Source organism: Vibrio sp. T20 (genome assembly GCF_007858795.1).
GTDB classification, from domain to species: Bacteria; Pseudomonadota; Gammaproteobacteria; order Enterobacterales; family Vibrionaceae; genus Vibrio; species Vibrio satsumensis.
This window is the reverse complement of record NZ_VFEB01000045.1, coordinates 1-57,671: the sequence shown is the minus strand read 5'-3', so window position 1 is coordinate 57,671 and position 57,671 is coordinate 1. Positions and strand designations below refer to the sequence as shown.

Here is a 57,671-nt window from a genome sequence, read left to right as displayed (position 1 = left end):
AAAATAACGGTGCAGCAAAAGTCGCTCACGTTAAGAACATCATGCAGTACTACCTAGATAGCTTCCCAGCAGAAGTAACTAAGGCTATTTACGACAGTAAAGCTACCATGGGATTCTTTTACGATGATGAGTGGTCTGACAGAGATGGAGGTGACTTCTTAGATGAACATTACCGTTTCCAAGATCTGTTTGCGACAGAAACAACTGACACATCGACTGGCGAAAACAAGCCTGACTTAGTGACTCAAAGAGACGCTGCGTTCGAAGAGATTATTCACTTTGTTCACGATTACGGTGTGATGAACTTAGCGGTACAATCATCTTCATCGAAATGGGGAATAATGCAAAAAGAACTCGATGAGCTCAATGAAAAAGCGATTCTTGCGGGTTCTTACTTTCCGAACGGAAAAGACTCGACGATTGTCGAAGCTGATTTAGACGCTGAGTCATACGACCAAGAGTACCTAGCCTACTCTCTTTATGCCTACTACGACCTGAACTATAAGGGTTACAGCGCCCAAGAATTAAGTTCTGCAACTTTCACAGAGCTACAAGCTAATGACCCTGCGATGGTTACATTTATGGAGCAGTACTTCCCTACTCGTGCGGCCCTTAAAGCTAAGTTCCCAGGTTACCCGAACAACTAGCTGGGGTTCATAACTCTGACTAGCACACACAAAAAAGCCGAATGTGGTATTCACATTCGGCTTTTAAATAACGTTCTCGCGGATTAACTTAGTACGTTTTAGGGACCAAATTAATCACTGTTCGCTAAGCGCTTACAGCTTGAAGCGGCTGATTTCGCTTTCTAGCTCGTGAGACAGTTCAGAAAGCTGCGCAGCTTGCTCTGCAGCTTGGTGTGCTTCGTCCGCTAGCTCGTTAGATACGTCACGGATTCCCTCAGTGTTACGAGTGATCTCAGACGTTACAGACGCTTGCTCTTCTGCAGCTGAAGCAATCTGTGTCGCCATGTCGCTGATGCGTTCAACAGCAGCATGGATTTGCGTCAGGCTTGCAGCCGCTGAGTTCGCGTCATCAACACTTGTTTCAGCAAGTGTACGGCTATCGTTCATGATGTTAACCGCTTTGCCTGTTGTACCTTGTAGCAACTCAATCGTTTGTTGAATTTCTTGCGTTGAACCGTGTGTACGTTGGCTCAGAACACGAACTTCATCCGCTACTACCGCGAAACCACGACCTTGCTCACCGGCACGCGCTGCTTCAATAGCGGCGTTAAGTGCAAGTAGGTTCGTTTGTTCAGCGATACCTTGAATGTTAGACAGGATAGCGTTGATGCTGTTGCCGTGCTCTTCAAGCTCTAGAATCACGTTGGTTGCAATTTGAACTTCTTGAGCAAGGTTTTGGATAGAGCTTTGAGTCTGTGTCACTTGACCAGTACCGTGCTCACACGCGCCAACCGCTTCAGATGAGTTCTGTGCAGTATGGTCTGCGTTACCCGCGATCTCTTGTGTTGCTGCAGCCATTTCGTTAACGGCTGTTGCTACCATGTTGATCTCGTCTTGTTGCATTTGGATACGAGCACTACGTTCTTCAGCTTGAGAAGCCGTTTGACGTGCTTGGTTGCCTAGCGCAGCAGATACTTCGCTTAGCTTGATCACCATGGTGTGCATATTGCCCACAAAACGGTTGAAGTTTGCAGCAAGCTGACCAATTTCGTCGTCGCTCTTAGGCTCAAGACGTTGAGTAAGGTCGCCCTCACCTGAAGCAATTTCTTCAAGAGCAGCTGAAACACGGTTTAGGTCGCGGAATAGGAAGCTCACTAACCAAGACACAAGTACGATTACAATTAGCGTGATAATTACAGCAGTGATGATCAGCTGAGTAAGTAGCGTTGAGTGGTTCGCTTCTTCTGTTGCTTTGTCCATCTGAACCGCGAAGATCCAGTTACTGTTAGGCACCTTCGTGAAGTAAAGCAGCTTCTCAGCACCGCGCTCTTTGATGATCTCGATACTACCCGTACGCACTGCGTTCTCGATAATAGGCATAGAGATGTCATTAGAAAGTTGGCTTACCGGCTTCAAGCTTAATGCTGAATCTGGGTGAGCTAGGAATGTGCCGTCAGAGGCATCAATTAGCATTGCGTATGCATTGTCACCAACATCAAGACTGATTACATCGTTAACCAATTGGTCAATAAGTACGTCTGCACCAACAACACCAACAAGTTGGCCGTTGTGGCGAACAGGTTCTGCAATCGTTACTAGAAGCGCTTTAGTAATCGCATCTTGGTAAGCAGTGGTGATGATTTGCTTACCTGCAGCGTTTGCTTCTTGGTACCAAGGACGTTGACGAGGATCGTAATCTGCACGATTACGTTCAGGGTGTGAACGGTACATCCCGCCTTCTGGAGTACCTAAAAAGATATCGTCAAAGCCACCCGCTACACGAGCTTGCTTGAGGAAAGGAACAACATCACTTTCTCGTGAAAACTCATTAAATGCTGATGCGATATCGGTACGGATATCAATCCAGTTCTTAATACCTTCAGATGCTGCTTCAGATACGCTTTCAGCTCGTAGGTATACGCCATTACGAGTCTGTTCAAATAATTGGTTTGCTGACAACCAAGTCAACGCTGTAGCCATAACGACAACAGCAGATAGGCTAGCACCTATCAACTTCTGCTTTAGTGTTAGTTTCATGTCAAAGTTTCACGAGTGGTGGGAAATCCCGCGCATACTACCCAATATCAGTATTAAATTCGAGCGATTTCACAATTTAATATCGGAATATAATTTTAAGCAAACCATAAGCTTACCTAATGTCAATTCCTTGGCTTGTCGCCAAATTTAAGGCGCTATTTGCTATGTGATTATTAGAAATAATGTCAGATTTAGTACGGTAAAAAAACAAAAAGGCAGAAGAGTTTCCTCTTCTGCCTTCATATTATTTACCGCTCTACTGCGTATAAATTGCAGTAGATTTTAGCTTAGAAAGCCTAGCGTTTTTCTGTACGCATACCCATTAGCAAGCTCACACACATCAGTAATAGAATGATGGTGAATGGCAATGCCGTCGAGATTGCACCCGCTTGTAGAGCTTGTACTGCTTCAGTACCACCAACCCACAATAGAGCGACAGCAATCGCACCTTCAAGGAACGCCCAGAACACACGTTGAGGCACAGGCGTATCAACTTTACCACCCGCGGTGATGCTATCGATTACTAGAGAGCCTGAGTCAGACGATGTAATGAAGAAGACTAAAACCAATACAACCGCAATGATTGAAAGCAGAGTACCAAATGGTAATACATCAAACATTTGGAACATCGCTAGCGATACATCGGTTAAACCTTCTTGACCAAGAATACCAATGTTATTCACGATTTGGTCAATCGCCATACCACCAAACACTGACATCCAAATGATAGTCACGGTAGTCGGTACAATCAGTACTGCTGTGATGAACTCACGAACCGTACGACCTTTAGAAACACGAGCGATAAACATACCTACGAATGGTGACCATGAGATCCACCAAGCCCAGTAGAATACCGTCCAACCGTGTAGCCAAGCTTCATCTTCACGGCCGTGAGGGTTACTCAGCGGAATGATGTTTTCGATATATGCCATCAATGTTGTTGGTATTGAACCCAGCGTCACTGCATAACCGATTAGCGCAACTAAGATCAGCAGTAAGAAAGCTACTAGCATATTGATATTACTGATAACTTTAACGCCACCATCAATACCACGAAGTACGGAGACAACCGCTAATAAAGTCACCACTGTAATAACAATGACTTGCAGCCCTAAGCCCGCTTCAATACCGAATACATGCTGAATACCACTTGCCGCTTGTTGTGCACCTAGGCCAAGCGATGTCGCCAAACCGAATAGGGTTGCAAGAACTGCAAGAATATCAACAATGTGACCTGCCCAGCCCCAAGCTCTATCACCTAAGATTGGGTAAAAGATAGAACGAATTGAAAGAGGTAATCCCTTGTTGTAAGAGAAGAAAGCAAGTGACAATGCCACTACACCATAAATCGCCCAAGGATGCAGTCCCCAGTGATACATGGTTGCACCTAGTGCTAGCTTAGCCGCTTCTGGTGTATTCGCTTCAACACCTAACGGCGTTTCATACCAACCTGTGTAGTAAGCAGCTGGCTCCGCCACACTCCAGAACATCAAACCGATACCCATACCTGCAGCGAACAGCATGGACAACCAAGACATGAATGAGTAATCAGCGGTTGCATCAACGCCACCTAGGCGGATTTTACCAAATGGAGAAACAATCAAGCCCAAGCAAAAAATAACGAAAATGTTACCGGACCAGATGAACAGCCAATCAAATGAATTGATAATTTGCCATTTAACACCATCTAGTGCTGCCTTTGCTGAAGCGGTATCTGTAAGTAGAACACCGATCAAGAATAAGGCGATAAGTCCCGCACTGATACCAAATACTGGGTTATGAACATCAAAACCCCATTTTTGGACGTTATCTTGACCAACAGTGTAATCCGTACTGTCGATACTGTATTTATCTATACCTTTAGTCATTATCCCTCTCTACGGAATACTAATAGGGTCTATTGACCTCGTATCCCTTACTTACCTGCGACTTAATTACAAACTCGAACATACAATCCAAGTAGTACAAGCTGTTGTCACAATAATTCAAATACTTGGATGTCTGAAGTTTAGCAGGTTAACTTGTTGTTTTCAGTAAACCAGAATCGGTTCGATGAAATTACAAACAAAACTCACGTAATTACTCAAGTTTATGACGAAAAAAAGGCCGACCATGCCGACCTTTTTATCAAAAATACTTTTAACTCAAAGCATTTTGATGCTTAACCAATTGATTTTCAGTTCGTAAACCTAACAATAAGCTTAGGCACATAAGCAATAATATGAAGGCAAATGGTAGCGCCATTGATACCGTTCCAGCTTGTAATGCTTGAATAGATTCCGTACCACCAACCCACAATAGAACCGCTGCAATCGCACCGCCCATCAACGCCCAAAATACGCGTTGTGGAACAGGGGCATCGACTTTACCGCCAGAGGTAATACTATCGATAACCAATGAACCTGAATCAGACGAGGTGATAAAGAACACCATAATCAACCCAATCGATACCACTGAAAGCACAGAGCTCATTGGCAGTGCATCGTAAGTATGGAAAAGAGAAAGTGTAATATCTTGCAGACCATTCACACCAATCTCACCCACCTTGTTCGCCACTTGATCAATCGCGATACCACCAAAAATAGCCATCCAGATGATGATTACGGTCGTTGGGATGAACAATACAGCAACGATGAATTCACGAATCGTACGACCTTTAGAGATACGAGCGATGAACATGCCTACGAATGGAGACCAAGACATCCACCACGCCCAGTAGAATACCGTCCAACCTTGCATCCACGTTTCATCATCACGACCATGAGGATTACTTAAAGGAATGAAGTTTTCAATGTAGCCCATTAGAGCGGTTGGGATAGCTTTAATACCCGCCATGCCACCAGCGATGGTTACGAAGATAAGCAAGCCCAAAGCAACCAGCATGTTGACGTTACTTAGTACTTTTACGCCACCATTGATGCCACGAACAACGGACATTGTTGCTAAGAAAGTGACCACTGCGATAACAACCAGTTGCATGCCAATACCGCCATCGGTACCAAATACATGGTTAATACCACTTGTTGCTTGTTGAGCACCTAAACCCAATGAAGTTGCAAGACCAAACAGTGTTGCAAGCACAGCAACGATATCAACAATATGACCAAACCAACCCCAAGTTCTATCACCTAAGATAGGGTAGAAAATAGAGCGGATTGATAGAGGTAAACCTTTATTGAAGGTGAAGAAAGCAAGCGCCAAAGCAACAACAGCGTAAATCGCCCAACCGTGAAGACCCCAGTTGTAGATGGTCGCGCCGAGCGCTAACTTCGCCGCTTCAGGAGAGTAAGCTTCAACACCTAATGGCGTTTCATACCAGCCAGTGAAGTAAGCCACTGGTTCAGCAACACCCCAGAACATTAGGCCAATACCCATTCCCGCGGCGAATAACATCGACATCCAAGATAGGTTTGAGTGCTCTGCTTTGGCATCATTGCCACCAATACGTATCTTGCCATACGGGGAGACAATGAGGGCAAAACAGAAAATAACGAAGATGTTTGCTGCCCACATGAAGAAACCATCGAAGTTACCGATGACTTTCCATTTGATTCCATCAAGCGCCGCTTTTGCGGTTTCAGGGTCTGAGACTAGAAGTGCCAACAGGAAGATAATGATCGCCCCTGCACTGATTCCAAATACTGGGTTATGAACATCAAAACCCCATTTCTGAACGTTATCTTGTCCTACTATATAATCGGTATTTTCAATACTATACCTATCTTTTACAGGCTCCATGCTTCCTCTCTAATTTGCAGCGCACTGTTTGCAACATTGCATTCGGCGCCTAAATTTCGAAATGAAGAATATCAACCTGTCGCAAAAATACTAAAAAAACCTCCATAAAGGAGGCCCAAATTGCACATTTAGTAATTAAATTACACATTTAATGTAATTTAGCGTAAGATCAGTCCACAAGCCCGGAGCTGACTGCGTATTTAGCAAGCTCTGCTGTAGAGTGAATGTCCAGCTTATGCTTAATATTCTGTCTATGGGTTTCGACCGTTCGATAGCTGATATTCAGTGCCTTCGCGACCTCTTTACTGCTCTCCCCTTTTGCGACTAATTTCAGCACAGCCTCTTCACGTCTGCTCAATGGATTCTTCACAGATGGCGTCGGAGTAATCGGCTGAGTAAACAAATTCTGCGTGACTTTTTCACAGAAATAGGTTGAGCCTTGATTGACCGTTTTGATTGCCTGCACCATTTTTTCAGCCGAAATCTCTTTCAACATATAGCCGACCGCACCCGACTGCATCACCTTCATAATGTATTCACGGTTGTTATGCATGGTCAGCATCAACACCTTGGCTTCAGGGTCTTCTTCTTTAATCAGGTGGGTCGCATCAATACCATTCATGATGGGCATGCTGATATCCATCAACACCACATCAGGGCGCAGCGTTTTCACTGTCTCAACCGCTTCTAATCCATTACTGGCTGTGCCTATCACGCTAATATCAGGCTCGAGTTCTAATCTCGCCATAAAGCCATCCAGTACGACTTGGTGATCGTCAGCAATCACAACTCGAATAACTTCACTCATTCACTAATCCTTCTAGTGTCAGTAACACCGTAATTTCCGTTCCGAAACCAATCTCACTCATCAACTCAAAATCACCGCCAATGAACTCCACTCGCTCTCTCATGTTACGCAGCCCGATCCCTCGCTTTTCCATCGCTTTATAGGTATTGAAACCGACACCATTATCTTGGATAAGCAGTTGCAACACGTTACCAATTTGCTGGGCGATAACCGTTACTTTGGTCGCTTGTGCGTGTTTCTCTATGTTATTCAGGGACTCTTGTACCACTCGATACAAGGTCGTTGCGGCTTCTGATTTTAACTTACCCGGTTGAGTGCTAAATAAAGTTTCCACCTCAATGCCGGAGTGCGCCTGAAAATCTAATAACAACGAAGACAATGCCGCTTCTAAGCCTATGTCATCCAGTGAACTTGGGCGAAGTTGATGTGAAATGTGCCTCACCTCTTCAATCACTCGCATCAGTGAGTGCTGTGACTTATTCAAATGTGCTTTAAGGTCTTCACTTTGTAACTTATTACCGAGTAGCTCTAAGTGGCAACGACTCGACACTAATAATTGATTAATACCATCATGTAACTCACGCGCTAAGTGCTTCTTCTCGTCCTCTTGAAACATCACCGTTTTATGTGCCAGTTCCTTCAAATTGTTATCGGCAATGCGATGTTCATGCATGTTGATGGCTAAGGTAAGCACGATAATAACGGCGACCGTCACGCTCAAAATCACCACAATCGAAAAGAACGTGGTTTCAATGTTCTTGTTTATTGCAGCCTGCATCGAAGCCACTTCTTGATGCACATCTTCGATATACAAACCGGTGCCAATCATCCAGTCCCAACGCTCTAGCCAAGCGGCGTAGCTCAACTTAGACACCACCTCACCCGTCGAAGGCTTTTGCCACAAATATTGGTGAAAACCACCTCCGGTTTGCGCCTCTCTTAACAGAGCTTCTATCAGAAAGTCGCCATCCTCATCTTGCAGTTGCAGTAGGTTTTGACCTATCAACTCTGGCTGTATTGGATGAACCAAGTTGGTCCCGTGGCGATCATAGGCGAAGAAATACCCATCAGAGCCATATCTAAGTTTAGACAATATGGTTCGAACTTCTTTTTTGGCTTGAGCTTCTTGGATATTTGGATCGTTATAGATGTGTTCTATGGCATCGAACGCAAGGTCAACCGTGTCTTTGAGGGCGTTTTCGCGCGACTTGATTAGGCTATCTCTAAAGATCTCAACTTCTTTATCACCCAATGTCTTGGTTTGATGTAACGAGATCCAGCTGATACTCGCCGTTACGAGTAGCAACGGGAGCAGCGTCAGCAAAATCAGCTTGGCTTTTAGAGGCATTCCTTTCCCTCACAAAAAACGGCTTACTGAACATCAATAAGCCGTTTTACTTTATCAATTTATAGATAGTCGTTGAAACATATCATTCACATTCTAGGCTTCACTCACATTCCATAGAAAGAAGGGAAAGCGAGAAGTGATCCAAGTACGAGGATTTGAATCAGAATGAACGGCATCACGCCACGATAAATGTCCTTGGTCGTCACGCCTTTTGGTGCTACCCCTTTTAAATAGAACAGACTAAAACCAAATGGCGGCGTTAAGAAAGAGGTTTGTAGGTTCATCGCGATAAGGATAGCGAACCATGTCATGTTGATGCCCATCAGTTCAGCAACTGGCGCAATGATCGGCACGATGATGAAACAGATCTCTACGAAGTCGATAAAGAAACCCAAAATCAAAATCACTAACATAGTAATGATCAGGAAGCCCCATTTCTCACCTGGCAGTTGTAGCATCCACTCTTCAACCAGATAATCACCACCCGTGTAGGTAAACGCCATTGAGAATGCCGTCGCACCCAACAAGATGGCGAATACCATCGCCGTGACTTTCACCGTCTCTTTAGACGCGTCATACACCATCGACCAACTGAATTGACCGTATAGCAAAGCAAGTACCATCGCACCTGCACCACCGAGAGCAGCAGACTCTGTAGGCGTAGCAACACCCGCAAAGATTGAACCCAGTACCACTATGATTAACGCGAGAGGTGGAAGAATCGCTTTAAGTGCATCTAACACTTCTTGCTTACGGCTGATTGAATCATCTCGCTCAATCGGTTGAGCCGCTTCAGGGTGGAGCTTGGCGTATATCAAGATATAAAGGATGTACGCGCCAACTAACATCACGCCCGGCCAAATTGCGGCTTGGAACAAGTCACCAACAGGCACGCCAAGAACATCGCCTAATAGAATCAAAACGATAGATGGCGGGATGATTTGCCCTAACGTACCAGACGCACAAATAGTGCCGCAGGCTAAGCCTTTATCGTAATTGTATTTGAGCATTACCGGCAATGAGATAAGTCCCATTGCAACAACAGAAGCACCAACGACGCCAGTAGAAGCCGCAAGCAGTGAACCTACTAGTACGGTTGAAATCGCGATACCACCACGAACACCACCAAACAATCGCCCCATAGACTCAAGCAACTGCTCAGCAAGCTTGGTCTTTTGCAGAACAAGCCCCATGAAAACAAACAATGGAACGGCCATCAGCACCGTGTTTTCCATGATTGATTGAATTCGATATGGCATGAAGGCAAACATTTCGATGCCCTCAGCCCAAACACCAAAGATTAACGCGATACCACCAAAGGTAAACGCTACTGGGAAGCCAAGTAAAAGTGCAAACAAGGCTACGAAAAACATTACTATTCCAATCATGTTCAGCCTCTACTTGTTCTTTGTATGAATATTGTTTGCATGGATAAGGTGCGGATTAAAAATCTTGTTCAGTGAATGCAGGATCAAACCTACGCCACTGAGTGCCATTAAGAAGAATGACAACGGGATCATGGCTTTGATGATCCAGCGATACGGCAGGCCACCCGGATCGCCTGAGGTTTCACCAAGTTCATAGCTCTCTTTGGCCACATCAATACCAAACCAAGCTACCAACAAACAAAACGGCAGTAGGAAGATAAGCGTACCTAACAGATCAATAATGGCTTGCGCTTTAAAGCTCAACTGCTCATAGAAGACGTCGACTCGAACATGACCACCCGCTTTGATGGCATATGGCACACCTAATAGGAAAACGGCAGAGAACAGATGCCATTCCATCTCTTGGAAGGCGATAGAGACATCGTTGAATGCATATCTCATGACAACGTCATACACGACGTTGGCGATCAGTAAAATAAACAACATACTGGAAAGCCATCCCAGTGCATCACCGATACGATTAAACAGGCGTTCAATATAAATTAGACTTCGCATTCCCGACTCCATGGAATTTGAAAAGACATCGCGCAGTACAGCTAACCCAACTAAAAACGATTCAGTTTATAGCTAGCAATAGGCACGACGTAGAAAGGGTTCTTGGGCATTTAATTATTATGTTTAAAATGAACCCTCGGCTTATTCGCTCTTAAATACTCAATAAGAAAAGCGTCGGGTTCATTTAGATTCAGTTCAACAAGGGGCGATTATTTCGCTTGGCTATTTAGGTAAGCTCTATGTGAAATATCCGTCCATGAGCGCACTTGCTCTAGGTAGCTTGCTTGTGAAGCTTGGATCTCTTTCGCCAATTCATCTTTCTCAGCATGTGCAGCAAGTAGGCGATCGTTCGCTTCTTTCAGTGCAGACATAACCTCTGGCGGGAAGTCTTTCACTTGTACATCTGGGTACTCAGTCTTCATTGAAACCCAGTTCTTACCACTTTCGTGCGTAGCTTGTGTGTACATGTCGTAAGCCGCGGTACGCATTGCAACACGTAAGATTTCTTGTAGATCTTCAGGCAGCTTGTTCCAAGTGCGCTTGTTCACTAGGAATTGAAGCTCTGAGCCCGGCTCATGCCAACCTGTGTAGTAGTACGGCGCGATTTTGTGGAAACCCATACGCAGATCAAGTGATGGACCTACCCACTCTAGTGCATCAATCGTGCGACGTTCTAGAGACGTGTAAAGTTCACCTGGGGCAATATTCGTCGGTTTAGCACCTAGCTCAGCTAGAATCTCGCCGGCAAAGCCTGGGATTCGCATTTTCAGACCTTGTAGATCTTCAACGCTGTTGATCTCTTTTTGAAACCAACCACCCATCTGAATATCTGTGTTACCACCTGGGAACGACATCAAGTTGTGTGGAGAGTAAACTTGCTCCATCAACTCCATACCACCACCGTGATAGAACCACGCGTATTGTTCTGCTGGCGTCATACCGAAAGGCATAGAAGTGAAGTAAAGAGTGTTTGGAACTTTACCTTTCCAGTAGTAAGAGCCTGAGTGACCCATGTCGTATTGACCAGACTTGACCATGTCAAAAACGCCAAGAGGGGCTTTGTGTTTGTTTGCTGAATCGATTCTGATTTGAAGTCGACCATTCGACATCTTCTCAGCCATCGCTGCCATGTTCTTAGTTGCATCACCGAAAACTGGGAAGTTTGGTCCCCACGTTTCTGCAAGCTTTAAACGGTAAACCTTATCAGCGGCTGTAGCACCAGTAGCGACCAAAGCTAAACAAGCCGCAGCGGTTACTGCAACGTTTTTAAAAACTCGTGTGAGGGAGTTAGAAATGAGACTCATGTTCACGTCCTTTGTTGGGTTAACACTCTTTCTATGAGCATTTTTTATGATTCAACATAAGAGTGCACCGTGATGAGGTAACAAGATATCAGGGAGAGCACGCACGACAGGCGTACACAAACTGCGTATTAGACCAAAGGATTACGTAGAACTACGTAGGAGATGATTGAGTGATGTCGATTTTAAAGGAATCACCTTATTCACTAGAGGAATATTTATTGATAAATACCTAAGTATTAATAATTAAATACCGTTAACAATTGATTGCCATTTCGTGATGAGGCTCTATTCTCACCACACCTCAAATACGCACCTAAATGCACTCAATCCGAGAAAATCATAATTTCAGGGAATCAGAAGACCTACTTTGATGCTTATTGATTTAAAACATAGGACTCGCGAAAGACAAACTAAAAGCGTAAGGCGTCAGCCAATTGGAAATAAGGCTTCTGGGGTTGATTTTAATTTGGGTTTGAATGTGAATATGGGATTAGGATTAGGATTAGGATTGGCATAATCCGACAAATACAAAAAAGCCTCGAAAATCGAGGCTTAAAAACTTAACGAAGCGAATAGAATCCCAAAGGATTAGATAGCTTTGTAGATAACCTTGTTACCTGCTAGCTGCTCTTTCGCTACTAGGTTTTCTTCAAGAAGTTTTTTCAATGCGCCTGTTGCCCATGAAGCTGCTTTCGCGTCTTCTTGACCAGCTGCTAGGCCGATACCTTTAGGGTTAATGCCTTCAGCATTGCTAACAACGATGTCTAGAACTTGTTGTTGCTTAGGAGTCAGTGCTACTGCAACTTCTTTAGTTGCTGCTACTGCTTTTTCTACCGCTGGTTTTGCTGCTACAGTTTTTTCTGCTACAACTTTCTCTGCGACAGGCTTCGCTTTTTTCGGCGTTGCCACTGCTTTAACTACAGCCGCTTTAGTGCGTTTCTGCAGTTTAGCCTGCACCTTACGCTTATGAGCAAGTCTCATTGAATATTTCTCCAGTTCACTGCTCTTTTCGCAGTGGTGAAAATTTGAAGCGCGATTTATACCAAAAAACAGGAGCTATTTGTAGAGTGAAGCGTCGAAAGTCGACGAAAAATACCGATATTGTCTACTAGCGTCTATTATTTAAACATCGACTTATCAATTCAGGGTCATATACACTGGTTATCCATCCAGACAAAAATATGAAAACTTGGTGTTGCCTATGGACACTCGTCACCTTACTAATTTCTCTTTGCCTTCATTCACTCGCTCGTACCGTATCCTCGCCGTTATTTTAGGCTTCATTTGCTTGATCGTTGCGCTCTACAGTGACAACCCAAAGTTACTGATCGTGGGTGCTTTTTGCAGTATTGCCCTTCTGGGAACCGGCTACTATTTGATGCTGCGCAGCCGAGTGATGTTCACACTCACCCCGACTCATTTTCAGCAGCATTTTTATAAAGGGGGGTGGGTCTTAAAGTGGAACAACATCCAAAAAATTGGGCTTTGCACCTATGAACAAGATGGCTGGCACCAACCTTTGCCTTGGATTGGTATCAAGGTTAAAGATTACTCGCCCTACCTCGATTCGATCTGCCCCAAAATCACCTGTGAGTTATTACTCAGCCAACGAGCACTTTTGTATCTAGGAGCCAAACAAGCGGGTAAAGAGTCAAACTTTGAAGATATGGTTCTCGACTCATCGCATTACCATACGCGCTGCACTGAGAACGGTTGTGTGGAACTGAGCCGATATAAAGAGTTAAAAAATACTGAAGAGGTAAGCTTCAACGATAGCCAAACACAGACGACCTCAGAATCATCTGATGAAACGAACAATCAAAGCACGGTGATTAAAGACTATTCTGGATTACAGGCGATGCTTGCCAACAGGATGAAGTATCAAAGGGGCTTCCACGGTTATGATATTTTCATATCAACTCAAGATTTAAATATGAGTGGAGAAGAGTTTGTTGGACTGGCTCGACGCTACTTGGCTGCTGCTGAACGCCTTTCTGACTAAGGGTTGCCAGTAAATTCGCGCGCAATAAAAAAGCTTAGCTTTCACAACAAAAGCTAAGCTTCATTTTTCAATCAATCGACACGAACAACTGGTCTTTTAATCAAAGGCTTAATTAGTACAGAGGCATTTCATCTGCTACGAACGGGTTTGATGCGCGCTCGCGACCGAATGTCGATTCAGGACCATGACCCGGAACGAATGTTACGTCACTGCCTAGTGGCCAAAGCTTTGTCTTAATTGAAGCGATAAGTGTATTGAAATCACCTTGTGGGAAGTCAGTACGACCAATTGCGCCGTTAAACAATACATCACCCACAAACGCTAGACGTGCTTGCTCGCTGAACAGTACAACATGGCCTGGAGTGTGGCCCGGCGTGTGAATCACGTCGATCACTTGATTACCAAACGTGACTTTGTCACCCTCTTCTAACCAAGTGTTTGGTTCAAAGGCTTTACACAGTGGAAATCCAAACATTTGGCTTTGATTCTCTAGACCTTGAAGCCAGAAGTTATCGGCCTTATGTGGACCAACAATATTCACCTTTAAGATCTCAGCAAGTGGTACCGTACCACCAACATGATCTAAGTGACCGTGCGTCAGTACCAAGTTCACCACTTTAACACCTAGCTCTTCAATGATCGCAGCTAGTTGTTGAACATCACCGCCCGGATCGACAACGATGCCTTCCATTGTCTCATCACACCACACAATTGAGCAGTTTTGAGAGAAAGAGGTAACAGGTACAACTTGATACTTAAGAGACATATACAAACCTTAGAGGGCAAACTGAAATTTGGGCAAACTATGACATTGGATGTCTACTTTGACAAGTACCTAGCATTCGCTCGCAAACTCAACCTAACTCTACCAGCTACGTACTGGGCCAGTATCGATATGGATAAAGTTGCTACGTGCATAATAACCAACACCACCGGCATTCAGGCTTTTGGCTACGTCTCTTAGCTCTTTCAGATCGACACCATCGATACGAAAATCGATCGCTTTACCAAGCATGTGATAACTCTTCTTCGCCACGCCACTCGACTTTGAGCGCAATGCTTCATTGGTCGCTGGAGAACGGTAACCAGAGATGATCTGGACTTCTTTTTGAATACCTAACACGTTTTGAATCTGAGTGATCTGATCAAACAGGTTTTTATCCATTGGATGAATTTCATTGCGGCGGAAATCGCGACATAGCTTGCTAAGGCGTGCCATCTCGTCACCAACATAGTTAGTACCATCGAAATAACAGGTCTCTAATCTTTCACCGGTGTGAAGGTTATTCATGCTAATCGTTCTTGGTTGATCCGGGTATGAAGCAAAAGCGATAGAAGGTGTAATTGAGGCGATAACAGCGGTACCACCAGCGTAAGTCAGAAACTGACGGCGAGAAAATAAACTTTGAGACATACAGCAAAAAAACCAATTAGATCGAACGAAAAATGCACGATACATAATGGAAATTGCTGCGTCAACGTACTAAAAGCGCTCAAAAGGTTAGTATTTGTAACCTTTACGCGGTTAGTTATTGATCCACATTATAATTTTATCAATAGAAGCTTAGTTGTCATTTTTTAGTCAAGATCACCTTTATTGAACACATTTCAATCAACCACCCTCTTTATCATATTGGTAGATATCGCCACGGTACTGTATGCCCCCTTCTTCAAACAACACGGTTTGATAGATGATATGCACAGGAATTCGCTTTTTGAGGCGAACCTTAGTGTTCGGAGCAAGGTCATCATTTTGGTTCGGTACTTTCCTTACCTTAGTGGCAAACAATAACTCAGCAAGTTCTTCTGCATGTTCGACACGTATACAACCTGAGCTATAAGCACGGAAGTCATCATTAAACAGACCTTTACTTGGCGTATCGTGCAGATAAATCGCTCTTTTGTTAGGTGTGTTGAACTTGTACAAACCTAATGCATTACTCGAACCCGCCTGTTGACGCATTCGATATGGGAATGAATTGAAATTGATGGTCTGCCAATCTATCTCGGTGGTATCGACCGTTTCCATGGTACGCCAGCCATCAATGACTTGGAAGTTGTGTGTCTCTAAATAGCTTTCGTCCGCTTTTACTTTGGGCAGGATATCTTTGACCATGATTTTCCATGGCACATTCCAAGTCGGGTTTAGAATGACAGAATCGAGGTTTATCTCTAAAAGCGGGGTTTTTCGCGATTTTCTTCCCACGACGACCTTAGACTCAAATACCTCTTCGCCGTCTTCCCAATACTTCATATCAAAGCTAGGCACGTTGACTACTATAAGAGAGTCTCTATTCCTTGGCCACAAGCGAACACGCTCTGCATTCAAAGCCAAAGAGCTCAATCGATCATCGAAGCTCATGTTGATCCACTTGATCGTGTCTGGCCCAATAATCCCATCCGCTGTTAGGCCGTGCATGCGCTGGAAGGACTGAATCGCCGCTTGCAGATCTCGATCAAACACAGGGAAATCGACAGCAATCATAGAGGTATCCACGCCGACCAACGCAATGCGCTCAACAAGAATCGCTTTGTCTGAAAGCTTATCCCCCAAGCGTTTTAAGCCTTTCTGTCTGTACCGCTCAATATCGAGTTCAGACGCGGTTTCTAACACGGAATAGGTTGCTTTGAATTGGTCAAAATCCCCTACTGGCGGTGCGTAAGACAACACCATCTCCAATAAGTAATCATTGGCGACACTGCTTTTTAGTCTCATCAAAATATGGGGGGACGGTGGTGGTAATTTGGAATGCAGCTTACCTGAGAAATACCACTCCTTACCGGCAAATGGTGCGTTTTCAACATAGCTTAAATAGTAGATAAAGGTGTCGGTGAGTAAGATGTCCAACTCTTGCCATTGTGCATGGGATTGATAGTGACGGATTTGCTTGAGTTGTCGTTCAAAGAGTGGTGCCATTTGTGCTTGTTCGAGCAACGACAATTGAAATTCGAATGCCTTAACAAGTTCAGGCGAATCCCAAAGAATAGGGAGAGATGAGTCTTGATAAATGCTCTGGGTTAGTTCGGGATAAATCAGCATGAAAGATAGCTCTGAATCAGCCGGAAAGAAACGACCTTCATCAGAACTCGTATAGCTCCATGTGTGCACAGAAACTAAAACTAATAACCCACAGAAGTATTTCGCGAACATGCTTAACTCCATCACCAACCATCCCATAAGTATGGCAAAGAAATGGGAGTAAGCATGTTATTTTTAAGAGGCTTTATGAATCAGATTGAGCTCCAATGGTTATCCCATTGGATCGATGATTGCTGAGTTGATTTCTCATAAGGCTTGCGCTGACTAACCACACTTCCCGCCCCAGAGCTTAATCTAAATTCCCCATCAAGAAGCACAGCACCGGAAGCATCAGACAATGCCGATAGCTCTACTAACTCTTTGGTTTGTTTAGACCAAATACCGTAGCAATTACCTCGTGGTGAGGTGGCGATAATCCAATCATCGGATGCTGCGATACTTGCAATATAATGATTGAACCTTGCCCATTGCTCCGGCTCCGCATTCAGTGATTCAAACTGCCCACCTTTGATGTGCATCGCCAAAAGTGAAGGATATTCATCCGGTTCGCCGCGATATTGCTGGCCACAAAGTACAGTCTCTGCCCCATCATGCGCTAAGTGTCGAATGCTTAACTTCTTATCCAACAATTCAACCTGATCAAGCAGCTCACCTTGCGATGAAACATAGCTCAAACTAGGCTGCATGGAATCCAAGTTTTTCGGTGTTCTGCCATCAGTATGAACACCACCAACGCCGATAGCAAGATTACCATCAGGCATGATAATCACCTCGTGAGGGCCAATACCAAAACCGGTGAATTCTTCGACCTTACGATACCCTTGTGCGACATCGTAGACGCCAATCACGCCTTGACTGGTGTCGGTTTTCCCTTCAGTGGCATACAATAGTGTGCCGTCTAATGAGTATACGCCATGACCATAGAAGTGGCGGTTGTTACCTTTCACCACCATTTTGATCTGCTGACCGTTTTTGTAGTCAAACACCATAAAATAGTCACCAGGACGACGGGCAAAAACCACCGCATGTGATGAGGTTGGGCAGATTGCGACGCCATGGCCACGCTCAGGGATAGGTAGCTGGCTCAGTGGCATGCCATACTCATCAGCCACAACCGCGGAATACTGGCCTCGACCATTAAGCGCACAACCAATCAACTGAGGTTTATTCGATGCGCTTTCACCTGAACGGCTAGCACATCCGAACGGCAGCACAGGCACAGCAGCACACCCAAGTGCTGCTTTCAGTAAGGTTCTTCGTGTAGTATCAGTCACCATCGGTAGCATTAAATCCTATTACCACGCCCAGCTCTATCGCCACTTCTTCATGAATCAGGTACTTCAAACGTTCTAGTTTGTTGTATTGAGTCAGCACCTCGCGGTAGCCCTCTTTGCTCTGCAATAACTCAAACAAGCTTGAGTCTGTAGGCCAAGTATCTAGCGTCAATGTGAACTGGTCAGCAACGCGATCAGCTAGGTCGTTTAAGCCCTTCTCTATCAACAAGCCGTCTAGGCCATTGCCACCGGCAAGGTACAAATTCTGAAGTGCTGCTACATTGGCTTTTAGTTGAGTCATCGAGGTTTGTGCACGCCATGATTCTGAGAAGTAAGGACGCGGATGACCAATTTTCGCCATCGGGCGACTCAGCTTTTTCATGCTGTAATCAAGTTGGTTGGTCAATAAAGCGATGTATTCAGACTCCCAGCGAGTCTCGTCTAGCGCTAACCAAGGGTTAACCTGCCATGCCTCAGCAATAGAGGCCGATTTCATTGCCAAGTTTTGTGCGATCGCTTGTGAATATAGACAACCAGACGCTTTGTCTTGCAGTAATGGAGATTGCTCGTCGTACAGAGACCACTCCAACGCACCTAGCCCTTGAACGGTCACACTCTGCTGCGCGATTTCGTCTTGAGTCCAAGCTTTGTTCTGCTGAGTTAACTGACGCATCTTAAGACCCGTCGTGTTCTTTTTGTCTGGCCAGAATTGAACATTCCAGCTCTCTTCAAGCGCTGCTGTTGGGCCTCTTTCTTGGCCTTGTAGTGCCATCCAGCTGTTCATTGTGATCTGCCATTGAGCTTTCAAAGCGTCTAACTCAACCTTATCCGTTTCACAGTAACCTTGCATCAGAGCTTCTAATTCGCTCGATTGCTTCGCGAATAGCACCGCAGAATCAAACTCTTGTCGATAAACACTGCGACTAATATGGGCTGTAGTGTCTGCTTGATAAGACACACCGTTAACCTCAGATGAAGCGGCTTGCTCACCCGATGATTGGCAGCCTGCCATAATTAATGCCGACAAAGGCATTAACAAAAATTTATGTGTCATGCTGTTACCTTACTTCCTAATTTTTCTTTTAATTATATGAGTTCATTAAATACGAAACGACCGCTGGCCTCGTATTGCTACAAGTTCAGCGGTGCTAAGTGGTTTAATAGCGGCTTTCTTAAGTCATTAGCCGTTAACTAAACTGAATTCAACTCAGCTTATAACGAGTTTAAGAACGCCAATAGTGCTTCACGCTCGCTGCTACTAAGTTCTAAAACGTTTTGTTTCGCCATTTCTGCTTCACCGCCATGCCAAAGCACAGCTTCCATAACATTTCTCGCACGACCGTCATGAAGTAAGAAGGTGTGACCATTCACTTCTTTGGTATAGCCTAATCCCCACAATGGCGTGGTGCGCCATTCTTGGCCATTCGCAAGATACTCAGGACGGTTATCCGCTAAGCCTTCACCCATATCGTGCAGCAACATATCGGTATATGGGCTAATTAACTGCTTAGACAATGCAGGCAAACCTTCACGCTCTGCCGTGCGGAATTCAGCTTGGTGACAACTTTGGCAACCAATATCTTTAAACAGTTTTTTACCTTGAACAACCGCAGGCTTATCAACGTTACGACGAATTGGAACCGCCAAATGCTGCGAATAGAACTCAACAAAATCTAGGATGTTATCGCTGACTTCAGGTTCACCACCATTTGGAAAATCATCACAGGTTGATTGAGCTGATGTGCAGTTTTCGTTCGGGAACAAGCTGCTTGTTAAGCCCAAATCGCCGTTAAATGCTGCAGCATTTTGTTGCATTAGGTTTGGCTGTCCGGCTTTCCAACCAAATCGACCCAACGCCATTTCGTTGGTTTGAACATCAAGAACATAATTGGCTTTGCCTGTTACGCCTTGGCTGTCCGCAGCTTGTTGCTTCGCGAAGCCAAGAATCGTTTCTTGTGGGATGCTCTCAAGCAGACCTAGGCCGATCATTGGTGGCGCAACACGAGCCGAAAATTCTGTTTTAGGGTGCATTTCACCAAACGCGAGTTCAGTGATTTTTAATGTTGGTTTACGTAGAGTAACAACCGTGCCGTCTTTGAATTCAACAGGAACATCGGTGTAGCTGATGTTCACTTTACCCTCTGGTTTCACACCTTGAAGCGCGAAATCTTGTAGCTGTCCACCGTAAGTCGGTTCTGGAATGCCACCATCGCGAATAAAGGCTTGTCTCTGCTCTGGTGTTTCAGCAGGAATACTCAAGCGAACCAGCATGGATACCGCGTTCTCATCGCCTTTTTCTGGCGCGTGGCCACGACCATCTTTGATGTGACAGTTTTGACAACCGTTGGTGTTGAACAATGGGCCCAATCCATCACGTGCATCGGTTGATGATGGTGCAGGAACCCAAGGGTTTCTAAAGAAGCTGTTACCTACGCTGAAATCTAAGCGTTTGCTCATTGGTAGGTTGGCAGCAGGAAGAGAAAAAGCGTTTGCTCCCTCTTTCTTCACGGTTGTTTTGCCACCTGAGTAGGTTTCATGGGCATGTAATGGAGCTAAGAAAAACAGTGCGGTTAATAGTGAGGCTGAGAGATACGACTTCATACATTGCCTTGCTGTGTTTTTGATTTTAGTTTTTATGTGGGAGTCACTTTCATGAGTAACAAACAATTAAGGGCTCAATGAGAGCCCTTTATGATTTTCGTCTCGGGTTCTTAGAACTCGTGATCAGCCGTGTCTGGGTTAAGGCTATCAATGCCAATCACACCAGCAGCACGCTCAATCGCAGCCGTTTGAGACACTAGCGCAACAATTGTTTTGTTTACTAGTGCGTTACCCGAAGCGTTGTCAGCAGCAATTAGCTGATCGAAATGCTGGTTGTTTTTCTCTGCAGAAGCAACAAGCTGGCCAACTTGTGCACGTGCTAAGTCAAACTGCTTTTGGATCTCTTTCGCAGCTTGCTCATCTTTTTGCTCTACTAGGTCAAACAGGCTAGGACCTGAAAGCAGAGTACCGTCTTCACGCTTGTATAGACCCGTATAAACGTTGTAGATACCTTGCTCGTTGTAGTAGTGAGAGTTGTGCGTGTTATCAGAGAAGCAATCGTGCTCATCTTCAGTAGAGTTAGCTTCTAAAGCCACCTTCATACGCTCACCAGCAAGCTCACCAAGAGACAGTGAACCCATGCCGAATAACATTTTACGTAGGCCGTTTTCGCTAGATTCAGAAAGCAGTTCTTGACGGTAGTTACCTTTCTCTCCTTCAGCCCACTGCTTTTCCATCCACTCTAGGTCTTGGATAAGTAGCTCAGCAGATGCTTTTAGATATGCGCCACGACGGTCACAGTTGCCGTTAGTACACTCAGCACCAACAACGAAATCAGTGTAAGCACGCTCACCTGCACCGCTGTTTGTGCCGTTTAAATCTTGGCCCCAAAGTAGGAATTCAATTGCGTGGTAGCCAGACGCTACGTTCGCTTCAGAACCGCCGATCTCGTTCAAGTCAGCGATTAGCTCTGGAGTAATGTTAGTTGCATCAACAGTAGTCTGACCAATTTGGAAAGTCTTGTTAGCCACGATGTTTGCGCTAGCACCTTCGTTACCAAGCTCATATTGGTAATCAGAAGATACGTAGTCAATCAGGCCTTCATCTAATGGCCATGCGTTCAGTTGGCCTTCCCAATCATCAACAACAGCGTTGCCGAAGCGGAATACTTCTGACTGTTGGTAAGGTACGCGAGACTCAAGCCAAGCTTGTTTTACTTGTTCGAAGTTGCCAGCAGAAGGAGAAGCTAAGAAGGTATCAATAGAAGAGTTCAACGCTTTTGCTGTAATTACTGAATCTGCAAACACGGCATGAGCAATATCTGCATAGTGTTCTACAACTTGATCTTGAGTTACTGCTGCAAAAGAAGAAGCAGAGGCAAAAATGAGTGACGAAGTTACTGCTTTTGTCACTAAAGATTTAATGGTCATGAAGCATCCTTGTTGAGCTTTAAATTATTATTCGTAGTAATAGTGCAAACCATTATCATTTGCACTACGGATTTGAATAATACAAACTTACAATTTTATTGCAAGATAAATACAAAAAAACCTCACATATGTGAGGTCTTTAAACATTTTTATGTTAAGCGCAACAAGCAAGCGAATCAGATATCTAGGTTATGCTTACCGTGTGAAACTTTCGCCTTCAGATAGCTTTCATTACCCGATTTGATATGAGCAGAGGTGTTCACCACTTCTTCAATCTCAATACCAAAAGATTTAAGTTCATTGATTTTCTTAGGATTGTTGGTCACCAAACGGATTTTTGTGGTGCCTAAAGCGCGTAACATTTCCGCTGCTTCAGTAAAATCACGTAAGTCATCACCAAAGCCTAAGTGGTTGTTGGCTTCGTAAGTGTTCATACCTTCGCTTTGCAGACGGTATGCATCGATTTTGTTGTATAAACCAATACCACGGCCTTCTTGGCGTAAGTAAAGAATCACGCCGCCCGTCTCACCCATAATTCTAATGGTTTCGTCTAGTTGCTCGCCACAGTCACAGCGAGAAGAATGGAAAACATCTCCAGTAAGGCACTCAGAGTGCATACGAACTAGAGGTATGTCTTGTGTCTTATCTGCTGATTTAAATATCACAGCAACATGCTCTTTGTCTGTTTTCAATCCATGAAAAGACAGAAGTTCAGCATCAATACTGCTTGTTACCCCTACTTTGAAATCTATTCTGGCACGCACTTCCGCCATAGCTATACTCACTTGAAAATTCGATGTGTTTAACGACACTACATTATATGTCTAGGCAATATTTTGTAGCTAACTATCTAATGATAGACACTATGAGGCTGTTAACAATTTTTTTCAAGGTCGACTACGCACAAATTGTTATATTATAACAATAATTTTTCAGGTAACAAAAAACCCCACATTGGGATGACCAACATGGGGTTATAAATTAATCAGTTGCGGCTAAGACTACACTTTTTACAGAACGTTCAACTTACTTGAGTTTGCTTCCAGATGACAAGTTGAACCCAAGCGTTTTCTAATTCAGCTAACTCTTCTTGAGTGAGCGTAGAAATGCTCGATTTCGCACTGTATTTTTCTGCCCATTTGTCAGAACGTACATGAGTATGGAACTCTTTCTTTAAATTTGAGATTACGTTATCCACAGATACATCCTTATATAACAGTGCTTAGCCTTTATAATCCTTTAATGTTACAAAATACAGGTCAATTGGTAAACAGTAATACATAATTTTTATGAGCGCTTTCTAACACTTTTTACTGATAAATATATAAATAAGAGAAATAATAGGCTCGGAAGTAGCCAAAGTAATAAGTTTGAAACACTCATTGCCGGTTTATAGAGCACAAATTCACCGAACCTTTCTGTCATATATTGAGTAATTTCATTATTACTCTGACCTGCTTTCACCATATTGAATACAACGAGGCGCAAGTCTTTTGCTATCGGAGAGTTCGACTCAACCAGATTTTGGTTCTGGCATTGCGGACAACGTAGCGTTTTTGCCAATGTAATAGCGCGCTGCTGCTGTTCTGGGTTTTCAAACTCAAAGAGTTCAACTTGAATACTCGTATCCTTATTACTGGCTGTAAACAAGTCTTCCGCCAAAGTCGGAAAACTAACAAACATAAGCGTAGACAGCATAACGAGTGTTTGTATTAAAGACTTCACCATAGATTCACACCATCAAAATACATCGCAAGTTCTTCTTGCCATACAGGTTCATTGACCACGCCCAGTAACTTCTTAATGATTTGGCCATCAGCGTCGACCAGATACGTTTCAGGGGTGCCAATTACGCCCAACTCTAACGCTAGCTTACCTTGAGGATCACTGATCACCGTTGAATACGGATTGCCGTCGTTCGATAGCACATTAATTGCTGCCGCAGAGTTATCTCGATAATTGAGCCCAACAATTGGAATGCCTTTGTCATGAAGTTTGAGCAAAAAAGCATGTTCGGTTTTGCAGATACCGCACCACGACGCCCATACATTTACTAGTTGATAAGGATGCTGAGTAACATCAGTCAACGTAATTTTCTGTTTGCTACTGATGCCTTCGCTATTGGCTAACGCAGTAGACACGAATTCTGGAAATGCCCTCTTCTGCTCCGACACAGTCGTGGATTGCTGCTTATTATTGAGTGCAAAGGCAAACCCCAACACCATCACTAATACCAAGACAATTAACGTGATGAGCTTGTTACGAACGCTGGTATGCATACTGTGACGCCTTAACGGTTTTCTTTTTACGATGAGTTAATGAGAGTAAAACGCCGAGAATGGAGAACAACCCACCAAACCAAATCCAGCGTGCATACGCCTTGTACTGAACACGGAATGCATAGCCTGTTGAGTCTACTTTCTCTCCCATGGTGATATAAACATCGCCATGCCAGAACCACTTCATTGCGGGCTCACTCATGTTCATGACTCGAACTTGGTAGTGTCTTCTTTCCGGCGAAATAGGAAAGCTCTGCTCGCCAGACTCTAGGTTGAGTATCGCCTTCTCTGCGGTAAAATTTGAAGCGACATACAGCTCAGTATCACGATGAGCAAGCGTCCAATCCATGAACTCGACTTCCGCTCCTGGGCTTAACTTATAACTGCGCTCAGACGAGTGGTAGCTATTCATGGCAGCACCTACCGCTAATACCGCAACCCCGACATGGGCAAAGGTCATCACCCAGACTTTGCGTTGGAACTTGGAACTGTGCGTTACTGCCAAGCCATAAACGTGAGTGAGTAAAACCCAAAATGCGAGTGACCATGTCATCAGAGCCATCACTTGAATCTTGTCTACTTGCAAAACGTAACAGGCTGACCCTAGACAAATAGATGCTAGAGCTATCAACATAATAACGCCTTTCGACGCTTGAGGCTTAATACTCAACAAAGGGGCTAAACCTACGACGGCCAACGCAAGCAACGCCAAAGGTGCAATCAATAGATTAAAGTAAGGCGCACCTACCGATATGTTACCCAGTCCAAGCAGTTCAAATACCATTGGATAAAATGTGCCGAAAACGACCACGGCTGTTGCGAGAACAAAAATGAGTACCGCGACTAAACTCAAAAAGCTCTTACTGGCGAAGCTGGTAATAGGGCTTGATTCAAAAGACTCCCCTCTAACGATAAGCAGAGAAAATGAGCTCACCAGTACCAAAACCAATATAAGCAGCAGTGCGATACCTTTGGTTGGGTCAACAGCAAAAGCGTGTACCGATGTAAGTACGCCAGAACGAACAATAAAGGTGCCTAAGATACTCAAACAAAACGTAATAAAAGCAAGACTGAGAGACCATTTCAGTAGTTGTTGTTTGCCCTTTGCAACGCCTAGGCTGTGCAGCAAAGCGGTCGAAGTAAGCCACGGCAACAAGCTGGCATTTTCAACAGGATCCCAGAACCACCAGCCGCCCCAACCTAATTCGTAATAAGCCCACCACGAACCAAGAATGATCCCTGCGGTTAAAAAGATCCAAGCAACCAAACACCAACTGCGACAATGGGCAACCCAATCAAACTCAATTGGATCTACCAGTAAGGCTGCAACGGCAAACGCCAACACCACAGAAAAGCCGACATAGCCAAGATAAAGTAATGGAGGGTGAAAAATCAGACCGACATCTTGCAGCATTGGGTTAAGGTCACGCCCTTCTAGCGGCAAAATCGAATTCATTTCAAATGGGTTTGATGCGAATAAGGTGAACCAAGCAAATATCGCGAGCAGTAGATTCATTACCCACAACACACGGCTTTGATATTCATTCGAATAGTGTTTTTGTAAGGCGATCACGCCAGACCAGACGCTGATCGTCAGCACCCAAAATAACAAGGAACCTTCATGGCCAGCCCATACGGCTGCGAGCTTAAAAAATGAGGGTAATTGAGTATTTGAATGCTCAGCGACATAAAGAATAGAGAAGTCATCACTGACAAAAGCATAGCCAAGCAATGCGACAGAAGTGAGAGAAAGCAATGCACTTGAAAGAGAGAAACTGCGGATTAAACTTATATTTTGCGTCCGTTTGTTTAGCATTTGATAAAACGAATGCACACCAATAATGCTACTGAGTACAGCAACCAACACTAAACTAAACAGCCCCAAAGAACCGACCATATCACCTCAATAAGGCTCCGCTAGAGCAGAGCCGATCTGAACACGCATCTCATGTTTACTAAAAACATGTTCATTAATAAGCAGATGTTTATTATCCGACATCTGCTCACTAATAAACTTGCGCGAAATTAAGCTATCGTTAACTGCCCTGCATAAAGGACAAAAGTTCGCAGCATTAATACACCCATTAGGCTTAGCGAAGTCACAGAAAAAATATACACCGAGCTATGGCGGATTGAGGTTGGTGTCACTGCATTAAGCAACAACGGTAAAACCATGCCGACACCGATGACACCATACCAGAACCAACTCGCCCAGAAACCACTGCCAATTGCGTTCCATACTGCTTGTTCACTTTGACCACCAGCGAAGACCAGCCCAGTAAAGAAAGTAATAAGAACAAACAACTCAAACATCACTACCGGGCGTTCAAATCCGTGGATCCATGAAATACTCGGGCTATGAGGTGATTCTTTAAAGACCAACACACCAAATAAAATACACGCCGCCGCACCCGAAGATAAACTCGAGAACAAGAACAAAATCGGCAGTACTGGGTTATTCAATAGTGGGAAGGTATTCAAAGCTGACAACAAGAATCCGGTATAAGCGGCAAGCATCAGAGCAAGAACAGCTAAGAAGATTTCCAAAGCATTTTCAAACACTTCTAATTTGCCAATCCAGTTACCTACGAAATCGAGTCGCCCTTTTAACCATGCTTGGTCGTTTAAGAATGTGACTATTTGATCTCGAAAGATAATGCCTATCCAAAGGAACAAGATCACCATATATACTTGAAATAAAATCACACCCATCGACATCACAGACGTTGGATTATAGAAGATCATGATCTTCCAAAATGATAACGGTTTTGTCAGGTGGAAGACCAAGATCAACAGACCTGAAATGATCCCAAATGGCGCAAGAAAAGCCGTGGCCTTTAGCACACCATTATGAGCAGGATCACCTTCAATGACCTTACGTTTTAGGTAAATGGAGATCATTACGGCACCTGCCGACATCCCCGCGAGAAATAGATAGATAGCTATAATCCAGTCCCATACCACGGTACCAGACTGAAAAGCTGTGTCCCATGCACTCATAATCAAATCTCCCCTTTTTGGTGTGGCACTTTGTAGAGTTTTGGCTGAGTGCCTAGATAAGCTTTATCCCTGTAAACCACTTCAGATTTAAGCACCTGGTTTATCTCACTCTTAGGGTCATTTAGATCGCCAAATACTAGTGCCTTGGTCGGGCAAGATTCGACACAAGCAGGCAACTTCCCTTGTGCAAGATTGGTATCACGACAGAAGTTACATTTATCAGCCGATTTGTTCTCTGGGTGGAAGAAACGCACTTGATACGGGCACGCTAACAAACAGTAACCACAACCGACACACTTCTCTTTATGCACATCAACAATGCCAGTTTTTTCATCTTTATAGGCCGCGCCTGTTGGGCATACCATCACGCAAGGCGCGTTATCACAATGTTGGCAAGAGTTACGAGTAAAACGGTAATCAACATTTGGATATTCGCCTTGGGGTTCGCTCTTAATAATTTCTAAGCGCGACACGCCTTCAGGTACTTTATTCACTTCACGACACGCTTCTGTACAAGCAGTACAACCAATACACGCGGTTTCGTCATGAATCATTCCATAACGTTTAGCACCATCTTCTTGAACATTGGCCAACGTTTTACGACTTGTCACCGCCGCAGTTCCCGCTACACCCGTGGTAAAAATAACGGCACCAGCGCCTGCTAAAAAGTTTCTTCTTGAGCAGCTCATAGATTACTCCTCTTCTTTCTTCTGGTTGAAGTCTGAATGGCAATCCACACACAGCTTGATGGTTTGCTTTTTATCTAAGCCCAACACCTTTGCTTCAGTCGCATGAACATCATGGCAGTTTGAACACGTTAAGTTTTGCGCGTGAACATCGTGGGTCCAACTCGCTTCGCGCAGATCATCCGGTTTGTGACAATCTATACATTGGCTATTGGCATCTAAAATTAAGCTAGGGTCTAGGAATACCTTTTCGGTTCCCGGTTGTGATTGAGCCGCGCGATACTTCACCACTTCAGGCGCACCTTCACGGTGATCGGGGCTAATAGAACTATGACAGTCGGTACAATTTACTTCACGACCAAGTAAAGCGTGTGCACTTTCACCATGTGAACCCAATACCGTTTCTTTTGAATCTTTATGGCATTGAACACACTTGTAGTCTTTGTCACGTATTAATTCGACTTCATGTCTTGTTGACTCTCCTACTTGCGTAACAGCAGGCTCAGCAACAGCATGAATGGAATAACCATAGAGGCAGAATGCTAGAAGGGATTTAAGCATTATGACTATGGCCAATTTAATATTGCCCATTTTATCCTTTCCTTATACCGGCATTATTTAACTCTCAACTAAATAATATTCCGGTTAAACAAAAGTACCCTTAAACGATATTATTATCGTTTAAATGATATCAATTCTTATTTTGGATAAGCCACAACGCTTTCTACAGTTAGAATATACCTCTAATTGGGTAATACGAAATTTGAATGGGTTAATCTGTGAAGACAATCACCCTATTTATATCATAGCCAATTCAGGTAATTGCTTGTTATATATGATAATAATTCTCAATTAATCTCTAAAAAATGTAACCACCAATACCACTTTAGGGTTATATAAACTTCAACGTGATTGAAGTCACTACCATTAATTGATCTAAAACAAGCAATACTCAACACGTAACAAAATGTGTTTGTTTATGAATTAATATAAACAGGAATTCTCCAGTTCTTAATTTGAATAGCAAACTCACAACGCTTGGTATAAAAATCAGTATATTGGAGATATCACTGTGAAAAAGCATTGGATACGTAATTCGGTCACAGCACTATTAATGGTTAGCGCATCACTAGCAAGCGCGACCAGTTTTGCTGCGTCTGAACAAAAAGAAATTGGCGATCCTCGTAACGACCAGTTCGAGCAAAACCACCCAGATCAATATCATTCATGGAGACAGACTTCAGAAAGCGAAGCCATTGAAGATGCACTAAAAGAAGATCCAAATATGGTCATCCTATGGGCTGGCTATGGGTTTGCAAAAGATTACAACAAAGCCCGTGGGCACTTTTATGCCCTTGATGATGTACGACAAACACTTCGTACAGGTGGCCCAACTGACGAAAACTCTGGTCCAATGCCAATGGCATGTTGGAGCTGTAAGAGCCCTGATGTAGCACGTGTTATCGAAGAGCGTGGCGAAGATGGTTACTTCGAAGGTAAATGGGCGCGTCTTGGTAGTGAAATCACTAACCCTATTGGCTGTGCCGACTGTCATGACACACAAAGCGAAGGCTTTAAAAACGGTGAGCCTGCGCTGAAAGTGACTCGTCCTTATGTAGAGCGTGCATTCGAAGCGATTGGTAAGAAGTTTGAAGACCAAGGTCGTTTAGATCAACAAGCTTCCGTTTGTGCTCAATGTCACGTGGAATACTACTTCACAGGGCCAACAAAAGGCGTGAAGTTCCCTTGGGATAAAGGGACTCGTGTTGAACAAATGGAAGAGTATTACGATGACATTGGCTTTAAAGATTGGACGCACAAAGTATCTAAAGCTCCAATGCTAAAAGCACAGCACCCTGGCTATGAAACATGGCGTGAAGGTATTCACGGCAAAAACAAAGTGGCTTGTGTTGATTGTCATATGCCGAAAGTGACCAAAGAAGACGGCACCGTTTATACCGACCATAAAGTGGGTAACCCATTCGACCGCTTCGAAGATACGTGTGCAAACTGTCATACTCAGTCTAAAGAAACTATGCGTAACATCGTTTCAAGCCGTAAAGCGCAAGTGCTAAACATGAAGCTGACCGCTGAGAAACAAATCGTTGCCGCTCACTTTGAAGCCGGCGCGGCATGGGAAGCAGGTGCGACAGAGCAAGAGATGGAGCCTATCCTACTGGATATCCGTCACGCTCAATGGCGTTGGGACTACGCCATTGCGTCTCACGGCGTTCATATGCATGCACCTGAAATCGCTCTAGAAGTGCTAGGTACTGCCGTTGACCGCGCAGCAGATGCTCGTACCAAGATTGTTCGTCTACTGGCGAAGAAAGGCATCACTGATCCAATCGAGATTCCAGACATCTCGACAAAAGAAGCGGCTCAAAAAGCGCTTGGAATGGACATGGATAAGATGAATGCTGAGAAACAACACTTCTTAGACACGGTTGTTCCTAAGTGGGAAGAGCAAGCTGAAAAACGTGAAGCCAACTACGAATACTAGTTTCTTCAATTAGACCATTACGTAAAAACCAGTCACACTAATATTGTGTGGCTGGTTTTTTTAGATTTTGGGGCAATACACATCCATATCTCCTCCCCGATCCACTCGCCAATTCAAGGAATAAACAATGAAGACCTTACTTTCACTTTCAGCATTATGTATCGCACTACTCAGTTCAGGTGTTCACGCCTCTGAGCGTGCTGAGACAGGGTGGGAATTAATAGAGAAAGGCGCATTATTGGTTGATGTCAGAACACCTGCAGAGTTCAAACAGGAGCATCTGGACAACGCCATCAACTACCCTCTTTCTGAAGTCGCTACTCACTTCGCTAAGATAGATAAAGACCAACCGATCGTTTTGTATTGCCGCAGTGGTAACCGTTCAGGACAAGCCTATCAATTCTTACGAGCTCAAGGGTTTACTCAAATCCATAACGCTGGTGGGTTAATCGAAATGCAAGAAAGCCAATAACTTGAGAGATTAATGGCTTTAGAGGCTAATCGCTTCAAAGGTAAGTCGTTTCAAAAGCAAATCGCTTCAAAGACAAATAGCTTCAAAAGCTAATCAGGAAGAACAGCCTATTAACCAAGCCTAGCGGATCATCTGTTTGGCTTGGTTGATCGAATGAATAATCGAAACACGATCAATCCCTTTTTGATTGGAATCGAGGATTTGAGTCCAGGCATCAATCGCTTGTTGATAGCGCATGCTGATGAAGTGATCGGTCGCAATCAGCATCAATGCCGTACGATCGTTGGGATCAAGCTGTATTGAGTGATCCAACAACGCATTCACGTCATCGCTCATCGCTTGGGAGCTAAGATAGTAAAGTGCGGTTGCTTTGGCAGCATAAAGGCCCGATGGTGCTTGAGGATCTAATCGAATCGCGTAGTCATAACAAGTATACGCTGCATCAAACTCCCCTTTCTGCATATACACACCACCAAGCTTAAACCACAAGTCAGATTGATTCGGGTCTTGTTTGAGGCTTTGTTGAAGCTCACCTTCGAAATCTGTTGCCGTGTAACTATTGCTCTCATCTAAAGGAAGTTGAGGCGTCTCCTGTTTCAGTTGAGACCAAACAAGCACACTCAGAGCCACTGCAGTAAGGGAAATCACCACATTGCCTTTTAGATGACTGCCATTGTTGCTCGCGGCAATAACGACCACGATCAAAAACAGGCTCATTAGTACTAACGCAACCAACAACCAGATGTCCATTCCACACTCCTTTATCAACCCTTTAAGTTTACCACTTTCCCAGTCAGGCAATATTGATCGAGACTTAGCTATTAGGATTTACGCGATCAGAATAAACGAGCAGACAATAAAAAACCGAGCACTTAGGCTCGGTTTTTTCAATGGTAAGCTTAATTACTTAACGTAATCGAGATTACTCAGTATCTTGCTCGTGATCACTTTCAGAGTCAGAAGCATCTGATGCTTGCTCTTCACTTGATTCAGAAACTTCAGTGTTGATAGTTTCAGCATTTGCTTCTTCAGCTTCGCCTTCTACAATCTCAGCTTCTTCTACTTCGTCGATACGTTGTAGACCTACAACATTCTCGTCATCAGCAGTACGAATCAGTGTTACACCTTGAGTGTTACGACCAACTTGGCTTACTTCCGCTACGCGAGTACGTACTAGTGTACCTGCGTCGGTGATCATCATCATCTCATCGCCTTCTTCAACTTGAACAGCGCCAACAACTGGGCCATTACGTTCAGAGACTTTGATAGATACTACACCTTGCGTTGCACGGCCTTTCGTTGGGTACTCTGCTAGCTCAGTACGTTTACCGTAACCGTTTTGAGTCACAGTTAGGATATCGCCTTCGTTAGAAGGAACAATCAGTGAAACCACTTGATCGTCTTCTGGAAGCTTCATACCACGAACACCAGAGGCAGTACGGCCCATTGCACGTACTTTGTCCTCGTTAAAGCGAACAACTTTGCCCGATTTAGAGAACAGCATGATGTCGCTATCACCGTTAGTGATATCAACGCCAATCAGTGAATCGTCGTCACGTAGGTTAACTGCGATTAGGCCGTTAGCACGTACGTTTGCGAATTGATCCAGTGATGTCTTCTTAACTGTACCGTCACCCGTAGCCATGAAGATGAATTTCTCGTTAGAGAACTCAGAAACAGGCAGGATAGCCGTAATACGTTCACCTTCTTCTAGAGGAAGAATGTTAACGATAGGCTTACCACGAGCAGTACGACTTGCTAATGGTAGTTGGTAAACTTTCAGACGGTATGTCTTACCACGAGTAGAGAAACATAGGATGTTATCGTGAGTATTAGCAACAAGCAGACGCTCAATGTAATCCTCATCTTTCATCTTAGTTGCACTCTTACCTTTACCACCACGACGTTGAGATTCGTAGTCGCTTAGGATTTGGTACTTAACGTAACCTGCGTTAGAAAGCGTTACTACAACGTCTTCTTGAGCAATCAGCTCTTCCATGTCGATGTCATGAACTGCCGCTGTGATTTCTGTACGACGCTCGTCGCCATAGATTTCACGTACCGCTTCAAGTTCTTCACGGATAACTTCCATCAAACGCTCAGTGCTTGCAAGAATGTGCATTAGCTCAGCGATTTCTTCTAGAAGTGCTTTGTACTCGTCTAGAATCTTCTCATGCTCAAGGCCTGTTAGGCGGTGAAGACGAAGTTCTAGAATAGCTTGTGCTTGCGTTTCCGTTAGGAAATATTGGCCATCACGGATACCGTATTGGTCTTCCAACCAATCAGGACGAGCTGCATCAGTACCAGCGCGCTCAAGCATTGAAGCAACGTTACCAAGATCCCAACCGCGTGCAACTAGGCCAGCTTTTGCTTCAGCTGGTGTTGGAGCGTTACGGATAAGCTCAATGATTTCGTCGATGTTAGCAAGAGCTAGAGACAACGCTTCAAGGATGTGTGCACGATCGCGCGCTTTCTTCAGTTCGAAGATAGTACGACGTGTAACAACTTCGCGACGGTGGTCTACGAAGCACTTAAGCATGTCTTTGATGTTGAACAACTGAGGTTGACCGTTATTCAACGCAACCATGTTGATACCGAAAGTCGTTTGCAGTTGAGTTTGAGCGTATAGGTTGTTTAGAACCACTTCGCCTACTGCATCACGCTTACATTCAATAACAATACGCATACCATCTTTATCAGATTCGTCACGCAGTGCACTGATGCCTTCTACTTTCTTATCTTTAACCAGTTCAGCAATCTTCTCGATCAAACGAGCTTTGTTTACTTGGTAAGGGATCTCAGTAACGATAATGGTTTCTTTACCATTCTTCTCTACTTCGATATCCGCTTTTGAACGCATGTAAACCTTACCGCGGCCAGTCTTATAAGCATCAACGATGCCTTTACGACCACTGATAAGTGCTGCTGTTGGGAAGTCAGGACCAGGAATGTAGTCCATTAGCTCATCAATAGTGATCTCTTCATTATTGATGTAAGCCAAACAGCCATCAACAACTTCACCAAGGTTATGTGGTGGAATGTTGGTAGCCATACCTACTGCGATACCAGAAGCACCGTTTACCAATAGGTTAGGAATTTTTGTAGGAAGTACTGCTGGAATTTGTTCTGTACCATCGTAGTTCGGTACGTAATCCACAGTTTCCTTATCAAGGTCAGCCAGTAGCTCGTGCGCAATTTTCGCCATACGAACTTCGGTATAACGCATTGCAGCCGCGGAGTCGCCATCGATAGAACCAAAGTTACCTTGGCCATCAACTAGCATGTAACGCAGCGAGAACGGTTGAGCCATACGAACAATTGTATCGTATACAGCGCTATCACCATGCGGGTGATATTTACCGATTACATCGCCTACTACACGAGCAGACTTTTTATATGGTTTGTTCCAATCATTACCTAGTACATTCATCGCGAACAAAACGCGGCGGTGTACTGGTTTTAGGCCATCACGCACATCTGGAAGGGCACGACCAACGATGACGGACATCGCGTAGTCTAGGTATGAACCTCTAAGCTCATCTTCAATATTTACGGGCGTGATCTCTTTCGCTAGATCGCTCATAGAGCCATTTTCCCTCTATAGTCAGATCGTATTTTTGAATACGTATAAGACCGAAAAATATAACACAAATTTACCTACGGAGGCATCACTTTCCCTCTCCTTTTACCATCTTGTGACCCTTGTAGCCAATCAATTGATGAGAAATTGCACCTCCGCATCATATCTTGCTGAAACATGGTCACTTTACATCCAATAAACTAGCAAAATTGTAGATCTTCTGGTCAGCGCGAAAAGGCAAGTTATAATGCCTGCAATTTCATGGATGCATTATTTAACTTGGAAATGCCGATTATGACTAAATCACAGAACGTAGACCCAGCAGAAATCAAGAAATTCGAAGACATGGCGTCACGCTGGTGGGATCTAGAAGGCGAATTTAAGCCGCTACATCAAATCAACCCACTGCGCCTAAACTACGTGTTAGAGAAGACTGAAGGCCTGTTTGGCAAGAAAGTCCTCGATGTTGGCTGCGGCGGCGGTATTTTAGCGGAAAGCATGGCTGTTGAAGGTGCAGTCGTGACTGGTCTAGACATGGGTAAAGAGCCGCTTGAAGTAGCACGCCTTCATGCACTGGAAACTGGCACAAAGCTCGATTACATCCAGAGCACTATCGAAGATCACGCAGAGCAGAACCCACACACTTACGATGTGGTAACGTGCATGGAAATGCTTGAACACGTTCCTGACCCACAATCTGTTATCACTGCCTGTTCGAAATTAGTGAAACCGGGCGGCCATGTATTCTTCTCTACATTGAACCGTAATTTCAAATCTTACTTGTTTGCGATTGTCGGTGCAGAGAAGCTATTGAAGATTGTTCCAGAAGGCACTCATGAGCACGAGAAGTTCATTCGCCCTGCTGAACTTATCAAGATGGTTGATAACACTCCGCTGCAAGAGTTAGGGATTACGGGACTGCACTATAACCCTCTTACGGACACTTACCGTTTAGGCCAAAAAGTCGATGTGAACTACATCGTTCACACACAAAACTTTGGCTAAAAAATATCGGTAGGTCTACCGTAAAACCTTTTGTAAAAAAGACGAATGAAAAGAGTTGCAATTACCATAACTTTGCGACTTTTTTCAGTCTAAATTTCGTGCGCCAGCTTCCATTTTGACCACCTCGATTTAAATTTAATCGCCCAAAATCCATCGCCCATTTTGCTCAAAGATCAAGGGATTTTTTTTTATTGGCGAGCAAAATTAAAGCATCATCAAAAGCCGACTTTTATACAATCAAGTCACATCTAACCTCATCAGTTAGTGGTCACTTACAGTTTTTTTTCAATCCACCACTTATCCACAAGCAACCCCATTTCTTTACCTTGAAAAATATCAGTTGTAGCACTATCTTGTAACCCAACAAACAAATGACCCCTATATGTTGTGTTTGAACTACAATATATGGGTAGACCAAGATCACAAAGCCGAAACGTAATTTACAAAAATTACACAGAAATACACAAAAACACGGCCTTGTTCAGTTTTGTTAGGGAAATTAAGCAGAATGAACCAACAACTTACTGTTACCAAGCGTAACGGGCGCAAAGAAACGATCGATCTAGAGAAGATCCATCGCGTGATTACATGGGCAGCTGAAGGCTTGCACAATGTTTCTGTATCACAAGTAGAATTGAAAGCTCACATTCAGTTTTACGATGGCATCACCACTACTGACATTCATGAAACTATCATCAAGTCAGCAGCGGATTTAATCTCTGAAGAGACTCCTGATTACCAATATCTAGCAGCACGTCTGTCTGTATTCCACCTACGTAAAAAAGCGTACGGCGAATACGAGCCGCCAGCACTATATGACCACGTTGCAAAACTGGTTGATATGGGTAAATACGATAGCCACCTTATGGAAGACTACACGAAAGCTGAATTCGAAGAGCTTGACGAGTACATCGACCACAAACGTGACTTAGACTTCTCTTACGCAGCGGTTAAGCAGCTCGAAGGTAAATACTTCGTTCAAAACCGTGTAACGAAAGAAATCTACGAGAGTGCTCAGTTCCTTTACATTTTAGTTGCTGCGTGTTTATTCGCTAAATACCCGAAATCGACTCGTCTTGACTACATCAAACGTTTTTACGACGCATCGTCTACGTTTAAGATTTCTCTACCTACACCGATCATGTCTGGTGTACGTACGCCTACTCGTCAATTCAGTTCTTGTGTACTGATCGAGTGTGGTGACAGCCTTGATTCAATCAACGCAACAGCAAGCTCAATTGTTCGTTACGTATCTCAACGTGCTGGTATTGGTATCAACGCAGGTCGTATCCGTGCGCTTGGTTCTGAAATCCGTAATGGTGAGGCGTTCCACACTGGCTGTATCCCTTTCTACAAATACTTCCAAACAGCAGTAAAATGTTGTTCTCAAGGTGGTGTTCGTGGTGGCGCAGCAACAGTGTTCTACCCATTGTGGCACGGTGAAGTTCAGTCTCTATTAGTACTGAAAAACAACCGCGGTGTTGAAGAGAACCGTGTTCGTCACATGGATTACGGCGTACAGCTGAACAAGCTTATGTACTCTCGCCTAGTTCAAGGTGGCAACATCAGCCTGTTCTCACCTTCTGACGTACCTGGCCTTTACGATGCGTTCTTCGAAAACCAAGACCGTTTTGAAGAGCTATACGTTAAGTACGAAAACGATCCTTCAGTGAAGCGTGAAACAGTAAAAGCGGTTGAGCTTTTCTCTCTGCTAATGCAAGAGCGTGCTTCTACTGGTCGTATCTACATTCAGAACGTTGACCACTGTAATACACACAGCCCATTTGATTCTGAAGTAGCCCCTGTTCGTCAATCGAACCTATGTCTAGAAATCGCGCTTCCTACTAAGCCACTTTCTAACGTAGAAGATGACGAAGGCGAAATCGCACTATGTACACTTTCAGCGTTCAACCTTGGCGCAATCAATGAACTAGACGACTTAGCTGAGCTTTCTGAGCTGGTTGTTCGTGCTCTAGATGCACTTCTTGATTACCAAGACTACCCGCTTCCAGCAGCATACAAGTCGACAATGAACCGTCGTACTTTAGGTGTGGGTGTAATCAACTACGCATACTACCTAGCGAAGAATGGTGTTAAGTACTCTGATGGCAGCGCGAATGGCCTGACTCACCGTACTTTTGAAGCTATTCAATATCACTTGCTAAAAGCGTCTGTTGAACTAGCGAAAGAGCAAGGTCGTTGCCCATCTTTCCACGAGACCAACTACGCGAAAGGCCTACTGCCAATCGATACTTACAAAAAAGATATCGACTTAGTATGTGAAGAGCCACTGCACTACGATTGGGATACTCTACGTGAAGAGATCATGGAGCACGGTCTGCGTAACTCTACGCTAACTGCGCTGATGCCTTCTGAGACATCGTCTCAAATCTCGAATGCGACTAACGGTATCGAGCCACCACGTGGTTACGTATCAGTGAAAGCATCGAAAGACGGCATCCTTAAGCAAGTTGTTCCAGATTTCCTAAATCTTAAAGAGAACTACGAGCTACTTTGGAACATTGGTTCTAACGACGGTTACTTACACCTAGTGGGTATCATGCAAAAATTCGTTGACCAAGCTATCTCTGCAAACACTAACTATGATCCAAGTGTTTACGACAGCGGTAAAGTACCAATGAAGAAGCTGCTTCAAGACCTACTAACAGCGTACAAGTACGGTGTTAAGACGCTTTACTACCATAACACTCGTGATGGTGCTAAAGACGACCAAGGCGATGCAGTTCAAGTGCCGGAAGAAGATTGTGAAGGCGGCGGTTGTAAGATCTAAACCGCAATAAACATTAAGACCCCAGAGAAGAGTTATCTTCTCTGGGTTTAAAGCATTAACAGGGTCCGTTTTATTACGGGTCTTTAAAGGATTTGAGGCATTTATGGCTTACAGTACTTTTTCTCAGACTAAAAATGACCAACTAAAAGAACCAATGTTCTTGGGTCAGTCAGTTAACGTTGCACGTTACGACCAACAAAAATTCGAAATTTTCGAAAAGCTTATCGAGAAGCAGCTTTCTTTCTTCTGGCGCCCAGAAGAAGTAGACGTGTCGAGCGATCGTATCGACTACAACAAACTTCCTGAGCATGAAAAACACATCTTCATCTCTAACTTGAAGTATCAAACGCTTCTAGATTCTATCCAAGGTCGCAGCCCTAACGTTGCCCTACTTCCATTGGTATCTCTACCAGAAGTGGAAACTTGGATTGAGACATGGTCTTTCTCTGAAACGATTCACTCTCGCTCATACACGCACATCATCCGTAACATCGTGAACGATCCAGGTGTAGTATTTGATGACATCGTTGAAAACGAAGAGATCCTTAAGCGTGCTAAAGACATCGCTTTCTATTACGACGACCTAATCAAGCTAACGGCTGACTACCACCGCTACGGTGAAGGCAACCACAGCATCAACGGCGAAGACGTTAAGATTTCACTTCACGACCTGAAGAAGAAACTTTACCTATGTCTAATGTCGGTAAACGCGCTAGAAGCAATCCGTTTCTACGTTAGTTTTGCTTGTTCATTCGCGTTCGCTGAGCGTGAGCTAATGGAAGGTAACGCTAAAATCATCAAGCTAATCGCTCGTGATGAAGCACTTCACCTTACTGGTACTCAGCACATGATCAACTTGCTACGTAACGGTCAAGACGACTTCGCATTCATGCAAATCGCTGAAGAGTGCAAGCAAGAGTGTTTCGACCTATTTAAAGAAGCAGCAGAGCAAGAGAAAGAGTGGGCAGAATACCTATTCAAAGACGGCTCTATGATTGGCTTGAACAAAGACATTCTTTGCCAATACGTTGAGTACATTACCAATATTCGTATGCAGGCTGTTGGCCTAGGTACCGCTTACCCAGAAGCAACATCAAACCCAATTCCATGGATCAACGCTTGGTTGTCTTCAGATAACGTTCAAGTTGCTCCACAAGAAGCAGAAATCAGTTCTTACCTAGTTGGCCAAATCGACAACGAAGTAAAAGCTGACGACTTTGAAGGATTTGAGCTGTAATGCCAACAATCAAAATCAACAAGCTGATTTCAATTGAATCTAACCCTTCAAACACTCTGTTGGAAACAATGGAACAAGCGGGATTAGAACCAGAATACAACTGCCGAGATGGCCACTGTGGTGCATGCCGCTGTACGTTGGATTCTGGTGAAGTCGAGTACGTTGGTTTTGCTATGGCTTACACGCAAGGCAACGAAATCTTGCCTTGTATCTGTAAAGCAAAGACTGAGCTATCGCTGAGTAACGTTATTCATAGAAGCAAGCAAAAACGCGCATAAGCCAACTGGCTGTAGGTCATCTTGTTCGAATATCGTCAATAAGAATTAAAAAGGGTCCGCTTCCTCTAGGAATGCGGACCCTTTTCTATTTATGTCTTTGAGCCTCAGAGGCGACTCACCTACTACTCAACCAAAATCTTTCTATTGGTTTATACCCTAAACAAAGCCAAACATTTATTGCTGAGACAGGTTAAGGGTCACTGAGCCAATGTAACAAGCGCTTCGGCACTCTCCACAGCCGTTACAATTGTCTTTGTCTACCGTAGGTAACTCTCCTACTTCGATGTGTATCGCACCGTCTGAACACGCAGCTTGGCATGCTGAGCAATCCATTTGCATGTAATTATTACAGCTATCCGCAAAGCTAGGCTTCAAGTCAATATAAGGTGTGACCGTTGGATGAAGCGCGCCAGTCGGACACATTTCAGTACATTTGTTACACATAGAACAACTGTTGTAATCCAAATTCAGCAGCGCACTGCCCTCTAGCATCTCAATAACGCTATTCGGACACGCTTGCTCACACAACCCACAACCGTCGCAAAGACGCTCAAACAGCACCTCATCGACCGCTCTTGGCGGCCTTGCATGCAAGCGCTGTGATATCTCTTCATAATCCGCGGCTGCTTTAACCGGTTTAGAAAGTCGAGTTAAGAAACCGCGTCTATTTGAATTTATTTGTTCAGACATTAGTCGATATATAACTTTTTAGTAGCAACGTTTAAATTATATTCAGATGTTAAGTACTTAAACCAACCTATTACATCAACCGATAGCTTTTTATAAAAAGATAGCTCTGATGCTTTATTTAGTTTTTCTAAATAAACAGAAGACCAAGTTAATAAGTGACCTTCAAGTAATTCACCAGCTGAATTAATATTATTATTTTCTAACAAATATGCATGAGCGAATAACATTAAACCAAATTGATCTTCCGGCTCTCTTAAACCTGTGTCTAATTCAATCTGATTCAATTCTAAAAACTGGCGATACTCTACAGTAGAAGCGCCGAACACAACGCGGTCTTTATCTAGGTACACTGAACCCCAAGGTGGCGCTGGCATGTCTCCCACGCCTTCAAACAGGCGGCTGAACTCTGCTGCGAGTGCATCTTCGTCTTCACTTCTCAATGCCAGCAAGCATTCTTGAGAGAGTACTTCGCTCTCAACCAAGGCTTCAACAATGGTGATTAACTGTTCTTTACTTGTCGCTTGATAAAATAGCGAACCCAACAATTTATGCGTATCGATAATCATTATTATTTATAACGTTATAGGTTTAAAGATAATTATATTAATTAATCCATTTTATTCTTTGATCCATTTTATACATTCAATTCATAAACTTTAAATTCCACACTTATTTGACGCCTATCAATCAACATTTAAATATTAAAAGACAAAAACAAAACTACCTATAAAGTGCTAGCCATCAATAGCAAAAGGCATCTTAGAATGACGAATAAGAAAGAATCTGGGGTAATGAATCTTACTCGAAGAGGCTTCATGAAAGCTTCTTCTGCGGTAGGTAGCGCAGCCGCACTCGCGGGCGGTATCGCTTTACCTTTCAAATCCAAACCAGTAGCGGCTGCGGTTGCTGAGAGTGTGGATGAGAAAATCGTATGGAGTGCATGTACTGTAAACTGTGGCTCTCGCTGCCCATTACGTATGCATGTGCAAAACGGTGAAATCAAATACGTAGAAACCGACAACACTGGTACTGACGAATACGGTCATCACCAAGTTCGTGCTTGTCTACGTGGTCGCTCTATGCGCCGCCGTGTTTACAACCCAGATCGCCTGAAGTACCCGATGAAACGTGTGGGCAAACGTGGTGAAGGTAAATTCAAACGTATTAGCTGGGAAGAAGCTTACGATGAAGTTGCTGGCACCATGCAACGCCTTATCAAAGACTATGGTAACGACACTATCTACCTAAACTACGGGACAGGTACACTTGGCGGTACAGTAACTAAGTCTTGGCCACCAGCTCAAACGCTGATTGCTCGCCTAATGAACCTAAGTGGTGGTTACCTAAACCATTACGGTGACTACTCAACAGCGCAAATCGCGAAAGGCTTGAGTTACACCTACGGTGGTTGGGCAAACAACAACTCTTTCTCTGACCTAGAGAACACCAAGCTTAACATCCAGTTTGGTAACAACCCTGCCGAGACACGCATGTCTGGCGGCGGTCTGATCCACCACTATGTAGAAAGCAAAAACAAGTCAAACGCAAGAACGATCATCATCGACCCTCGCTACACCGATACTGCCGGTGGCCGTGAAGATCAATGGATCCCAATTCGTCCTTCTACAGATGCTGCATTGGTAGCGGGTCTTGCACACGTGATGATCACTGAAGACCTTGTCGACCAACCGTTCCTAGACAAATACTGCGTAGGTTACGACGAGAAGACTCTGCCTGCATCAGCGCCTAAAAACAGCGACTACAAATCTTACATCTTAGGTTTAGGTGAAGATGGCGTAGAGAAAACACCTGAGTGGGCCTCTAAGATCACAGGTATTCCAGTTGATACTATCGTTAAGCTTGGCCGTGAAATGGGCACAGCAAAACCATGTGCAATCCACCAAGGTTGGGGCCTACAACGTACTGCGAACGGTGAACTAGCTTGTCGTGCAATCGCGATGCTGTCGCTACTCACTGGTTCTGTGGGTGTATCAGGCGGTTCAACAGGTGCTCGTGAAAGTGACATCAACATTCCGTTTGTTCGCTTCCCTACTGTGCCAAACCCAGTTGAAACGTCTATTTCAATGTTTATGTGGACAGACGCAATTTACCGTCATCATGAAATGACCGACATCACTGATGGTGTTCGCGGTGCAGAGCGCCTTAAGAACCCAATCAAGATGATCTGGAACTACGCAGGTAACTGCATCATCAACCAGCACTCAGACATCAACAAGACACACGCGATTCTTCAAGATGAAAGTGCGTGTGAAATGATTGTCGTGGTTGATAACCATATGACGTCTTCAGCAAAATACGCTGACATCATCCTGCCAGACTTAACAACGTCTGAGCAAGACGACTGGTGTATGGATGGTAAAGCATCGAACATGCCTTACTTCATCTACGCACAGAAAGCGATTGAGCCTCAGTTTGAAGCGAAATCTATCTACGAGATGTGTACTGAGCTTGCTAAACGCATGGGAGTTGAAAAAGAGTTCACGGAGGGTCGTACTCAAGAACAATGGATTGAGCACCTGTACGCAGAAACTCGTAAGAACGATCCAACCCTGCCAACCTTCGAAGAGATGAAAGAGCTGGGTATCTACAAACGTAGCTACGACCATCACTACATCGCTTATGAAGATTTCCGTAAAGATCCAGAAGCGAATCCACTGACCACACCAAGTGGCAAGATCGAGATCTACTCAGAGCAACTGGCTGATATCGCGAAGACTTGGAAGCTGAAAGAAGACGAAGTGATTCACCCACTTCCAATTTACGCGGACTCTTTCGAAGGCCATAACGATCCGCTAGCAGAGAAGTTCCCACTTCAGCTAACCGGTTTCCACTATAAGGCTCGTACTCACTCGACTTACGGCAACGTTGCAGAGATCAAAGCTGCGGCACCGCAAGAGTTGTGGATCAACCCAATTGATGCGAAAGAACGTGGTATTGAAAGCGGCGACATGGTGAGTATTTTTAACGACCGTGGCGAAGTACACATTCCAGCGAAAGTGACACCAAGGATTCTTCCTCGAGTTGTCGCGCTAGGCGAAGGTGCATGGTACGCACCCGATGGTCAGAAGATCGACCATGCAGGCTCTATCAACGTGCTGACTACTCAGCGCCCGAGCCCACTTGCTAAGGGTAACCCTCAGCATACAAACCTAGTTCAAATCAAAGCGCTAAAGAAAGCATAAGGTAGGTTGGAATGAAACAATACGGCTTTTACATTGATTCAAGTAAATGCACGGGTTGTAAAACCTGTCAGCTTGCTTGTAAAGATTATAATGATCTCGACATCAAAACGAACTACCGTCGCGTATACGAATACGCAGGTGGTGGCTTCACTCAAGATGGTGATACCTGGGTTCAGAAAGATGTCTTTTCTTACTACCTGTCTATCGCTTGTAACCACTGTACTAACCCAGCGTGTGTGAAAGTGTGTCCTTCGGGCGCGATGCACAAACGTGATGAAGACGGTTTGGTTGTGGTTGATGAGAGCGTTTGTATTGGTTGTCAGCACTGCAGCAATGCGTGTCCTTACGGCGCACCACAATACAATGCTAAGAAAGGTCACATGACTAAATGCGATGGTTGTTACCAACGTGTTTCTGAAGGCAAACAGCCTATCTGTGTTGAATCTTGCCCACTTCGTGCATTGGAGTTTGGTGAAATCAATACACTTCGCGAGAAGTACGGCTCTGGTGCGGATGTGGCTCCACTGCCATCTTCAACAGAAACGCTACCGAACATCGTGATTAAGCTGAACAAAAACGCGAAGCCGACTGGCGATACCAGTGGTCACCTAGCAAACCCGAAGGAGGTGTAAGATGATTTTTCATGAGTGGTCTTTAATCTTCTTTACGGTGCTGGCGCAAACTGCAGTTGGTGGTTACTTACTTATTGGTGCTCGCGCACTGGTATTGGGTCATGACGAAGAGAAGCTAAACAGCTACAAGGTTCCAATGTTCATTCTATGGGCACTGATGGGGCTTGGCTTCATGTTCTCGACAACGCACCTTGGCTCTCCACTGCGCGCGTTTAACGCTTTTAACCAACTAGGCTCTGCTTGGCTGTCTAACGAAGTATTTTTCGGTGCGGCATTCTTCACAGTAGGTGGCCTTCAATGGTTACTGTCTGTGGTTAAGAAAGGTGGCGTAGCTATCCAGAAAGCACTGATGGTTGGCGCGATGGTGTTGGGTGCAATCTTCATGTACGCGATGATCAACGTATACATGATCAACACAGTACCTACGTGGGACAACATCTACACACCACTGAGCTTCATCATGACGATGGTTGTGGGCGGTTTATTGCTGTCTCAATTCGTGATTGTATTTGCTAACGACAGTCGCTTTGCGGTTGACCGTAACATCACCATGCTGGCTGTGATTGCTGTTGCGATCAGCTTGCTTGTGACAGTAGGAAAACTGAACCTAATCGGTGACATCCAAACTTCAGCTGCAAAAGCGTCTGAGTTAGTCGATGGTTTAGGTAGCTATGTGATTCTTCAAGTGGCACTGCTGATGGCAAGCTTGTTGATTTGGATTCTACCTATGCTGAACAAAGCAAAAGTGAACCCAGTTAACCTTGGCTTAGCACTAGTACTGTTCTTGGCTTCAGAGTTAATCGGCCGTGGTTTGTTCTACAGTCTACATATGACAAGCGGTTTGTAATCAAGTTCTTACAGACATGAGCTACGTGTAAACATCACTGCTTGTTTGGTTATCTAGAAGGCTAGATAAACAAAAGGCCCAACACCTATTTAGATGTTGGGCCTTTTTATTTCATTTTTTCTAACGTTTTTAGTACAGACTTAACGAGTTCGCTTACATACTTACTTAATGATAGCTGCTGGAATAAACATGTCTTTCAATCGCTTAGCCGAAGAGTAAGTGCCAAACATCGGTTTGTTGTCTAGGTGCCTTCTCAGCATATCGGCTGCTACGGTTTTGATGATGGTACGTGCATCTTCACGCTTGTATTGACGGTAGAACTCCAGCACTTGCCCCCACTCGCCTGCTTCGCTCGATAACGCAATACTAAAAGTATTACCCTCTAACTTACCCGTTACTAAGGCTAACTCTGTGCCGCACTTTTCTCTTGTTGCACCAGCCAATGCAAACGTCGCCGCTAGTGGATCGCTCTTTTCAAGCTCACTCTCTTTTGGCTCCGCCATAACCCAAGAGTGGCCGAAGCAATCTTCAACTTGCTCATTCGATTGCAGCCAAGCCGATAGCGCACCTTTAGTTGACACTTCCGATACCGACAGCGTCTTCTTTCTCTCAGCCATAATGTGGCCGATATGATCGATCATCGGCTCATCAACACTGACAACGTTGCTCTCTAATAGCTTGTACACCATTTGCAGCAGCTTAACGCGAGTTTCTAGATCCGACTTAGGTCCAAATAGTTTCACTTCAATAAACGGCAGATAAGAGCGGTAACCCAATTCATAACCTTGAGGCAATTTCAGCTGGTCTAACACGTCTGATATGCCAGATTCGGACAAACCAAAGGTAAACAACCTGCTGCATTCAGAAGCGACCACTTGAGGATAAGTACGAGCGAGGTCAGGGATAATTTCAAAGCTCACCATGCGCTTAAACTCACTGGGCACTCCCGGAGTAAAATAGAAAGTCGCATCGTTAATCTTAAGTTTGAAACCACATGCAGTGCCGACAGGGTTATCGACGATTTCCGAGTTTACTGGCAGCAAAGCCTGCTTTAGGTTGCTATCCGGCATCGGCATACCACGCCCGGAAAACATCTCTTCCATACGCGCCAGCCATTCAGGGAACATAATGAGTTTCTGCTCTGAGGCAGCAGCAGCAGCTGCTGCACTCATATCATCGGTTGTCGGGCCTAAACCACCATTAACGATAACCACATCATAGTTAAAGCTCAGCATCAGCAGTTCTTCAACAAGAGCATTCATTTGATCACCCACAGTTGAGCGCTTAGCAAGAGCAAAACCATGCTGATAAAACTCAGCAGACATCCAAGCTGCGTTCGTATCTACAATGTCTCCATGAAGAACTTCTTCACCTGTACTTAACATTGCGATTTTCGTCATATTTCTATCCCTTGTTGTCATAAAAAGACACTGCATTATTTACAAACTGGTCTATGGTTGAATTTGGAGCAATTCGCCTTTTCACTAATATTAATAATGTTAAACCTAAGGTTTTCTTAGGAAAAGCTATAAATTATTAGTTCCCTAAATCAGGCATTTAATAGATAATTGTGACCCTGATCAATTCCAAACTTTCTCATGGAGACCCTTGTGGCCAAATCACCGTTACTAGCAAAGGTTACTGCTGCATTTACAATGCTAATGTCAGTTAACTCGGTTGCAAGCCAATACGACTTCGACCAGCCAATCAACCTTTCTTATTCGGATGAATGTGCTCAAGATTACTGTGTTAATGATAGCTTGTACACCTACAAGCCTAATACCAATTACGCACTGAGCGAATCAAGTGATGAGTACGACTTCTCAATCCAACAACCAAAACACATGTTGGTGAGCCAAGAGAAGGATTGGGACTACCTTATGGGCCAAACCTACACCATTTTGGGCTTAAGTGTCGCTACAGTAGGTTTGATGACTCTACTCCCTGAAAGTATCACTAAGTGGGATGATGACCAACGTGACATCAGCTCATTAGGTAAAAAGTGGAAAGACAACGTATCTGAAGGCCCTGTATGGGACCGCGATGAACACTTCCTAAACTACGTGATGCACCCCTATTTTGGTGGTGTTTACTACACCGCAGCTCGACACGCAGGTTACGATGAGTTTGAATCTTTCTTATACTCTTGGACCATGTCTACGTTCTTCTGGGAATACGGTGTAGAAGCGTTTGCCGAAGTACCATCATGGCAAGATCTGTTCATCACTCCATTCTTTGGTGCGGTTGTTGGTGAAATGATGCTAGAAGCAGAGCAAGACATCATTGCTTCAGGCGGCGAAGTGATGGGCTCTCAAACCATGGGTGATGTGTCTCTATTTTTCCTAAACCCTGTTGGACACATCCACTACTGGGTAAGTGATGCTTGGGGCGGTGACGCAGAAGTTAATCTGAATACTAACCCTTGGTGGGATAACCAAGACGCAGCTAGATTCGCATACGATGCTGGTGCGCCATACGATTCTCAGTTTGTTGGTATGAACTTTAAAGTAACCTTCTAATACAGCAACCTAATTACTTTCGTAAAAACAAAACTCTTCTAAAAAGCGGCTCTCTAGCCGCTTTTTTTGTGCCCTACTCTTCATTCTCTTTTTTTGCATCACAGCTTAGTTTCAAAAATTGACCTAGGTCAAACATTGTTCGATGTAACCTTCTACACTGAAATTAAAGAACTTTATCGCGCGATATCAAACATTTAATTAGCAAATAATAATTGAAACTTTGGGGGCTGATATGAACAGTACATTTATCGTAAACTTTATCGGAAAAGCATCACCAGCAACAATCAAACAACTTGCTGCGGTTACTCACGAAAACGACGGCAAATGGCTCATCAGTAAAGTGAACTTTATTGAAGACCAAGTCGCAGGCGTACTCAAGGTTCAACTTCCAGCCATCAACGAATCGATTGTAAAAGAAGCTTTCAGCGCCAACCCGGATCTCATCGTACAGTTTGTCGATTCAGATCATACGCACAATGCTCAAGACACAATCCATCACTTAAGGCTCGACTCTAACGACCGAGCAGGTATCGTCAACGAAGTGACACATGTATTGGATAGACAAGGGATCAGCATTCTAGATATGGATTGCCACCGAGTCTTTATCGCTGGTGGTGGTGGTGTTAGTTCAAGCTTATTCACTTCAAAAATCGCCGTTAAGCTACCAATCGAAGTTCAAATCGATGATGTAGTTAATGAACTCGAAACACTCAGTGAAGACACTCGAGTAATGATTGAAAGCTAATTTAACTTACCTCCTGACGATACCTTAATCGTTGGGAGGCCACCTCATAAATAAGACCTCTCTTACATTACTTACAAAAAAAGCGCATCAAAACACCCAAAACACATAGCCATAGAATATGAAATTAAGTATTTATATAATTTTTTTGATACGATAGATATCTTATATAATTTAGTAGCTTAGGTTCATACATGGAAAGAAAAAGGTCGAGCTGGCAACTCAATGTCATCTCAGCAATCCTTCTTACGACACTTTTTAGCGGTTGTAAAAGTGGTCATGAAAATAACGATAGTGGAACAACTACTACGGGAACAACTTCAAGTACGTCATCTTCCCCTATTACGCTTAGCATCCCAAATAGTGTCTCATTTTCTGAACCACAATCAGGGTCGAAAACAGAATCCATTACCGTTTCTCTTTCCGAAGCATTAGCTCAAGAACTCACCTTAACGATCTCAACTAGTGACGTGACAACTCGCTCTAATGGCACCTTCAAAAACTACGATGCTATCTCAAGCCAAAACGTCAAAATTGCGGCAGGTGCAACCAGCGCAGCTCTACCACTAAACCTTGTGCACAATAATCTGTATGAGGGCAGTAAAACACTTCATTACTCTATTAGTGCTGATAACGGTGCAAATTACACTCTTTCAAACGAACGAACTGTAGTAACTATTGATGATAGCGATACTCAACCAACCGTTAGTTTTAGTAACGACTTAAGTACCGTTGTAGAAGGTGACAGCATTATTCAACAAGCTGTTTTGAGTCATTACACATCTCAAGATGTAACACTTACCCTGACTCAAACCGGTATTGCCGCGCCTGAGGACTTTACTGTTGATATAGCAGGGTTAACTCTTAAATTGCCAGCAGAAACCCTATCAACAAATATCACATTTTCTGCTCGTGATGATAGCTTCGATGAAGGTGGCGAATCGGTAATCTACACGATAGCTTCCGTTGGTAACGCGACTATCGATTCGAGTAAAAACACTCTCGCGTTCTATATTCCTGGGCAGAAAAGTTTCAATGATACTGGGTATGTCACTTATTTTGATGGAACAGACTACGACAGCGTCACTCCTCCAGCATCACATCCAAATCAAGATGCCGATTTTGGTTTAGATGTCACCAATGGAAGTGAACATTCAGATGGGGAATATGGCTTTCGCTACACCAAGCTAGATGCTCACGGAAACCCTCTAATACCTAGCGCTACTGATTGGCGCTGTGTTAAAGATGAGCATACTGGATTGTATATTGAAGCAAAACAAGATCCGATAGCAATGCCCAGCCAGTCCGAGGTCGATACTTGGGTTAAGAACCATAAAGACGCCCCTGACGCCAACCCTTACCCTTGGGGCAGTCAATCAAGCTCATGGAGAAGCGCCTCACACACATATACTTGGTACGACTCTGACAATACAACCAATGGTGGCTATGCCGGAGCACCCAATGATCTCTTGTATAGCGCCGGCCCGATATCTTCTCAATGTGCGTACATTAATGATGGTTCGGGAAGTAACTACTGTAATACAAGTAGTTATATTAGTAGCCTAAACAGTCGCTCTATTTGCGGCATTACAGATTGGCGCTTACCTTCACCTGTTGAAGCCCGTTCATTTATCAACTTCAATGTCGGCACTGCACCAGCAGGAGCCATTCATTTCTTTCCTAATCTTGGAGACCGACTCTTCACGCATTCTAGCTCTGTTAAACAAGATGGTAGTGCTAGATGTATCGACTCTCAAAATGGAGAGCTTGAGCTTTGTAATAAAAACATCGCAGGCTCGACAGGAATTGTGGCTGTAAGTGGAGGTATTGAGTAATGAAACTAAAACTATGCTTAGGTGTAATTGCCTCTCTGTTAAGTGCAAATACCATCGCGCAAACCTGCGTGCAAACTCAAACTCCTTCTCACCAAGACGGACAATTTATTGACCGTAAAGATGGTACATTACTCGACGTAACGACTAATTTGCTTTGGTCAAAATGCAACCTAGGCGAAACCTACAATCAATCCAATGACACATGTGATGGTACCGCGATTAAATATCAAAATTGGCAGGATGCGCTCATCGCAACTGAAGATTCGAATCTGACCACTATCGCAGGTCAGGTTGGTTTTAGGTTGCCTAATATCAAAGAGTTAAGTTCAATCGTTGACTATAGCTGTACTAGACCAGCAATTAACCTGACACTCTTCCCGACAACAACCAACGAACCATATTGGACTAATACTCCTGACGCTCATAAAATCAACAGTGACTATGATGGTTTAATTATTGATTTTGAAGAAGCTTTGGAAGTCATTACCGACCCAGATGATATTCCACATCCTCTTGTTCGATTAGTGAAAACATTTTAATTAGTTTTTACGGTACAAATAATCAAAAAGAGCAGCTCATCCGCTGCTCTTTTTATTTTTCTGAACAATAAAGTCCGTTATTTAACTGACCATTGTGACAATGAACGTTTGAAGTCTTCATAGCCAAACTCATTCAGTTTTTGAACGTCGCCATTGCTGCGCTCGCAGTAGATTGAGGGCATTTTAAGGCCATTGAACCAGTTCAGTTTCACCATGGTATAGCCTGCGCTGTCCAACAAGTGAAGTTTTTGACCAATCTTTAGTGGCTCATCAAAGCTCGCTTCACAGAACTGATCCCCCGCCAAGCATGAACATGAGCCAATCACATAGCTATGGCTACCACTTTCGGACGCTTCTAATACCGATGCTGGTTCATTATAGATAAGCGTATCAAGACGGTGTGCCTCGGTTGCAGAATCGACAATTGCCGTTTTCTTCACGTTCTCAACGATATCAACTACTGTCACAACTAGGTCGGTTGTTTTGGTGATGATCGCTTCACCCGGTTCAAGGTACATTTGCACGCCGTGTCTTTCAGAGAAAGCTTTTAGCGCAAGGCCAAGTTTCTCAATGTCGTAGCCCGGCCACGTGAAGAACACACCACCGCCCATGCTCACCCAATCCAACTTATCTAGGTGACCACCAAACTGTTCTGATATTGAATCAAGTAGGCCGATAAATGCATCGACGTCTTTATTCTCACAGTTCATGTGGAACATCACGCCATTAATCTCATCAAAGATTTCAGGCTTGATGTGGTCAGCTTGCACGCCCAAACGCGAGAACTGACGAGCTGGATTCGCCAAGTCTTGTCCTGCGTAGCTCACACCCGGATTTAAACGTAAACCCAGCGAGGCTTTGCCTTCAACAATATGACGGTAAGCTTCGAATTGGCTTTGCGAGTTGAAGATCATCTTGTTGCAAATATCCGCAACTTCTCTCACGTCATCTTCGCTGTAACCCACACTGTAAGCGTGCGTCTCACCACCAAAGGTTTCGTGGCCAAGCTTCACTTCGTATGGACCAGAGCTTGTCGTGCCATCGAGATACGGTTTGATGATGTCAAACACCCCCCATGTCGAGAAGCACTTGAGTGCCAATACCAACTTCACACCTGAGATCTCTTTCAGCTGCTTGGCTTTCTCTAAGTTCGCAATCAACTTGTCTTCGTTGATCATGAAATAAGGCGTTTTTAGTTCGTTGTTTTGCATGTTAATACCTTGCGGCCCTCGAGTTCACGAAGGCACATGATAATCGAACAAAGCCGACGCAACAGCATCGGCTTGTAATTATACGTTCTCGTCAATCATATGACTTTGAATGGAATTCGCAGAGCTTTGACCTTGTCGCTAGGACATCGCGCGGAGTTTACGAACGTAAATGAGCACGATGGACAACGCGACGAGGGCAAAGAGCCAGAAATTACTTCAAAGTGTGGATCAGAGGTAAACCAGCCGTAGGCTCTAGCTCTTGAACGTGCCAATCTAGACCGATTTCAGGCATGGTTGCTAGGAACGGGTCTGGGTTTAACTGTTCCATGTTGAATACGCCTTTATCAGCCCATTCGCCACGGAAGAACTGAAGTGCAGCCGTAATAGCTGGAACACCTGTTGTGTAAGAGATCGCTTGGTGCTCTACGTCTTCGTAAGCCACTTCGTGGTCTGCGTTATTGTAGATGAATACGCTGCGCTCTTTACCGTCTTTCTTACCTTGAACCCAAGTACCGATACACGTTAAACCAGTGTAACCCGGAGCTAGAGATGTTGGATCTGGTAATAGTGCTTTAAGAACATGCAGAGGCTGAACCACTGTGCCATCGTGCAGTGTTAGCGGTTCAGGGCTAAGAAGGCCGATATCACGCATGCAGTTGAAGTAGTTCAGGTATGCATCACCAAAGCCCATCCAGAATTCGATACGCTTAGCTGGGATGAACTCTTTCATCGAACGAACTTCATCGTGTGCCATTGAGTAAACTTTATGAGAACCACAGTTCGGGAATTCAAACTCAAGCATACGAGAGTGACACGGTACTTGTTTCCACTCTTCATTTTCCCAGTAGAAAGAGTCGCCTTGGATCTCAAGCATGTTGGTTTCTGGGTCAAAGTTGGTCGCAAACTTCTTGCCGTGGTCACCAGCATTCACGTCCATTACATCAATTGAGTCAATCTCATCGAACAAGTGCTTAACCGCGTACGCAGCAAAGATTGATACCACACCAGGATCGAAACCAGCGCCAAGAATACCTGTGATGCCCGCTTCTGCGAACTTCTCACGATAACCCCATTGCCAATCATAAGCTTGTGGTACTTGTTGGCCTTCAGAACATAGGTCAACCGCTACCGATGTATCTAGGTAAGATACTTTAGTTTGGTAACACGCTTCCATGATTGCCATGTTTACCCAAGGAGGACCAGCGTTGATAACAAGATCCGGCTGAACTTCTTTAATCAAAGCAACAAGCGCATCAACATCATCAGCGTCTACTGAACGTGCTTCTAGTTTCTTAGTTGAATCTTTAAGGTTGTTTTTGCCCTTGATAGATTCGATGATTTTTTCACACTTCGCGATGGTACGAGAAGCGATTGTGATATCACCCAGTACTTCGTTATTTTGTGCTGCTTTGTGTGCAACAACCCAACCAACGCCGCCTGCACCAATTTGTAGAATAGCCATAGTTTTAATTACCCTTGTTGTTCTGCTAGCTCAATAGCTAAAGTTTGAATTTTGTTAATTAGAGATGTGAAATCTGATGTCGTTAAGCACGGATTCAAGATAGTGAATTTCAGCGCGCTTTTACCATCCACTACCGTTTCGCCAAGTACGGCAACACCACGAGTCAGCGCTTCCAATCTTAACGTTTGATTCAGTTTGTCTAAATCCATAGCACTGTTTGCTGATTGCTCATTGCTAAGCACCGAACGGAACAGCACCGTCGATAGTGAAGGCTCCGCTAATAGCTCTAAATCCGCTTGATTTTGAATCAGGTCGGCAACTTGAAGCGTCTGCTCTAGGAGATGATCGTACATATCACCCAGCTGCTTTGGCCCAACGCTTTGCATCGTCATGAAGACTTTCAATGCATCGAAACGCTTGGTGGTCGCAATAGACTTATCGACTAGATTTGGCAGCTCATCGTGCTCGCGATTCAAGTAGTCTGCGTGATGCAGTAGGTACTTAAAGTTCGCTTTGTCTTTCAGCAGCACAGCACCACAGCTGATTGTTTGGAAGAACAACTTGTGGAAATCAACGCTGACAGAGTCCGCTTTCTCGATGCCTTTCAGACGAGCTTTATGGCTACTTAAGATAAGCGCGCCGCCGTAAGCGCTGTCGACATGGAACCAAAGGCCTTGTTGGTTTGCGATGTCTGCAATCGCATCAAGGTCGTCGATAGCACCATGATCGGTTGTACCCGCCGTACCAACTACAGCAAAAGGAATCAACCCTTGGGCTTTAAGCGCTTTTACTTCTGCGTCTAAGTAATCCGGTTTGATGGTGCCGTTTGCGTTGGTCTCAACACAGCACACCGCGCTCTCGCCTAAACCGAGCAATGAAGCGGATTTTTGAACCGTGAAGTGAGATTTATCTGAACACAAGATGCGAAGCTTACTCGCGTAATCCGGTAAACCCAGCTTTTGGATAGAGTGACCATCGTGCTCATCCGCAACCCAGTCTCTCGCTAGCAATAAGCCCATTAGGTTACTTTGCGTGCCACCACTAGTGAAAACACCGTCCGCTTGTTCACCTAGTTGGTACTTGTCACACATCCAATCAACCACGCGCTGCTCAACATAAGTCGCAGCAGATGCTTGGTCCCATGAATCCATAGATTGATTCAGAGCCGCGATAATTGATTCCGCTGCTACTGATGCCATTAGAGGAGGCGTATGAAGGTGTGCGATACAGTCAGGGTGCTGCACAAAGATAGAGTTTGCTGCAACTAGGTCAGCGGTGCTATCTATAACGTCAACCAAAGCGTGTTGGTTGTTGTCTAGGTCGACAGCCTTGATAGAAGCCTCTAGCACTTTTGGTTCTAGACCTGAGTATGGAGTTTCAACCTGCTCGAAAACCGCTTTCATTGCCTGAGTGGTTTGGTTCATCACGTTAGCGAATTCGTCGCTACCGCCTAGGCCTGTGTGAATGAAGTGCTTGTTCCACTCTTGATTTGCTTGCTTATCTGAAGCTTGCTCTTCTTGAACACCTCCGCCGGCAGCAATGATGGCTTCTTCCATCACTCGCAGGGCAAAGTCTACCTGTTCGAAAGAGATAATCATTGGTGGCAGGAAGCGAATCACAGATCCATCACGACCGCCCTTCTCGACCATCAAACCACGCTCTAATGCCGCGCGTTGAATAGCTAGGGTCAGGTCACCGTCTGATTTCGGCTCACCAAATTTATTGAGTTCACCGTTTGGTTGCTTGATCTCGGCGCCAAGCATTAAACCTTTACCACGAACTTCAGCAATACAGTTAACGCGAGATTGAATCTTCTCTAACCCATGTCGTAGGTATTGGCCTGCAATGTTCGCGTGCTCAACTAAACCATCTCGCTCGATGATTTCTAACGCTTTCGCTCCAGACACCATTGCCAGTTGATTACCACGGAAAGTACCCGTGTGCTCACCCGCTTTCCATGTATCGATGCTCTTATCGAATACCAGCAGCGACATAGGCAGTCCGCCACCAATCGCTTTAGACAAACATAAGATATCAGGGTTAACGCCTGACTCTTCAAACGCAAATCGATGACCTGTTTTGCCAACACCACACTGGATTTCATCAAAAATCAGTAGGATACCGTGTTCATCACAGATGCGACGTAAACCTTGTAGCCAAGATGCCGGAGCTGGAATTACACCACCCTCACCTTGCACGGGCTCAACGATCATCGCAGCTGGTTTCATGATGCCGGATTCATCGTCATTCAACATACGTTCGATGTAACGAATACTTGCGTTAGCACCCGCTTCACCACCAATGCCAAACGGGCAACGTAGGTTGTATGGGAAAGGCATAAAGTGCACATCAGACATCAAGCCACTACGACGCTCTTTGGTGCCTAGGTTACCCATCATGCCCATGGTGCCATTGGTCATGCCGTGGTAAGCACCACGGAAAGCAAACATGGTGTTACGACCTGTGGTTTGCTTCGCTAGCTTGATTGCCGCTTCAACAGCATCAGCGCCTGATGGGCCACAGAATTGAAGAACCGAGTTATCTGAAAAGTCTTGAGGGAGAAAAGCTTTAACTCGCTTGATAAACGTCTCTTTCGCTTGAGTCGTAATATCCAGAGTTTGGTATGGCAGACCGGAATCAAGTTGGTCTTTAAGTGCTTGGTTAATCTCTGGGTGGTTATAACCCAAAGAAAGTGTACCGGCACCGGCTAAGCAATCAAGAAAGAGTTGGCCACGAGTATCTTCAACTAAAGCGCCACATGCTCGCTTAATAGCAATAGGAAGACGTCTTGGGTAAGAACGTACATCCGACTCATGCTGTTCTTGCTCAAGCAAAATAGCGTCAGGTGTTAGGTCGTAAGTTCCCTCGACGATAGGAACCATAGTTGAAAATGAATTTGCGATAGTATTGATATCGACTTCAAAGGCGGTAGTCATAAAAGTCCCCTTGAATGTGTTCATACTCACCTCCATCAGACGCAACTATCCACCAACCCTCTTTAAATTTGGAGAGAGTTCATAGTTAAGTACGCGTATTGTCTAGAAATGAGATATAGCTGTACGCTCGCATAAGTCAAATGACAAATACGAAATTAAGCCGTCTTAAGACAGCGATAAATTGTTAGCGTGAGCTCAAGGTTCAGTAATGCTACTGTTTTGAAGAATTGGACATTTTTGCAGGATCGGGCAGCTATGAGGAGCTGGTCCCTTTGGAAATGCAGAGCTGATTAGCAATGTTGTAATTAGTGTGTTCAATGTTGGGTTTCCCATTAACATGGCGAACTGCGCCATAAGTATCCCGTCTATCAGCTAAAGGACTAGCCAATACCTACCCTACGTAATGTCCCAATCAGCAAGAATGGTCACTACGCGTATCCCCCAGAAGCAATCGTTGCTCTTCTTGAACATTGTTCATTCCGAGATTGCGCGGAAAAGTAACATAAAGTGAAATGAACGATCAATAGTTTTTAAGAATAGCTTGATAAATAGCAGTGGTGGCTAAGCAATTGCTGTAAATATCGTCAACACTATCGTTTAAGAAAGAGCTCCCCTGTTCATTCGTTCCTCGAGCCCGAGGCTGACGAGGCAGGCATACAGGCGGCGTTAGTGATAGCTTTGAGGCTGTGGCATCTTTTCGTCATTCCCTAGTATGAGGAACGAGTTCATAGGGAATCTCGCTTTTAAAAACTAACTTATCTAAACGAACTTGATTGCGAAATTTTGAGATAGAGATAGAGATAGAGATAGAGATAGAGATAGAGATAGAGATAGAGATGAATTCTAAGTGAGGGCTCGAGCAAGCAAAGTACTTACACGCAAAAGCTAAACCACAGAAACCAAAAAGCCCGAACATTTCTGTTCGGGCTTTTTAATTTGGAGCGATACATCGGGTTCGAACCGATGACCTCAACCTTGGCAAGGTTGCGCTCTACCAACTGAGCTAGTATCGCATTTGCTTTATCGAGATAAAGACTTTAATAGATGGTGCCCCGGGCCGGACTTGAACCGGCACAGCGCGAACGCCGAGGGATTTTAAATCCCTTGTGTCTACCAATTCCACCACCAGGGCA

Annotated in this window: 47 protein-coding genes and 2 tRNA genes (1 of these 49 running past the window's edge); 15 read left to right on the top strand and 34 right to left on the bottom strand. The window is 44.3% G+C overall.

The features are described from left to right. On the top strand, nucleotides 1-647 hold the 3' end of the coding sequence (locus FTW16_RS02160; RefSeq protein WP_146489883.1) for a hypothetical protein. It extends 763 nt beyond the left edge of the window; 647 of the gene's 1,410 nt are visible here — the last part of the coding sequence; the start codon falls outside the window, past its left edge; it ends in the stop codon at nucleotides 645-647. Nucleotides 648-779: 132 nt separating this feature from the next. On the opposite strand, the gene FTW16_RS02155 is transcribed toward FTW16_RS02160, so the two are convergent. From FTW16_RS02155 to FTW16_RS02115, 9 genes are all read right to left on the bottom strand, one after another. Further along, nucleotides 780-2,663 carry a methyl-accepting chemotaxis protein gene (locus FTW16_RS02155; RefSeq protein ID WP_123283373.1) on the bottom strand — a complete coding sequence of 628 codons (1,884 nt, stop codon included), beginning with the start codon at nucleotides 2,661-2,663 and terminating at the stop codon, nucleotides 780-782. Nucleotides 2,664-2,959: 296 nt separating this feature from the next. After that, complete coding sequence (locus FTW16_RS02150; RefSeq protein WP_048659559.1) at nucleotides 2,960-4,531, bottom strand: BCCT family transporter; 1,572 nt, start codon at nucleotides 4,529-4,531, stop codon at nucleotides 2,960-2,962. A 271-nt stretch (nucleotides 4,532-4,802) separates the two neighbouring features. Continuing rightward, nucleotides 4,803-6,401, bottom strand: a complete 1,599-nt coding sequence (locus FTW16_RS02145) for a BCCT family transporter (protein WP_146489882.1) — start codon at nucleotides 6,399-6,401, stop codon at nucleotides 4,803-4,805. 169 nt (nucleotides 6,402-6,570) lie between these two features. Then, on the bottom strand, nucleotides 6,571-7,209 hold the full coding sequence (locus tag FTW16_RS02140) for a response regulator transcription factor (RefSeq protein WP_102480654.1): 639 nt from the start codon (nucleotides 7,207-7,209) through the stop codon (nucleotides 6,571-6,573). Further along, nucleotides 7,202-8,557, bottom strand: a complete 1,356-nt coding sequence (locus FTW16_RS02135) for a cache domain-containing protein (protein WP_146489881.1) — start codon at nucleotides 8,555-8,557, stop codon at nucleotides 7,202-7,204. Before FTW16_RS02135 ends, FTW16_RS02140 begins: the two co-directional genes overlap by 8 nt. 104 nt (nucleotides 8,558-8,661) lie before the next feature. After that, complete coding sequence (locus FTW16_RS02130; RefSeq protein WP_123309824.1) at nucleotides 8,662-9,945, bottom strand: TRAP transporter large permease subunit; 1,284 nt, start codon at nucleotides 9,943-9,945, stop codon at nucleotides 8,662-8,664. Nucleotides 9,946-9,954: 9 nt separating this feature from the next. After that, nucleotides 9,955-10,500, bottom strand: a complete 546-nt coding sequence (locus FTW16_RS02125; RefSeq protein ID WP_017060958.1) for a TRAP transporter small permease subunit — start codon at nucleotides 10,498-10,500, stop codon at nucleotides 9,955-9,957. Nucleotides 10,501-10,709: 209 nt separating this feature from the next. Continuing rightward, nucleotides 10,710-11,804, bottom strand: a complete 1,095-nt coding sequence (locus FTW16_RS02120) for a TRAP transporter substrate-binding protein (RefSeq protein ID WP_017060957.1) — start codon at nucleotides 11,802-11,804, stop codon at nucleotides 10,710-10,712. Nucleotides 11,805-12,392: 588 nt separating this feature from the next. Next, nucleotides 12,393-12,785, bottom strand: coding sequence for a hypothetical protein (locus tag FTW16_RS02115; protein WP_004733388.1), 393 nt, complete (start codon nucleotides 12,783-12,785; stop codon nucleotides 12,393-12,395). Between the two features lie 220 nt (nucleotides 12,786-13,005). Between FTW16_RS02115 and FTW16_RS02110 the strand changes: the two genes are divergently transcribed. Further along, nucleotides 13,006-13,806, top strand: coding sequence for a DUF2982 domain-containing protein (locus FTW16_RS02110; RefSeq protein WP_048664740.1), 801 nt, complete (start codon nucleotides 13,006-13,008; stop codon nucleotides 13,804-13,806). 112 nt (nucleotides 13,807-13,918) lie between these two features. Here FTW16_RS02110 and FTW16_RS02105 read toward each other — a convergent pair whose 3' ends face one another. From FTW16_RS02105 to nrfB, 15 genes are all read right to left on the bottom strand, one after another. Continuing rightward, entirely contained in the window at nucleotides 13,919-14,572 is a 654-nt protein-coding gene (locus FTW16_RS02105) for an MBL fold metallo-hydrolase (RefSeq protein WP_010438163.1), read from the bottom strand. A 99-nt stretch (nucleotides 14,573-14,671) separates the two neighbouring features. Further along, nucleotides 14,672-15,220: a YcbK family protein gene (locus FTW16_RS02100; protein WP_048659567.1), complete on the bottom strand. Its 549-nt coding sequence runs from the start codon at nucleotides 15,218-15,220 to the stop codon at nucleotides 14,672-14,674. 198 nt (nucleotides 15,221-15,418) lie between these two features. After that, nucleotides 15,419-16,957 (bottom strand): murein L,D-transpeptidase, encoded by a 1,539-nt coding sequence (locus tag FTW16_RS02095; protein WP_146489880.1) that lies wholly within the window; start codon nucleotides 16,955-16,957, stop codon nucleotides 15,419-15,421. Nucleotides 16,958-17,037: 80 nt separating this feature from the next. After that, nucleotides 17,038-18,123, bottom strand: a complete 1,086-nt coding sequence (locus tag FTW16_RS02090; RefSeq protein ID WP_146489879.1) for a DUF1513 domain-containing protein — start codon at nucleotides 18,121-18,123, stop codon at nucleotides 17,038-17,040. Further along, on the bottom strand, nucleotides 18,113-19,174 hold the full coding sequence (locus tag FTW16_RS02085; RefSeq protein WP_146489878.1) for an imelysin family protein: 1,062 nt from the start codon (nucleotides 19,172-19,174) through the stop codon (nucleotides 18,113-18,115). Before FTW16_RS02085 ends, FTW16_RS02090 begins: the two co-directional genes overlap by 11 nt. A gap of 158 nt (nucleotides 19,175-19,332) precedes the next feature. Beyond that, nucleotides 19,333-20,721 (bottom strand): di-heme oxidoredictase family protein, encoded by a 1,389-nt coding sequence (locus tag FTW16_RS02080; protein ID WP_146489877.1) that lies wholly within the window; start codon nucleotides 20,719-20,721, stop codon nucleotides 19,333-19,335. Nucleotides 20,722-20,831: 110 nt separating this feature from the next. Further along, a complete protein-coding gene (locus FTW16_RS02075) occupies nucleotides 20,832-22,091 on the bottom strand; it encodes an imelysin family protein (protein WP_146489876.1) in 1,260 nt (419 codons plus the stop codon). 176 nt (nucleotides 22,092-22,267) lie between these two features. Next, nucleotides 22,268-22,864 carry a GTP cyclohydrolase II gene (gene ribA, locus FTW16_RS02070; RefSeq protein WP_009848836.1) on the bottom strand — a complete coding sequence of 199 codons (597 nt, stop codon included), beginning with the start codon at nucleotides 22,862-22,864 and terminating at the stop codon, nucleotides 22,268-22,270. A gap of 248 nt (nucleotides 22,865-23,112) precedes the next feature. Next, nucleotides 23,113-23,289: a hypothetical protein gene (locus FTW16_RS24420; RefSeq protein WP_060982434.1), complete on the bottom strand. Its 177-nt coding sequence runs from the start codon at nucleotides 23,287-23,289 to the stop codon at nucleotides 23,113-23,115. Nucleotides 23,290-23,378: 89 nt separating this feature from the next. Beyond that, nucleotides 23,379-23,819 carry a heme lyase NrfEFG subunit NrfF gene (nrfF, locus tag FTW16_RS02065; RefSeq protein ID WP_146489875.1) on the bottom strand — a complete coding sequence of 147 codons (441 nt, stop codon included), beginning with the start codon at nucleotides 23,817-23,819 and terminating at the stop codon, nucleotides 23,379-23,381. After that, entirely contained in the window at nucleotides 23,813-24,370 is a 558-nt protein-coding gene (locus FTW16_RS02060) for a DsbE family thiol:disulfide interchange protein (RefSeq protein ID WP_146489874.1), read from the bottom strand. The genes nrfF and FTW16_RS02060 overlap by 7 nt, the downstream gene beginning before the upstream one ends. Then, nucleotides 24,351-26,267 carry a heme lyase CcmF/NrfE family subunit gene (locus FTW16_RS02055; RefSeq protein ID WP_146489873.1) on the bottom strand — a complete coding sequence of 639 codons (1,917 nt, stop codon included), beginning with the start codon at nucleotides 26,265-26,267 and terminating at the stop codon, nucleotides 24,351-24,353. The genes FTW16_RS02060 and FTW16_RS02055 overlap by 20 nt, the downstream gene beginning before the upstream one ends. Before the next feature lie 128 nt (nucleotides 26,268-26,395). Then, a complete protein-coding gene (gene nrfD, locus FTW16_RS02050; protein WP_146489872.1) occupies nucleotides 26,396-27,370 on the bottom strand; it encodes a cytochrome c nitrite reductase subunit NrfD in 975 nt (324 codons plus the stop codon). Nucleotides 27,371-27,372: 2 nt separating this feature from the next. Continuing rightward, the gene (gene nrfC, locus FTW16_RS02045; RefSeq protein WP_060982429.1) at nucleotides 27,373-28,059 is read right to left on the bottom strand and encodes a cytochrome c nitrite reductase Fe-S protein; all 687 of its coding nucleotides are present in this window, start codon (nucleotides 28,057-28,059) and stop codon (nucleotides 27,373-27,375) included. Nucleotides 28,060-28,062: 3 nt separating this feature from the next. Further along, complete coding sequence (nrfB, locus tag FTW16_RS02040; RefSeq protein WP_146489871.1) at nucleotides 28,063-28,647, bottom strand: cytochrome c nitrite reductase pentaheme subunit; 585 nt, start codon at nucleotides 28,645-28,647, stop codon at nucleotides 28,063-28,065. A gap of 481 nt (nucleotides 28,648-29,128) precedes the next feature. Here nrfB and nrfA point away from each other — a divergent pair, with 481 nt between their 5' ends. Continuing rightward, entirely contained in the window at nucleotides 29,129-30,559 is a 1,431-nt protein-coding gene (nrfA, locus tag FTW16_RS02035; RefSeq protein ID WP_179946910.1) for an ammonia-forming nitrite reductase cytochrome c552 subunit, read from the top strand. Nucleotides 30,560-30,686: 127 nt separating this feature from the next. Next, nucleotides 30,687-31,031, top strand: coding sequence for a rhodanese-like domain-containing protein (locus FTW16_RS02030; protein ID WP_146489870.1), 345 nt, complete (start codon nucleotides 30,687-30,689; stop codon nucleotides 31,029-31,031). 120 nt (nucleotides 31,032-31,151) lie between these two features. Here the strand turns inward: FTW16_RS02030 and FTW16_RS02025 are convergent, their stop codons facing one another. Together FTW16_RS02025 and gyrA are read right to left on the bottom strand one after the other, a co-directional pair. After that, nucleotides 31,152-31,781: a tetratricopeptide repeat protein gene (locus FTW16_RS02025; RefSeq protein ID WP_146489869.1), complete on the bottom strand. Its 630-nt coding sequence runs from the start codon at nucleotides 31,779-31,781 to the stop codon at nucleotides 31,152-31,154. Between the two features lie 172 nt (nucleotides 31,782-31,953). Beyond that, nucleotides 31,954-34,614, bottom strand: a complete 2,661-nt coding sequence (gene gyrA, locus FTW16_RS02020) for a DNA topoisomerase (ATP-hydrolyzing) subunit A (RefSeq protein WP_146489868.1) — start codon at nucleotides 34,612-34,614, stop codon at nucleotides 31,954-31,956. Nucleotides 34,615-34,872: 258 nt separating this feature from the next. Between gyrA and ubiG the strand changes: the two genes are divergently transcribed. The 4 genes from ubiG to yfaE all read left to right on the top strand — a co-directional run bounded on the left by ubiG (nucleotide 34,873) and on the right by yfaE (nucleotide 39,922). After that, nucleotides 34,873-35,616: a bifunctional 2-polyprenyl-6-hydroxyphenol methylase/3-demethylubiquinol 3-O-methyltransferase UbiG gene (gene ubiG, locus FTW16_RS02015; RefSeq protein WP_186728010.1), complete on the top strand. Its 744-nt coding sequence runs from the start codon at nucleotides 34,873-34,875 to the stop codon at nucleotides 35,614-35,616. Between the two features lie 508 nt (nucleotides 35,617-36,124). Next, nucleotides 36,125-38,407 carry a class 1a ribonucleoside-diphosphate reductase subunit alpha gene (gene nrdA, locus FTW16_RS02010; protein ID WP_146489867.1) on the top strand — a complete coding sequence of 761 codons (2,283 nt, stop codon included), beginning with the start codon at nucleotides 36,125-36,127 and terminating at the stop codon, nucleotides 38,405-38,407. 103 nt (nucleotides 38,408-38,510) lie between these two features. Further along, nucleotides 38,511-39,644, top strand: a complete 1,134-nt coding sequence (gene nrdB, locus FTW16_RS02005; RefSeq protein ID WP_060982424.1) for a class Ia ribonucleoside-diphosphate reductase subunit beta — start codon at nucleotides 38,511-38,513, stop codon at nucleotides 39,642-39,644. Beyond that, nucleotides 39,644-39,922, top strand: a complete 279-nt coding sequence (gene yfaE, locus FTW16_RS02000; protein ID WP_146489866.1) for a class I ribonucleotide reductase maintenance protein YfaE — start codon at nucleotides 39,644-39,646, stop codon at nucleotides 39,920-39,922. Before nrdB ends, yfaE begins: the two co-directional genes overlap by 1 nt. Before the next feature lie 174 nt (nucleotides 39,923-40,096). Here the strand turns inward: yfaE and napF are convergent, their stop codons facing one another. Together napF and FTW16_RS01990 are read right to left on the bottom strand one after the other, a co-directional pair. Next, on the bottom strand, nucleotides 40,097-40,612 hold the full coding sequence (gene napF, locus FTW16_RS01995; RefSeq protein WP_146489865.1) for a ferredoxin-type protein NapF: 516 nt from the start codon (nucleotides 40,610-40,612) through the stop codon (nucleotides 40,097-40,099). Beyond that, nucleotides 40,612-41,178, bottom strand: a complete 567-nt coding sequence (locus FTW16_RS01990; protein WP_146489864.1) for a molecular chaperone — start codon at nucleotides 41,176-41,178, stop codon at nucleotides 40,612-40,614. The genes napF and FTW16_RS01990 overlap by 1 nt, the downstream gene beginning before the upstream one ends. Nucleotides 41,179-41,376: 198 nt before the next feature. On the opposite strand from FTW16_RS01990, the gene FTW16_RS01985 reads away from it, so the two are divergent. Genes FTW16_RS01985 through FTW16_RS01975 form a run of 3 tightly spaced genes read left to right on the top strand, consistent with a single transcriptional unit; the run spans nucleotide 41,377 to nucleotide 45,294 of the window. Next, nucleotides 41,377-43,815 carry a DmsA/YnfE/YnfF family dimethyl sulfoxide reductase gene (locus FTW16_RS01985; protein ID WP_146489863.1) on the top strand — a complete coding sequence of 813 codons (2,439 nt, stop codon included), beginning with the start codon at nucleotides 41,377-41,379 and terminating at the stop codon, nucleotides 43,813-43,815. Nucleotides 43,816-43,826: 11 nt separating this feature from the next. Then, a complete protein-coding gene (locus FTW16_RS01980; RefSeq protein ID WP_004733360.1) occupies nucleotides 43,827-44,447 on the top strand; it encodes a DMSO/selenate family reductase complex B subunit in 621 nt (206 codons plus the stop codon). Between the two features lies 1 nt (nucleotide 44,448). Then, nucleotides 44,449-45,294, top strand: coding sequence for a dimethyl sulfoxide reductase anchor subunit family protein (locus tag FTW16_RS01975; RefSeq protein ID WP_146489862.1), 846 nt, complete (start codon nucleotides 44,449-44,451; stop codon nucleotides 45,292-45,294). 161 nt (nucleotides 45,295-45,455) lie between these two features. On the opposite strand, the gene FTW16_RS01970 is transcribed toward FTW16_RS01975, so the two are convergent. Beyond that, complete coding sequence (locus FTW16_RS01970; RefSeq protein ID WP_146489861.1) at nucleotides 45,456-46,694, bottom strand: CinA family nicotinamide mononucleotide deamidase-related protein; 1,239 nt, start codon at nucleotides 46,692-46,694, stop codon at nucleotides 45,456-45,458. A 210-nt stretch (nucleotides 46,695-46,904) separates the two neighbouring features. Between FTW16_RS01970 and FTW16_RS01965 the strand changes: the two genes are divergently transcribed. The 4 genes from FTW16_RS01965 (at nucleotide 46,905) to FTW16_RS01950 (ending at nucleotide 50,929) form a co-directional block, all read left to right on the top strand. Continuing rightward, nucleotides 46,905-47,813, top strand: coding sequence for a DUF3943 domain-containing protein (locus FTW16_RS01965; protein WP_146489860.1), 909 nt, complete (start codon nucleotides 46,905-46,907; stop codon nucleotides 47,811-47,813). Nucleotides 47,814-48,045: 232 nt separating this feature from the next. Further along, the gene (locus tag FTW16_RS01960; RefSeq protein ID WP_050646057.1) at nucleotides 48,046-48,558 is read left to right on the top strand and encodes a glycine cleavage system protein R; all 513 of its coding nucleotides are present in this window, start codon (nucleotides 48,046-48,048) and stop codon (nucleotides 48,556-48,558) included. Between the two features lie 191 nt (nucleotides 48,559-48,749). Further along, nucleotides 48,750-50,390 (top strand): DUF1566 domain-containing protein, encoded by a 1,641-nt coding sequence (locus tag FTW16_RS01955; RefSeq protein WP_146489859.1) that lies wholly within the window; start codon nucleotides 48,750-48,752, stop codon nucleotides 50,388-50,390. Next, nucleotides 50,390-50,929, top strand: a complete 540-nt coding sequence (locus tag FTW16_RS01950; protein WP_146489858.1) for a DUF1566 domain-containing protein — start codon at nucleotides 50,390-50,392, stop codon at nucleotides 50,927-50,929. The genes FTW16_RS01955 and FTW16_RS01950 overlap by 1 nt, the downstream gene beginning before the upstream one ends. Nucleotides 50,930-51,006: 77 nt before the next feature. On the opposite strand, the gene nspC is transcribed toward FTW16_RS01950, so the two are convergent. From nspC to FTW16_RS01925, 5 genes are all read right to left on the bottom strand, one after another. Continuing rightward, nucleotides 51,007-52,140, bottom strand: a complete 1,134-nt coding sequence (gene nspC / locus FTW16_RS01945) for a carboxynorspermidine decarboxylase (protein WP_146489857.1) — start codon at nucleotides 52,138-52,140, stop codon at nucleotides 51,007-51,009. A 211-nt stretch (nucleotides 52,141-52,351) separates the two neighbouring features. Further along, nucleotides 52,352-53,602: a carboxynorspermidine synthase gene (locus FTW16_RS01940; protein ID WP_146489856.1), complete on the bottom strand. Its 1,251-nt coding sequence runs from the start codon at nucleotides 53,600-53,602 to the stop codon at nucleotides 52,352-52,354. 8 nt (nucleotides 53,603-53,610) lie between these two features. Continuing rightward, nucleotides 53,611-56,562, bottom strand: a complete 2,952-nt coding sequence (locus tag FTW16_RS01935; RefSeq protein ID WP_186728009.1) for a pyridoxal phosphate-dependent class III aminotransferase — start codon at nucleotides 56,560-56,562, stop codon at nucleotides 53,611-53,613. Nucleotides 56,563-57,475: 913 nt separating this feature from the next. Then, a tRNA-Gly gene (locus tag FTW16_RS01930) sits at nucleotides 57,476-57,551 on the bottom strand. A gap of 32 nt (nucleotides 57,552-57,583) precedes the next feature. Then, nucleotides 57,584-57,670, bottom strand: a tRNA-Leu gene (locus FTW16_RS01925). Nucleotide 57,671 lies beyond the last annotated feature (1 nt).

Excerpts from the sequence above, each read along its gene's own strand:
- FTW16_RS02155 (WP_123283373.1), bottom strand. The coding sequence starts at position 2,663 with ATGAAACTAACACTAAAGCAGAAGTTGATAGGTGCTAGCCTATCTGCT.
- FTW16_RS02150 (WP_048659559.1), bottom strand. The coding sequence starts at position 4,531 with ATGACTAAAGGTATAGATAAATACAGTATCGACAGTACGGATTACACT.
- FTW16_RS02145 (WP_146489882.1), bottom strand. The coding sequence starts at position 6,401 with ATGGAGCCTGTAAAAGATAGGTATAGTATTGAAAATACCGATTATATA.
- FTW16_RS02140 (WP_102480654.1), bottom strand. The coding sequence starts at position 7,209 with ATGAGTGAAGTTATTCGAGTTGTGATTGCTGACGATCACCAAGTCGTA.
- FTW16_RS02135 (WP_146489881.1), bottom strand. The coding sequence starts at position 8,557 with ATGCCTCTAAAAGCCAAGCTGATTTTGCTGACGCTGCTCCCGTTGCTA.
- FTW16_RS02130 (WP_123309824.1), bottom strand. The coding sequence starts at position 9,945 with ATGATTGGAATAGTAATGTTTTTCGTAGCCTTGTTTGCACTTTTACTT.
- FTW16_RS02125 (WP_017060958.1), bottom strand. The coding sequence starts at position 10,500 with ATGCGAAGTCTAATTTATATTGAACGCCTGTTTAATCGTATCGGTGAT.
- FTW16_RS02120 (WP_017060957.1), bottom strand. The coding sequence starts at position 11,804 with ATGAGTCTCATTTCTAACTCCCTCACACGAGTTTTTAAAAACGTTGCA.
- FTW16_RS02115 (WP_004733388.1), bottom strand. The coding sequence starts at position 12,785 with ATGAGACTTGCTCATAAGCGTAAGGTGCAGGCTAAACTGCAGAAACGC.
- FTW16_RS02110 (WP_048664740.1), top strand. The coding sequence starts at position 13,006 with ATGGACACTCGTCACCTTACTAATTTCTCTTTGCCTTCATTCACTCGC.
- FTW16_RS02105 (WP_010438163.1), bottom strand. The coding sequence starts at position 14,572 with ATGTCTCTTAAGTATCAAGTTGTACCTGTTACCTCTTTCTCTCAAAAC.
- FTW16_RS02100 (WP_048659567.1), bottom strand. The coding sequence starts at position 15,220 with ATGTCTCAAAGTTTATTTTCTCGCCGTCAGTTTCTGACTTACGCTGGT.
- FTW16_RS02095 (WP_146489880.1), bottom strand. The coding sequence starts at position 16,957 with ATGTTCGCGAAATACTTCTGTGGGTTATTAGTTTTAGTTTCTGTGCAC.
- FTW16_RS02090 (WP_146489879.1), bottom strand. The coding sequence starts at position 18,123 with ATGGTGACTGATACTACACGAAGAACCTTACTGAAAGCAGCACTTGGG.
- FTW16_RS02085 (WP_146489878.1), bottom strand. The coding sequence starts at position 19,174 with ATGACACATAAATTTTTGTTAATGCCTTTGTCGGCATTAATTATGGCA.
- FTW16_RS02080 (WP_146489877.1), bottom strand. The coding sequence starts at position 20,721 with ATGAAGTCGTATCTCTCAGCCTCACTATTAACCGCACTGTTTTTCTTA.
- FTW16_RS02075 (WP_146489876.1), bottom strand. The coding sequence starts at position 22,091 with ATGACCATTAAATCTTTAGTGACAAAAGCAGTAACTTCGTCACTCATT.
- ribA (WP_009848836.1), bottom strand. The coding sequence starts at position 22,864 with ATGGCGGAAGTGCGTGCCAGAATAGATTTCAAAGTAGGGGTAACAAGC.
- nrfF (WP_146489875.1), bottom strand. The coding sequence starts at position 23,819 with ATGGTGAAGTCTTTAATACAAACACTCGTTATGCTGTCTACGCTTATG.
- FTW16_RS02060 (WP_146489874.1), bottom strand. The coding sequence starts at position 24,370 with ATGCATACCAGCGTTCGTAACAAGCTCATCACGTTAATTGTCTTGGTA.
- FTW16_RS02055 (WP_146489873.1), bottom strand. The coding sequence starts at position 26,267 with ATGGTCGGTTCTTTGGGGCTGTTTAGTTTAGTGTTGGTTGCTGTACTC.
- nrfD (WP_146489872.1), bottom strand. The coding sequence starts at position 27,370 with ATGAGTGCATGGGACACAGCTTTTCAGTCTGGTACCGTGGTATGGGAC.
- nrfC (WP_060982429.1), bottom strand. The coding sequence starts at position 28,059 with ATGAGCTGCTCAAGAAGAAACTTTTTAGCAGGCGCTGGTGCCGTTATT.
- nrfB (WP_146489871.1), bottom strand. The coding sequence starts at position 28,647 with ATGGGCAATATTAAATTGGCCATAGTCATAATGCTTAAATCCCTTCTA.
- FTW16_RS02030 (WP_146489870.1), top strand. The coding sequence starts at position 30,687 with ATGAAGACCTTACTTTCACTTTCAGCATTATGTATCGCACTACTCAGT.
- FTW16_RS02025 (WP_146489869.1), bottom strand. The coding sequence starts at position 31,781 with ATGGACATCTGGTTGTTGGTTGCGTTAGTACTAATGAGCCTGTTTTTG.
- gyrA (WP_146489868.1), bottom strand. The coding sequence starts at position 34,614 with ATGAGCGATCTAGCGAAAGAGATCACGCCCGTAAATATTGAAGATGAG.
- ubiG (WP_186728010.1), top strand. The coding sequence starts at position 34,873 with ATGGATGCATTATTTAACTTGGAAATGCCGATTATGACTAAATCACAG.
- nrdA (WP_146489867.1), top strand. The coding sequence starts at position 36,125 with ATGAACCAACAACTTACTGTTACCAAGCGTAACGGGCGCAAAGAAACG.
- nrdB (WP_060982424.1), top strand. The coding sequence starts at position 38,511 with ATGGCTTACAGTACTTTTTCTCAGACTAAAAATGACCAACTAAAAGAA.
- yfaE (WP_146489866.1), top strand. The coding sequence starts at position 39,644 with ATGCCAACAATCAAAATCAACAAGCTGATTTCAATTGAATCTAACCCT.
- napF (WP_146489865.1), bottom strand. The coding sequence starts at position 40,612 with ATGTCTGAACAAATAAATTCAAATAGACGCGGTTTCTTAACTCGACTT.
- FTW16_RS01990 (WP_146489864.1), bottom strand. The coding sequence starts at position 41,178 with ATGATTATCGATACGCATAAATTGTTGGGTTCGCTATTTTATCAAGCG.
- FTW16_RS01985 (WP_146489863.1), top strand. The coding sequence starts at position 41,377 with ATGACGAATAAGAAAGAATCTGGGGTAATGAATCTTACTCGAAGAGGC.
- FTW16_RS01980 (WP_004733360.1), top strand. The coding sequence starts at position 43,827 with ATGAAACAATACGGCTTTTACATTGATTCAAGTAAATGCACGGGTTGT.
- FTW16_RS01975 (WP_146489862.1), top strand. The coding sequence starts at position 44,449 with ATGATTTTTCATGAGTGGTCTTTAATCTTCTTTACGGTGCTGGCGCAA.
- FTW16_RS01970 (WP_146489861.1), bottom strand. The coding sequence starts at position 46,694 with ATGACGAAAATCGCAATGTTAAGTACAGGTGAAGAAGTTCTTCATGGA.
- FTW16_RS01960 (WP_050646057.1), top strand. The coding sequence starts at position 48,046 with ATGAACAGTACATTTATCGTAAACTTTATCGGAAAAGCATCACCAGCA.
- FTW16_RS01955 (WP_146489859.1), top strand. The coding sequence starts at position 48,750 with ATGGAAAGAAAAAGGTCGAGCTGGCAACTCAATGTCATCTCAGCAATC.
- FTW16_RS01950 (WP_146489858.1), top strand. The coding sequence starts at position 50,390 with ATGAAACTAAAACTATGCTTAGGTGTAATTGCCTCTCTGTTAAGTGCA.
- nspC (WP_146489857.1), bottom strand. The coding sequence starts at position 52,140 with ATGCAAAACAACGAACTAAAAACGCCTTATTTCATGATCAACGAAGAC.
- FTW16_RS01940 (WP_146489856.1), bottom strand. The coding sequence starts at position 53,602 with ATGGCTATTCTACAAATTGGTGCAGGCGGCGTTGGTTGGGTTGTTGCA.
- FTW16_RS01935 (WP_186728009.1), bottom strand. The coding sequence starts at position 56,562 with ATGAACACATTCAAGGGGACTTTTATGACTACCGCCTTTGAAGTCGAT.